48 protein-coding genes and 2 pseudogenes are annotated in these 48,414 nt (G+C 60.0%); 12 read left to right on the forward strand and 38 right to left on the reverse strand.

Annotation, left to right across the window (positions count from 1 at the left end; genetic code table 11):
* Positions 1 to 201: 201 nt before the first annotated feature.
* The 3 genes from E4U03_RS06870 to E4U03_RS06880 all read right to left on the reverse strand — a co-directional run bounded on the left by E4U03_RS06870 (position 202) and on the right by E4U03_RS06880 (position 3,531).
* A complete protein-coding gene (locus E4U03_RS06870) occupies positions 202 to 2,412 on the reverse strand; it encodes a polyribonucleotide nucleotidyltransferase (protein WP_135012744.1) in 2,211 nt (736 codons plus the stop codon).
* A 234-nt stretch (positions 2,413 to 2,646) separates the two neighbouring features.
* Entirely contained in the window at positions 2,647 to 2,916 is a 270-nt protein-coding gene (rpsO, locus tag E4U03_RS06875; protein ID WP_135012745.1) for a 30S ribosomal protein S15, read from the reverse strand.
* A 312-nt stretch (positions 2,917 to 3,228) separates the two neighbouring features.
* Entirely contained in the window at positions 3,229 to 3,531 is a 303-nt protein-coding gene (locus E4U03_RS06880; RefSeq protein ID WP_135012747.1) for a hypothetical protein, read from the reverse strand.
* 245 nt (positions 3,532 to 3,776) lie between these two features.
* Here E4U03_RS06880 and E4U03_RS06885 point away from each other — a divergent pair, with 245 nt between their 5' ends.
* From E4U03_RS06885 to E4U03_RS06895, 3 genes are read left to right on the forward strand one after another with little or no spacing between them, the layout of a single operon-like run.
* Entirely contained in the window at positions 3,777 to 4,259 is a 483-nt protein-coding gene (locus E4U03_RS06885) for an S-ribosylhomocysteine lyase (protein WP_135012749.1), read from the forward strand.
* Positions 4,238 to 4,999 (forward strand): 5'-methylthioadenosine/S-adenosylhomocysteine nucleosidase, encoded by a 762-nt coding sequence (gene mtnN / locus E4U03_RS06890; RefSeq protein ID WP_245207687.1) that lies wholly within the window; start codon positions 4,238 to 4,240, stop codon positions 4,997 to 4,999. The genes E4U03_RS06885 and mtnN overlap by 22 nt, the downstream gene beginning before the upstream one ends.
* A 36-nt stretch (positions 5,000 to 5,035) precedes the next feature.
* Positions 5,036 to 5,860: an aldo/keto reductase gene (locus E4U03_RS06895; RefSeq protein WP_135012750.1), complete on the forward strand. Its 825-nt coding sequence runs from the start codon at positions 5,036 to 5,038 to the stop codon at positions 5,858 to 5,860.
* An 83-nt stretch (positions 5,861 to 5,943) separates the two neighbouring features.
* On the opposite strand, the gene E4U03_RS06900 is transcribed toward E4U03_RS06895, so the two are convergent.
* From E4U03_RS06900 to rimP, 9 genes are all read right to left on the reverse strand, one after another.
* On the reverse strand, positions 5,944 to 6,900 hold the full coding sequence (locus E4U03_RS06900) for a bifunctional riboflavin kinase/FAD synthetase (RefSeq protein ID WP_135012752.1): 957 nt from the start codon (positions 6,898 to 6,900) through the stop codon (positions 5,944 to 5,946).
* 80 nt (positions 6,901 to 6,980) lie between these two features.
* Positions 6,981 to 7,403 carry a hypothetical protein gene (locus tag E4U03_RS06905; protein WP_135012754.1) on the reverse strand — a complete coding sequence of 141 codons (423 nt, stop codon included), beginning with the start codon at positions 7,401 to 7,403 and terminating at the stop codon, positions 6,981 to 6,983.
* A gap of 105 nt (positions 7,404 to 7,508) precedes the next feature.
* The gene (locus E4U03_RS06910) at positions 7,509 to 7,883 is read right to left on the reverse strand and encodes a hypothetical protein (protein ID WP_228065988.1); all 375 of its coding nucleotides are present in this window, start codon (positions 7,881 to 7,883) and stop codon (positions 7,509 to 7,511) included.
* A gap of 6 nt (positions 7,884 to 7,889) precedes the next feature.
* Positions 7,890 to 8,933, reverse strand: a complete 1,044-nt coding sequence (gene truB / locus E4U03_RS06915) for a tRNA pseudouridine(55) synthase TruB (RefSeq protein WP_135012757.1) — start codon at positions 8,931 to 8,933, stop codon at positions 7,890 to 7,892.
* A 3-nt stretch (positions 8,934 to 8,936) separates the two neighbouring features.
* Positions 8,937 to 9,374, reverse strand: coding sequence for a 30S ribosome-binding factor RbfA (rbfA, locus tag E4U03_RS06920; protein WP_135012760.1), 438 nt, complete (start codon positions 9,372 to 9,374; stop codon positions 8,937 to 8,939).
* Positions 9,375 to 9,557: 183 nt separating this feature from the next.
* Positions 9,558 to 12,362: a translation initiation factor IF-2 gene (gene infB / locus E4U03_RS06925; RefSeq protein ID WP_135012762.1), complete on the reverse strand. Its 2,805-nt coding sequence runs from the start codon at positions 12,360 to 12,362 to the stop codon at positions 9,558 to 9,560.
* Between the two features lie 229 nt (positions 12,363 to 12,591).
* Complete coding sequence (locus E4U03_RS06930; protein ID WP_135012846.1) at positions 12,592 to 12,837, reverse strand: YlxR family protein; 246 nt, start codon at positions 12,835 to 12,837, stop codon at positions 12,592 to 12,594.
* Positions 12,838 to 13,007: 170 nt separating this feature from the next.
* Entirely contained in the window at positions 13,008 to 14,048 is a 1,041-nt protein-coding gene (nusA, locus tag E4U03_RS06935) for a transcription termination factor NusA (RefSeq protein WP_135012764.1), read from the reverse strand.
* 136 nt (positions 14,049 to 14,184) lie between these two features.
* Positions 14,185 to 14,784 carry a ribosome maturation factor RimP gene (gene rimP, locus E4U03_RS06940; RefSeq protein WP_135012766.1) on the reverse strand — a complete coding sequence of 200 codons (600 nt, stop codon included), beginning with the start codon at positions 14,782 to 14,784 and terminating at the stop codon, positions 14,185 to 14,187.
* 165 nt (positions 14,785 to 14,949) lie between these two features.
* Here rimP and E4U03_RS06945 point away from each other — a divergent pair, with 165 nt between their 5' ends.
* On the forward strand, positions 14,950 to 15,846 hold the full coding sequence (locus tag E4U03_RS06945; protein ID WP_135012768.1) for a hypothetical protein: 897 nt from the start codon (positions 14,950 to 14,952) through the stop codon (positions 15,844 to 15,846).
* Here E4U03_RS06945 and E4U03_RS06950 read toward each other — a convergent pair.
* The 6 genes from E4U03_RS06950 to E4U03_RS06975 all read right to left on the reverse strand — a co-directional run bounded on the left by E4U03_RS06950 (position 15,843) and on the right by E4U03_RS06975 (position 24,305).
* A complete protein-coding gene (locus E4U03_RS06950) occupies positions 15,843 to 16,643 on the reverse strand; it encodes a TSUP family transporter (protein ID WP_135012769.1) in 801 nt (266 codons plus the stop codon). The genes E4U03_RS06945 and E4U03_RS06950 overlap by 4 nt on opposite strands.
* A 109-nt stretch (positions 16,644 to 16,752) precedes the next feature.
* Positions 16,753 to 18,552: a proline--tRNA ligase gene (locus tag E4U03_RS06955; RefSeq protein ID WP_135012771.1), complete on the reverse strand. Its 1,800-nt coding sequence runs from the start codon at positions 18,550 to 18,552 to the stop codon at positions 16,753 to 16,755.
* A gap of 199 nt (positions 18,553 to 18,751) precedes the next feature.
* Positions 18,752 to 20,239, reverse strand: a complete 1,488-nt coding sequence (locus tag E4U03_RS06960) for a hypothetical protein (RefSeq protein ID WP_135012773.1) — start codon at positions 20,237 to 20,239, stop codon at positions 18,752 to 18,754.
* A 177-nt stretch (positions 20,240 to 20,416) separates the two neighbouring features.
* Complete coding sequence (locus E4U03_RS06965; protein ID WP_135012775.1) at positions 20,417 to 21,601, reverse strand: DUF4081 domain-containing GNAT family N-acetyltransferase; 1,185 nt, start codon at positions 21,599 to 21,601, stop codon at positions 20,417 to 20,419.
* A 21-nt stretch (positions 21,602 to 21,622) separates the two neighbouring features.
* On the reverse strand, positions 21,623 to 22,786 hold the full coding sequence (gene ispG / locus E4U03_RS06970) for a flavodoxin-dependent (E)-4-hydroxy-3-methylbut-2-enyl-diphosphate synthase (RefSeq protein WP_135012778.1): 1,164 nt from the start codon (positions 22,784 to 22,786) through the stop codon (positions 21,623 to 21,625).
* Positions 22,787 to 22,958: 172 nt separating this feature from the next.
* The gene (locus E4U03_RS06975; RefSeq protein WP_245207688.1) at positions 22,959 to 24,305 is read right to left on the reverse strand and encodes a M50 family metallopeptidase; all 1,347 of its coding nucleotides are present in this window, start codon (positions 24,303 to 24,305) and stop codon (positions 22,959 to 22,961) included.
* Positions 24,306 to 24,742: 437 nt separating this feature from the next.
* Between E4U03_RS06975 and E4U03_RS06980 the strand changes: the two genes are divergently transcribed.
* From E4U03_RS06980 to pflA, 3 genes and pseudogenes are all read left to right on the forward strand, one after another.
* A complete protein-coding gene (locus E4U03_RS06980) occupies positions 24,743 to 26,860 on the forward strand; it encodes a pyruvate formate lyase family protein (RefSeq protein WP_135012781.1) in 2,118 nt (705 codons plus the stop codon).
* Positions 26,861 to 27,028: 168 nt separating this feature from the next.
* Positions 27,029 to 27,271: pseudogene (gene grcA2, locus E4U03_RS06985) on the forward strand (autonomous glycyl radical cofactor GrcA2); the annotation flags it as partial.
* 9 nt (positions 27,272 to 27,280) lie between these two features.
* Positions 27,281 to 28,162: a pyruvate formate-lyase-activating protein gene (gene pflA, locus E4U03_RS06990; RefSeq protein ID WP_135012788.1), complete on the forward strand. Its 882-nt coding sequence runs from the start codon at positions 27,281 to 27,283 to the stop codon at positions 28,160 to 28,162.
* A gap of 110 nt (positions 28,163 to 28,272) precedes the next feature.
* Here pflA and dxr read toward each other — a convergent pair whose 3' ends face one another.
* The 12 genes from dxr to rpsB form a co-directional block, all read right to left on the reverse strand.
* The gene (gene dxr, locus E4U03_RS06995; RefSeq protein WP_135012790.1) at positions 28,273 to 29,577 is read right to left on the reverse strand and encodes a 1-deoxy-D-xylulose-5-phosphate reductoisomerase; all 1,305 of its coding nucleotides are present in this window, start codon (positions 29,575 to 29,577) and stop codon (positions 28,273 to 28,275) included.
* Positions 29,578 to 29,598: 21 nt separating this feature from the next.
* Positions 29,599 to 30,618: an alpha/beta hydrolase fold domain-containing protein gene (locus E4U03_RS07000; RefSeq protein WP_135012792.1), complete on the reverse strand. Its 1,020-nt coding sequence runs from the start codon at positions 30,616 to 30,618 to the stop codon at positions 29,599 to 29,601.
* Positions 30,619 to 30,712: 94 nt separating this feature from the next.
* Positions 30,713 to 32,551, reverse strand: coding sequence for an ABC transporter ATP-binding protein (locus E4U03_RS07005; RefSeq protein WP_135012794.1), 1,839 nt, complete (start codon positions 32,549 to 32,551; stop codon positions 30,713 to 30,715).
* A gap of 187 nt (positions 32,552 to 32,738) precedes the next feature.
* Complete coding sequence (locus E4U03_RS07010; protein ID WP_135012796.1) at positions 32,739 to 33,005, reverse strand: GlsB/YeaQ/YmgE family stress response membrane protein; 267 nt, start codon at positions 33,003 to 33,005, stop codon at positions 32,739 to 32,741.
* Positions 33,006 to 33,235: 230 nt separating this feature from the next.
* Positions 33,236 to 34,861 (reverse strand): solute symporter family protein, encoded by a 1,626-nt coding sequence (locus E4U03_RS07015; RefSeq protein ID WP_416220619.1) that lies wholly within the window; start codon positions 34,859 to 34,861, stop codon positions 33,236 to 33,238.
* A gap of 14 nt (positions 34,862 to 34,875) precedes the next feature.
* Positions 34,876 to 35,247, reverse strand: a complete 372-nt coding sequence (locus E4U03_RS07020; RefSeq protein ID WP_135012798.1) for a DUF485 domain-containing protein — start codon at positions 35,245 to 35,247, stop codon at positions 34,876 to 34,878.
* A 120-nt stretch (positions 35,248 to 35,367) separates the two neighbouring features.
* Positions 35,368 to 35,970 (reverse strand): DivIVA domain-containing protein, encoded by a 603-nt coding sequence (locus E4U03_RS07025; RefSeq protein ID WP_135012800.1) that lies wholly within the window; start codon positions 35,968 to 35,970, stop codon positions 35,368 to 35,370.
* Between the two features lie 31 nt (positions 35,971 to 36,001).
* The gene (locus tag E4U03_RS07030) at positions 36,002 to 36,847 is read right to left on the reverse strand and encodes a phosphatidate cytidylyltransferase (protein ID WP_135012802.1); all 846 of its coding nucleotides are present in this window, start codon (positions 36,845 to 36,847) and stop codon (positions 36,002 to 36,004) included.
* A gap of 6 nt (positions 36,848 to 36,853) precedes the next feature.
* On the reverse strand, positions 36,854 to 37,411 hold the full coding sequence (gene frr / locus E4U03_RS07035) for a ribosome recycling factor (protein WP_135012804.1): 558 nt from the start codon (positions 37,409 to 37,411) through the stop codon (positions 36,854 to 36,856).
* An 81-nt stretch (positions 37,412 to 37,492) separates the two neighbouring features.
* Positions 37,493 to 38,233, reverse strand: coding sequence for a UMP kinase (gene pyrH, locus E4U03_RS07040; protein ID WP_135012806.1), 741 nt, complete (start codon positions 38,231 to 38,233; stop codon positions 37,493 to 37,495).
* A 140-nt stretch (positions 38,234 to 38,373) separates the two neighbouring features.
* Positions 38,374 to 39,204, reverse strand: a complete 831-nt coding sequence (gene tsf, locus E4U03_RS07045) for a translation elongation factor Ts (protein ID WP_135012808.1) — start codon at positions 39,202 to 39,204, stop codon at positions 38,374 to 38,376.
* 123 nt (positions 39,205 to 39,327) lie between these two features.
* Positions 39,328 to 40,137, reverse strand: coding sequence for a 30S ribosomal protein S2 (gene rpsB / locus E4U03_RS07050; protein ID WP_135012810.1), 810 nt, complete (start codon positions 40,135 to 40,137; stop codon positions 39,328 to 39,330).
* 621 nt (positions 40,138 to 40,758) lie between these two features.
* On the opposite strand from rpsB, the gene E4U03_RS07055 reads away from it, so the two are divergent.
* Positions 40,759 to 41,259 (forward strand): M23 family metallopeptidase, encoded by a 501-nt coding sequence (locus tag E4U03_RS07055; protein ID WP_245207689.1) that lies wholly within the window; start codon positions 40,759 to 40,761, stop codon positions 41,257 to 41,259.
* Here the strand turns inward: E4U03_RS07055 and E4U03_RS13745 are convergent.
* From E4U03_RS13745 to E4U03_RS13570, 6 genes and pseudogenes are all read right to left on the reverse strand, one after another.
* Entirely contained in the window at positions 41,185 to 41,544 is a 360-nt protein-coding gene (locus E4U03_RS13745) for a hypothetical protein (protein ID WP_416220620.1), read from the reverse strand. The genes E4U03_RS07055 and E4U03_RS13745 overlap by 75 nt on opposite strands.
* Before the next feature lie 159 nt (positions 41,545 to 41,703).
* Positions 41,704 to 42,435, reverse strand: a pseudogene (locus E4U03_RS13750) (S8 family serine peptidase).
* Between the two features lie 21 nt (positions 42,436 to 42,456).
* Positions 42,457 to 42,780, reverse strand: coding sequence for a hypothetical protein (locus E4U03_RS07080; protein WP_135012823.1), 324 nt, complete (start codon positions 42,778 to 42,780; stop codon positions 42,457 to 42,459).
* Positions 42,781 to 42,898: 118 nt separating this feature from the next.
* Positions 42,899 to 43,906 (reverse strand): hypothetical protein, encoded by a 1,008-nt coding sequence (locus tag E4U03_RS07085; protein ID WP_135012825.1) that lies wholly within the window; start codon positions 43,904 to 43,906, stop codon positions 42,899 to 42,901.
* 439 nt (positions 43,907 to 44,345) lie between these two features.
* Complete coding sequence (locus tag E4U03_RS13565; protein WP_265588571.1) at positions 44,346 to 44,582, reverse strand: tyrosine-type recombinase/integrase; 237 nt, start codon at positions 44,580 to 44,582, stop codon at positions 44,346 to 44,348.
* Positions 44,473 to 45,441, reverse strand: a complete 969-nt coding sequence (locus E4U03_RS13570; protein WP_135012829.1) for a tyrosine-type recombinase/integrase — start codon at positions 45,439 to 45,441, stop codon at positions 44,473 to 44,475. Before E4U03_RS13570 ends, E4U03_RS13565 begins: the two co-directional genes overlap by 110 nt.
* Before the next feature lie 156 nt (positions 45,442 to 45,597).
* Between E4U03_RS13570 and E4U03_RS07100 the strand changes: the two genes are divergently transcribed.
* The 3 genes from E4U03_RS07100 to E4U03_RS07110 all read left to right on the forward strand — a co-directional run bounded on the left by E4U03_RS07100 (position 45,598) and on the right by E4U03_RS07110 (position 47,358).
* A complete protein-coding gene (locus E4U03_RS07100) occupies positions 45,598 to 46,128 on the forward strand; it encodes an ImmA/IrrE family metallo-endopeptidase (RefSeq protein WP_135012831.1) in 531 nt (176 codons plus the stop codon).
* Positions 46,129 to 46,138: 10 nt separating this feature from the next.
* Positions 46,139 to 46,519 carry a hypothetical protein gene (locus E4U03_RS07105; RefSeq protein WP_135012833.1) on the forward strand — a complete coding sequence of 127 codons (381 nt, stop codon included), beginning with the start codon at positions 46,139 to 46,141 and terminating at the stop codon, positions 46,517 to 46,519.
* 539 nt (positions 46,520 to 47,058) lie between these two features.
* On the forward strand, positions 47,059 to 47,358 hold the full coding sequence (locus E4U03_RS07110) for a helix-turn-helix domain-containing protein (RefSeq protein WP_135012835.1): 300 nt from the start codon (positions 47,059 to 47,061) through the stop codon (positions 47,356 to 47,358).
* Positions 47,359 to 47,434: 76 nt separating this feature from the next.
* On the opposite strand, the gene E4U03_RS07115 is transcribed toward E4U03_RS07110, so the two are convergent.
* Positions 47,435 to 47,641, reverse strand: coding sequence for a hypothetical protein (locus tag E4U03_RS07115; RefSeq protein WP_135012836.1), 207 nt, complete (start codon positions 47,639 to 47,641; stop codon positions 47,435 to 47,437).
* On the reverse strand, positions 47,634 to 47,816 hold the full coding sequence (locus E4U03_RS07120) for a hypothetical protein (RefSeq protein WP_135012838.1): 183 nt from the start codon (positions 47,814 to 47,816) through the stop codon (positions 47,634 to 47,636). The genes E4U03_RS07115 and E4U03_RS07120 overlap by 8 nt, the downstream gene beginning before the upstream one ends.
* Positions 47,817 to 48,125: 309 nt before the next feature.
* Between E4U03_RS07120 and E4U03_RS07125 the strand changes: the two genes are divergently transcribed.
* On the forward strand, positions 48,126 to 48,414 hold a 289-nt coding region (locus tag E4U03_RS07125), incomplete at its 3' end, for a hypothetical protein (RefSeq protein ID WP_135012840.1).

Consider the following 48,414-nt stretch of genomic DNA (forward strand, 5'->3'; position numbering starts at 1 on the left):
CCCCCCCCCCCAAAAAAAACAAAAGAATATCCATAAATCCGCCATTTACTCATGCTGACAAGGCTCTATACAACCTAAAGAATTTTAGGTGTTTTTTCTCTCAATAAAAAAATTCAGTTTTTAACGACACATCTGACTTACAAAAATAGATAGCGTAGGGAATCCTACGCTATCTACTACACGGTATCGGATGAGCTACCCTTACCCTCGTTCATCGACCACAGGAACCAGTGAAAGTTTGCCGCGATCATCAATCTTGGAAATCTCAACCTGAACCTTCTGGCCTACGCCGACGACGTCCTCAACGTCGTCCACGCGCTTGCCGTCGTTGAGCTTGCGCAGCTCGGAGATGTGCAGCAGGCCGTCCTTGCCGGGGGTCAGTGAGACGAAGGCACCGAAGGTGGTGGTCTTTACGACGGTACCCAGGTAGCGTTCGCCGACCTCGGGAATCTGCGGGTTAGCAATCGCGTTGATTGCTGCGCGTGCTGCTTCGGCCGAGGGGCCGTCGGTTGCGCCGATGTAGACGGTGCCGTCGTCCTCGATGGAAATGTCGGTGCCGGTGTCTTCCTGGATCTGGTTGATCATCTTGCCCTTGGGGCCGATGACCTCACCGATCTTGGCGACGGGAACCTGGACGGAAATCACGCGGGGTGCGTAGTCGCTCATCTCGTCGGGTGCGTCGATAGCTGCGTTGATGACCTCGAGGATGTGCAGGCGAGCTTCACGGGCCTGGGTCAGGGCGCCGGCCAGAACGGAGGCGGGAATGCCGTCGAGCTTGGTGTCCAGCTGGATAGCGGTCACGAACTCAGAGGTACCTGCGACCTTGAAGTCCATATCGCCCAGGGCGTCCTCAGCACCGAGAATATCGGTGAGGGCTGCGTAGCGTGTTTCGCCGTTGACCTCGTCAGAGACAAGACCCATAGCAATACCGGCGACGGGTGCGCGCAGGGGCACACCGGCGTTCAGCAGGGAGAGGGTGGAGGCACACACGGAACCCATGGAGGTAGAACCGTTGGAGCCCAGAGCCTCAGAGACCTGGCGGATAGCGTAGGGGAACTCCTCGCGTGAGGGCAGAACCGGGGTCAGGGCGCGCTCAGCGAGAGCACCGTGGCCGATTTCGCGACGCTTGGGTGATCCCACACGACCGGTTTCGCCGGTTGAGTAGGGAGGGAAGTTGTAGTGGTGGATGTAGCGCTTGGACTTGACCGGGTAGAGGGAGTCCAGCTGCTGCTCCATCTTGAGCATGTTCAGGGTGGTGACGCCCATAATCTGGGTTTCGCCACGCTCGAAGATGGCAGATCCATGGACGCGGGGCAGTACCTCAACCTCAGCGGTGAGCTGACGGATGTCGGTCAGGCCGCGGCCGTCGATACGGACCTGGTCAGTGAGGATGCGCTGACGCACAACGTGCTTGGTCAGGGCGTTGAAAGCTGCGTTGACTTCGTCCTCGCGGCCTTCGAATTCCTGACCTTCACCGGCGAGGGACTCTACGATTTCCTGCTGCAGGTCAGCGGACGCGGTTTCGCGGTCCTGCTTACCGGCAATGGAGTAGACCTCAACGATCTTGGGTTCAAAAGCCTTGACGGCTTCATCGATTTCTCCGGCACGCTTACCGAAGATGGGCAGCTCCAGAGCGGGCTTGCCAGCGCGCTTAGCCAGGTCAGCCTGGGCCTTGCAGAGGGCAGCGATGAAGGGCTTAGCCGCTTCGAGGCCCTCAGCAACAACTTCTTCGGTCGGTACGGTTGCGCCGTCTTCCTTGATGAGCTTCCAGGAGTTATCGGTAGCTTCAGCCTCAACCATCATGATGGCGATGTCTTCGGTGCCGTCAGCCTTGGTCACAACGCGACCGGCAACAGCCATATCGAAGACAGCGTTCTCAAGCTGGGAGTGCTTGGGGAAGGCAACCCACTGGCCGTCGATCAGAGCAACACGCACACCGCCAACGGGGCCTGCGAAGGGGGCACCGGAGAGGGTGGTGGAGCAGGACGCTGCGTTGATTGCTACGGTGTTGTAGATTTCGTCGGGCTCAATGGTGAGCACGGTGATGACGACCTGCACCTCGTTGCGGATGCCCTTCTTGAAGGCAGGACGCAGGGGGCGGTCGATCAGACGGGCAGCCAGAATCGCTTCGGTTGAGGGGCGGCCTTCACGGCGGAAGAAGGAGCCGGGGATCTTACCGGCTGCGTACATGCGCTCTTCAACGTCGACGGTCAGGGGGAAGAAGTCGAAGCCGTCACGGGGGCTCTTGCCGATAGCGGTGGCTGAGAGCAGGGTGGTGTCGTCGTCGATGGTAACCAGGGCAGAGCCTGCGGCCTGCTTGGCGAGGCGGCCGGTTTCGAAACGTACTACGCGCTTACCGAACTTGCCATTGTCAATGATTGCTTCTGCAAACTGAATTTCGGGACCTTCCAAGGTTCCTCCATTTCTGTTGTCTGCGCCGCGCCTTCGGTCATCGATTGAGGTTCACAGACCCCGCCGATGGGGCTTTCTGTAAACCGCTACCGAGGACCGTCAAAGCACGCGGCGACTTATTTCTATTCTGTGGGTGGTAGGTGTGGGTGAGGGCGTCACCCTCGACCAGCGGCGTCCGGCTATTAAGCCGGACGCGCGGGTTGCGGTGTCGCCCTCACGCTCACAAACCTTGTGTTATCGGCGGATACCGAGACGCTCGATGAGGGCGCGGTAACGCTCGATGTCGACGCTCTTGAGGTAGCCGAGCAGGTTGCGGCGGCGACCAACGAGAATCATCAGACCACGACGTGAGTGGTGGTCGTGCTTGTGGAACTTGAGGTGCTCGGTCAGGTCGGTGATACGACGAGTCAGAACTGCAACCTGAACCTCGGGTGAACCGGTGTCACCTTCGTGGGTTGCGTATTCCTTCATGATTTCCTGCTTGATCTTGGGATCAAGAGCCATGGGTTAACTCCTAGAGTTAGTGCCGTGTGCGGCCCGGTCAACATTTTTGCTGCCGGGTTGAGGGGCAAGGACGCCGGTGGGCGGCTTTCCCGCTGCAGGTAACTGCCACGGACTGCAGTCACATGCACAGTCAACTCTACAGCACAAGCCAGCCACCGGGAAGAGAGGCCCCGGTGGTAGCTTGCTCACCTGCTTCGCTTTATTAGCCCTGCCCGCAACAACAGTTTGTACCACGCGCGGCCCATTTTTAGTACCGTTTGCGGGCAGGGCGTGGTACAAACCTGGTCAAGCCGGCCGGGAGGGCTCCCCTTGCTATTTCTTTTCGCGTCCGAAGGCCAGAGAGGCGAGCGCGGTGGCACCGGTAACGGCGCACACAGCGGGCCAGGGGCCAATCTTCTTGTGCAGGGCATGAGAGTAGCCGAAGGCACCGAGGTAGACGGCGGTGAGGGCGGCAGCGGTGCCAGTTCCGGCGTTCTTCTTCCAGCCGGCAAAGGCAACAGCGCCGCCAGCGGCTAGGGCGACCCCGCCCAGGGCGCGGACGTTAGTAACACGGGCAACCTTGTAGCCGCCCATCAGGCCGGCTGAGGCAGCAGCGGTGGGAATCAGTACGTTCATGGTTTACACTCCACAGTTTTGTTGGGTTTATTGAGCAGGTGAAGCAGGCTCACAGCGAAGCTGTTGGCTCGGGGCTGGCGTAAATCGTCTCGTGAGCGCTAGCGAACCAGACGAGAGGGTCGGTAGCGAGCGTGAGCCTGTGCAACCTGCAGTGCACGAGCCTGCATAACCTGCTGAATATGCCTACAGTGAGTAGATTACTCCGCAGCTAGCGCTTGTGCCCTGAGCCTGGGAGAATAGTAAGCATGCAAATCACTGAGAATTTTGAGAAGCAGAAGACTAACGTTGAGTCTTTCGACCTGGATCATACCGCTGTGGCGGCGCCCTACGTGCGCGTAGCTGATCGTAAGACCCTGCCGGGTGGGGACGTCCTGATTAAGTACGATGTGCGTTTCACCCAGCCCAACAAGGGGCATCTGGGCATGAAGGCGGTTCACTCGATTGAGCACATGACCGCCCACCACATGCGCAATCACACCGACGCTCTGATTGACTTCTCCCCTATGGGCTGCCAGACCGGTTTCTACGCTCTGACCCTGGGTGTTGAGCCTGCCGATTTTATACAGATTCTTGAGGCTACGATGAATGACCTGCTAGAGGCCGATGAGGTTCCGGCCGCTAACGAGGTTCAGTGCGGTTGGGGTGCTAACCACTCCCTCGACGAGGCCCAGGCTGCGGTTCGTGCTTTCCTCGAGAAGAAGGACGAGTGGGAGCAGGTGATGGCCTAGTGTCGGCTTTTGCTCTTCCCGGCGGTTTTGATAACGCCGCTATCGTGCAGGTAGCCATGGACGAAGAGGCTGCCCCCTTCCTCACTAAGACCGAACCGGTCGGTGAGGCCTACGCCCTGGGCGAGACCCTCTTCTACCCCCGGGTGCTTGCCACCGGCACTGACGAGCTGAAGATTCTGCTGGTGCGCTCAAAGATTGGCCTGGTTAATGCCGCCACGGCCCTTTCTGTTGCCCTGGCGCTGGTGCCCACCCCGCGCGTCATTGTGTCTGCCGGTACCGCCGGCGGCCTGCGCGCCGACGTGAATGTGGGCGACCTAGCTATCGGCACCGACTACACTTACACGGACTCGGACGCCACCGCCTTCGGCTACGAGTTCGGGCAGGTTCCCGGCATGCCCGCAACCTACGCCACCGACCCGGTGCTGGTTGAGAAGGCCCGCGCTGCCGCAGCGGCCTACACCGGTGAAGGTAGCGTCCTCTTCGGGCAGATGCTAGCCGGCGGGTCTTTTGTTACCGCCCACAATGTCAAAGACACCCGCCAGCTCTTCCCCCAGGCGCTTTCTACCGACATGGAAACCACCGCCCTGGCTCAGATTAGCTCCAGCCGTTCCCTGCCCTTCATCGCGGTACGCGGTATCTCTGACCTCTGCGGCCCGGCCGCCGACCAGGACTTCCATATGGACGCCCCCATCGTGGCCGAACGAAGCGCTACCCTGGTGCTTGACCTGCTCAGCCGCTAACCCGCGTCCGCCCCGCTCCACCCGAGAGGAAAACCAATGCAAAACCATACCCTGCGCGACGGCACCTCAATCCCGCCCCTGGGCTTAGGCACCTACCCGCTCAACAACGTAAACGCCGAGGTCGCCGTCTCTGAGGCCATCGCCCGCGGCTACCGCCTCATTGACACCGCGGTGAACTACGAGAACGAGGTGGGTGTTGCCCGCGGCGTCCTGCGCTCAGGCACTGCACGCGATGAAATCTTCGTGCAGTCCAAACTGCCGGGGCGCGACCACGGCTACGAGCCTGCCCTCCGCTCCCTCGAAGGCACCCTGAGCCGTATGGGTTTTGACTACCTCGACGCCTACCTGATTCACTGGCCCAACCCCTCCCAGGGGCTCTACGTCGACACCTGGCGGGCTTTGATTAAGGCCCAGGAAGAGGGGCTGGTCAAGTCTATCGGCGTCTCTAACTTCCTGCCCGAGCACATCGACCGTCTGATTGAAGAAACCGGCGTAACCCCCGCCATCAACCAGATCGAGCTGCACCCCTACTCCCAGAAACAGGACTGGGCAGCCTACAACCTCGACCACGCCATTCTCACCCAGTGCTGGTCACCCCTGGGCCGCAAAACCGACCTGCTCAAGGAAGCCGCCCTCGAAACCATCGCCGCCGAAACCGGCAAAACCGTAGCCCAGGTGATACTGCGCTGGGAGATCCAGAAGAACCTGGTACCCCTGCCCAAGAGCTCCAACACCCTGCGCATGGAAGAAAACCTGGCAGTCTTCGACTGGGAACTCACCGACGACCAGATCGCCCGCATCGATGCACTCGAAGCAGGTGTGGGCCGCGGGTTTGACCCGAATACCCACGAAGAGATGTAGTATCTGGGCGCAGCAGGCTCGCGCTCGCACATAAAAAGTTCCCGGAATAAGAGCTCTTATCCCGGGAACTTTTTGTATGTTCTCTAGCCGATACCAAGAATGGTCTTGGCCTGTTCAACGTCGGCGTGTATCTGCTCAATCAGCGCTTCGACGCCGGTGTAGGCGACCATGCCGCGCAGGTAATCCACGAATTCTAGGGTGACGTGCTGCCCGTAGAGGTTGAAGTCTTCTACCTTCTCTTCGGGGCGGCCGATTACGTGAGCTTCGACCTGGCGGGTGGTGATGCCTTCGAAGGTGGGGTTGGTTCCCACCGAAACGGCAACGGGGTGGCGGGTTCCGGCCTCGTCAATCAGCCAGCCTGCGTACACACCGTCGCCAGGGACGAGGCCGACGGAATCGACGTCCATGTTGGCTGTGGGGAAGCCGAGTTCGCGGCCGCGGGCAGCACCGTGCACAACTTCGCCGCTCATGTAGTGGTTGCGGCCCAGAATAGAGGCGGCATCGCGCACCCGCCCTTCGGCGAGCAACTGCCGGATGGAAGTTGATGAGCAGCGGCGGTCATCGTGGGCGAGCAGGTCTTCAACAACGAGTACCTCAAAGCCGTATTTTTGGCTGAGTTCCTTCATGGTATTGAGGTCACCGGAGTTGTTGGTGCCGAAACGGACGTCATCGCCTATGACCACGAATTTGGCGTTGAGGGCATCAACGAAAGTTCGTTTGACGAATTCTTCGGGGGTTTGGGCGGCGAAGGCAAGGCTGTAGTGCAGCAGTAGGTAGTAGTCGACGCCGAGGTCAGCGAGGATTTTTTGGCGGCCGTCCTGCCCCATGATTTCGATGTGTACCCCGGCAGGGCCGTGAACGCGGGCGGGGTGGGGGTCGAAGGAGACGGCGACGGAGGAAAGACCGTGCACTTTAGCGGTGTTGACCAGGGTGGAGAGCACTTTTTGGTGGCCGATGTGCACGCCATCAAAGTTGCCGATGGTGACCACGGTGGGGCCGAAGTCGGCGGGGATCTGGGCGAGATCGGTAAAGCGCTTCACTGTGCTCCTCGGTTGGGTTGCTTCGTGTCTATACTACGCGTATTTGGGGCCTTCTGCTGAGGGCAGGCGGACGCCGGTGGTTAACGGGTGCGGGTGGGGCGGGTTTTGTTGAGCCACCAGAGGCCTACCATGGGCAGGATGAGGGGGATGTAGCCGTAGCCGGAGCCGAAGTGGGACCAGACGGAGGCTAGCTCAAAGTGCTGGGGTTGCAGGCAGGAGAAGATGCCGATGAGGAGCACCCCCGCCATTTCGATGCTGACGGCAGCCAGGGAAATTTTCCAGGCCCCCTCCTCCTTCTTAGCCAGAGCGATAGTAGCAACAAGGTAGATGAGGGCTGAGAGCGCTGAAAGACTGATAGACAGCGGGGCTTCATCGAACTTGCGGATAACCTGGTAAAGGGCCCGAGCCCCCGCCGATAGGGTAAAGACGCCGTAGATAACGACGAGCAGGCGGCCAAAGCCGCTATTTTTTGTAGCGGAGGCTTTGTTCTGTGTTTGATTCATTGTATTCTTCCATCTCCCATGCAATGTTGATGCTACTCTTACTGGCGTTTCGGGCCTTGAGCGCACGCCCTGCGCTCACTTTCTACCGCGCCCCAGTGCACCTGCCTAATAGTAGTACCAGAGCATGTTCATACGGTGCACCATGATAATCAGCACCGGCCCGGTTAGCCCCAGCACCAGGGTTGACCAGCGGGTTCGTTCGGAGAGCGACCATATGAAGGTGCCGACGGGGATAATCATGGCGGTGAGCAGGTAGCCGTAGTATTCAAGCCAGTCGCCGCTGGGGCCGTCCGTTGTGACCTGCATGATGATGGAGCCGACCAGGTAGATGATGAGGAAGGCTTCAAGGAGAATGACGGAGCCTTGTGACCAGTCGTCGGGGGTTGCTCCGCGCAGGAAGCGGATGAGGCAGATGAGGAAGGAGGCTAGGCCGAGCACGGTTATGGCCCAGAACCAGAGGTCAAGTCCGGCGATCATCATGACGAGTTAGTTTTCCTTGAAGGTTGTTCCGGCTTCGAAGACGAGCACGGGGGCGGCTACGTTTTCGCGGCGGAAGCGGGTGTTTTCGATGATGGCGACGAGGGTGCCGTTGGGGGCGAGGGCGGCGGTGAGGCCGGTAGTGGTGGGTTTGTCGTGCCCGCCGGTGGAGCCGGTTTTGGGGGCGGTGGTGGCGGGGCTACCTTCGGTGGGGGTGATGCGGCGGCCGTTGGCGAGGTCGGTGGCTTCGGCTGCGGTGAGGTTGCGGACGGCAAAGAGGCGGCGGGCTGCTTCTTCGATGGGTAGCAGAGGGGCTGCCTGTTCTGCTTCTCGCCTGGCGATGAGTTCGTCGAGGGTGTGGGCGTCTTCGGCGCAGATTTCGCCGATGGCGGTGCGGCGCAGGGCGGTGAGGTGGGCGCCGGTTCCTAGGGCTGCTCCGAGGTCGCGGGCTAAGGCGCGGATATAGGTGCCTGCTGAGCAGACGACGGTGACGTCGAGGTCGAGGACGCTGGTGCTCACCTCTTCTTCGCCCAGCTGGTAGGTGGCGGTGGCGGGGCGGGCGTCATGCAGGTCGAAGGAGTGCACGGTGATGGGCCGGGCTTCGAGTTCGACTTCTTCCCCTGAGCGCACGCGTGTGTAGGAGCGTACCCCGTTAACTTTGATGGCCGAGACAGCAGAGGGTACCTGCATGATGTCGCCGGTGAGGTCCGCAATGTGCTGCCTGATGGCGTCCTCGCTGATACTATTCAGCGCGCCATCGTTAGCGACGGCGGTAGCTTCGCCGTCCGCGTCGTCGGTGAGGGTGGAGACGCCGAGGCGGATGGTGGCGGTGTAGGTCTTGGTCTCCCCTACGACCCAGGTGAGCAGGCGGGTTGCCTTGTTGACGCCAAGGATGAGCACCCCCGTGGCCATGGGGTCGAGGGTGCCGGCGTGCCCGACTTTGCGGGTGCCGGCAATCCACCGCATTTTGGAGACCACGTCATGGCTGGTGAGTCCGGCGGGTTTGTCAACGACGATGAGGCCCGAGGGCCCGGTGGGTGCTTTCTTGGCCACGGTTTAGGCTTCGTCTTCCTCGGTTTCGGTGCTCTTGTAGGCGTCCTCGCCACCGGCGTATTCGGCACTTTCGCGGGCGGCGGCCAGTTCGGCGTCGCGTTCCTTGGTCTTACGCAGCAAATCTTCAATATGGGCTGCGTTGACGGGTACTTCGTCGGGGACGAAGGTGAGGGTGGGGGTCAAGCGCGCGGTGATGTTCTTGCCGACCTCTGAGCGCAGGATGCCCTTGGCTGATTCAAGGGCAGCCTTGGTGGAAGCCTGCTCTTCTTCGGAGCCGAAGACGGTGTAGTAGATGGTGGCGTGCTGGAGGTCGTTGGTGACGCGGGCGTCGGTGACGGTGATGAAGCCGAGGCGGGGGTCTTTGATGCGGCGTTCGAGGGCCTGGGCAACGATGACCTTGATGCGGTCGGCTAGGCGGGCGGCGCGTGCCGGATCTGCCATGGTGTTCTCCTTATCTAGAGAGGTTTCTATGTTTAAGTGTAAAGGCACCCTAGGGTTCGCGGCGAAGCTGCTGGCTCGGCGGCTGGCGTGAATCGCCTTATGAGCGAAGCGAACCAGGCGAGAGGGTCTGCAGCAAGCGCGAACCCTAGGGTACCTACAAAAGGACTTAGATACTAAGTCGCTTTAGACGCGGGGCTTTTCCTGCATCTCCCAGGTTTCAATGACATCGCCTTCCTTGATGTCGTTGAAGGAGCCCAGGCCTATACCACACTCGTAGCCTTCGCGGACTTCGGTGGCGTCGTCCTTGAAGCGGCGCAGGGATTCGATAGTGAGGTTGTCGGCGACAACTGCACCGTCGCGTACCAGGCGGGCCTTGGAGTTGCGCTTGATGATGCCGGTCTTGACGATGGAGCCTGCGATGTTGCCCCACTTGGAGGAGCGGAAGACTTCGCGGATTTCGGCGGAGCCGAGTTCGACTTCTTCGTATTCGGGCTTGAGCATGCCCTTGACGGCTGCTTCGACTTCTTCGATAGCGCGGTAGATGACGGAGTAGAACTTCATTTCTACGCCTTCACGGTCAGCCAGTTCTGCAACGCGTTCGGCGGGGCGGACGTTGAAGCCGATGATAATTGCGTTATCGACGGTTGCCAGGTTGACGTCGTTCTGGGTGATAGCACCTACGCCGCGGTGGATGACGCGCAACTGAACTTCGTCGCCGCCTGCCTCGATCTTCATGAGGGACTCTTCCAGGGCTTCAACAGCACCGGAGACGTCGCCCTTGATGATGAGGTTGAGGGTGTCCATCTTGCCTTCTGCCACTGCGGCGTCGAAGGATTCGAGGGTGACGCGCTTGCGGCGCTTGGCCAGCTGGGCGTTGCGGTCGGCTGCTTCACGCTTTTCGGCGATCTGGCGGGCAGTACGTTCTTCTTCGGTGGAGAGGAAGGTATCGCCTGCGCGGGGCACGGTGTTGAGGCCGAGTACCTGCACGGGGCGTGAGGGGCCGGCTTCTTCGACGTTGTTGCCGTTTTCGTCGAACATGGCACGGACGCGGCCGTAGGCGGAGCCTGCGACGATGGCGTCGCCGACGTGCAGGGTACCTGACTGGACGAGGACGGTGGTGACGGCACCGCGGCCCTTATCGAGGTTAGCTTCAATCGCTACACCGCGGGCTTCCTTGTTGGGGTTAGCCTTCAGTTCGAGGGCGCCGTCGGCGGTCAGGGTGACGGCTGCAAGCAGTTCGTCGATATTCTTACCCTGGCGGGCTGAGACCTCTACGAACATGGTGTCGCCACCGTATTCTTCGGGTACCAGTCCGTATTCGGTGAGCTGACCGCGAATCTTGTCGGGGTTAGCGCCTTCCTTATCAATCTTGTTGACGGCAACAACGATCGGTACGCCTGCGGCCTGGGCGTGGTTGAGGGCTTCAACGGTCTGGGGCATAACGCCGTCGTCCGCTGCGACAACCAGGATCGCGATGTCGGTGACCTTGGCACCGCGGGCACGCATAGCGGTGAAGGCCTCGTGACCGGGGGTGTCGATGAAGGTCAGGTAGCGCTCTTCGCCTTCGACCTCAGTGTGGATCTGGTAAGCACCGATGTGCTGGGTAATGCCGCCGGCTTCACCGTCGATGACGTTGGTGTTGCGGATGGCGTCGAGCAGACGGGTCTTACCGTGGTCTACGTGACCCATGACGGTCACGACGGGCGGGCGTACTTCAAGTACTTCGTCGTCCTCAGCCTCGGCTTCGGCAGCCAGGTTAATGTCGAAGGATTCGAGCAGTTCGCGCTCTTCGTCCTCGGGGGAAACGATCTTGATGACGTAGCCCAGTTCGGCGCCGAGCAGCTCGAAGGTCTCCTCGTCGAGGGACTGGGTCTGGGTCGCCATTTCACCCAGGTGAATCAGTACGGTCACCAAGGCTGCGGCGTTTGCGCCAATCTTCTCGGCGAAGTCCATCAGTGAGGCACCGCGACGCATACGAATCTCGGTTGTACCGTCGCCGTGGGGTACGGCTACGCCACCGATGGTCGGCTGACGCAGCTGCTCTTCACGACGCAGAGCTGACTTAGTCTTGCCCTTCTTCTTTTTGCCGCCACCGCGACCGAAAGCGCCCTGGGCGTTGCCGCGACCGCCGCCGGGGCCACCGCGACCGGGGCCGCGGTTGAAGCCGCCGCCACCGTTACCGCCACCGGGGCCGCCTGAGCCACGGCGAGGGCCGCCACCTGCGGGGGCACCGGCACCGCCACGGGCGCTGACGTTACCGCTCATCTTGGTGGGCATCATGTTAGGTGAGGGGCGGTTGCCTCCACCTGCGGATGCGGGGCGGGGTGCGCCGCCGGCAGGACGGGGTCCACCGGCACCGGCAGGACGGGGCCCGCCGGGGTTGTTGCCGCGGGCGTTACGGCCGCCTGCGGGGCGGGGGCCACCTGAGCGCTCGCCGCGCTCATTGCGGTCGTTGCGCTTGCCCATGCCCTGTGAAGTGGCGAAGGGGTTGTTGCCGGGGCGGGGGCCGGGCTTAGCGCCAGCGGGCTTGGGAGCTGCGGGCTTAGGGGCTGCCGGCTTAGGTGCAGACATACCCTGGGTGGTGGAGAAGGGGTTGTTGCCGGGGCGGGGGCCAGCGGGCTTCGCGGCGGCGTCCTTCTTCCCAGTGGCAGGTGCAGCCTCAGCTGAGGGCTTGGGGGCAGCGGGGGCTGCCGGGGTAGCCGGCTTCGGTGCGGGAGCACCGGGCTTGGGAGCGGACGCACCCGGCTTAGGCGCAGATGCACCGGGCTTGGGGGCGGACGCGGGGGTAGCAGCCTTCTTCTCAGCGGCGGGGGCCTCTGCGGAGGCACCGGCGTTGGGGAAGGCAGCACGCAGTTTCTTAACTACGGGCGGTTCAAGGGTTGATGATGCGCCCTTGACGAACTCGCCAAGTTCCTGAAGCTTAGCGACAGCTTCTTTAGAGGGGATTCCGAGTTCTTTAGCGATCTCGTGAACGCGGGGCTTAGCCACTTTTCTCCTGTTCTGGTTCGCACCGAACAGGGGCGAACCTTCAGTTTGTATGAGGTTTCAGCTGGGGTTCAGCTGGGTTTTTGCCGGTGGGTGAGCACAGGAAAGTACTCATTGCGCGGCACTCATCGGGTTTCCATCAGTTTTCTGACTCGCTTTCGTACACAGTAAGTCGTCAAACTCGTTGACATTGTTGGTTCGCCACCCCTGGCGGGGTCGAACCGGCCCTCCCCTATGCGGGAATCACCAGTTCGTTGGCTTCGACCCGGGTTCTAAAGGCCCTGGCCAGCGCATTTTTCTTGAGCGCGAGGGCAAGGCATTCGGGTGTGTGGTGGAGCCAGGCTCCACGCCCCGGGAGGTTTTTGGCCCGGTCAAAGACTGCACGTGGGGGCTCAGTCTGTGTGAGGGCAATACGGACGAGGTCGTGGGCGGGTGCTGTGATTCGGCAGCCGATGCAGGTGCGGACGGGGGTGTGCAGCTGGGGTGCTCCCTTCGTGTTGTTCGCTTGTTTCCTGCAGGCTCTTTAGTGCTGAACCTGCGGGCATGGCTGGCCGCCGACCAGTCATGAGCACTCTATAGTGCTGTGACCTCTATAGACCAGTTTAGCCCCCTTGCGGGGGCTAACGGCAAATATGTTAGTCAGCTCTCTTATTCAGCGGTAGCTTCGGGGGCTTCTTCAGCGCCCTCTTCATTCGCTGCGCGAGTTGCTGCCATCGCGGCCTCGTACTTAGAGGCTGAGATGATGTCGATACGCCAGCCGGTGAGCTTAGCGGCCAGGCGGGCGTTCTGCCCTTCCTTACCAATAGCCAGTGAAAGCTGGTCATCGGGCACAATCGCGCGGGCCGAGAAGGTCTTGCGCTCGGTCACGGTGACTTCGCTGACCTTGGCTGGTGAAAGGGCGGCGGCGATGAAATCTTCGGGGCTCTCTGAGTGATCGACGATATCGATCTTCTCGTTGTTGAGTTCACCCATTACGGCGCGTACGCGGGCGCCCATTTCGCCGATGCAGGAACCCTTGGGGTTGACGCCGGGTTTGGTGGCGCGGACTGCAATCTTGGTGCGGTGGCCAGCTTCGCGGGCAATCGCCATGATTTCTACCGAGCCGTCAGCAATCTCGGGGACCTCGTGCTCGAAGAGGCGGCGCACCAGGTTGGGGTGGGAACGAGAGAGCACGATGGAGGGGCCCTTGGGGCCGCGCTTGGCTTCAAGTACGTAGGCGCGGATGCGGGTGTTGTGGGCGTAGCGCTCACCGGGCACCTGCTCGTTGGTGGGCAGCACAGCTTCAAGGGTGCCCAAATCAACGTGAATCATGCGGGGGTTGGGACCCTGCTGGATAACGCCTGAAATCAGCTGGCCTTCGCGGTCTTTGAACTCACCGAGAACGGCTGAATCCTGGGCATCGCGCAGGCGCTGCTGAATGACCTGGCGGGCGGTAGAAGCCGCGATACGACCAAAGTTATTGGGGGTATCATCAAACTCACCAATCTGCTGGTCGTTCTCATCAAGTTCAGGAGCCCAGATGGTGACCTTACCGCTGGTGCGGTCAAGCTCGGCACGTGAGCCACGGATGGCACCGGGCTGCTTCTGGTAGGCCAGCAGGATGGCGCTCTCAATCATCGGAATCAGGGTGTCGATTGAGATGTCGCGCTCTTTTTCGAGCAGGCGGAGGTTGCTCAAATCAATGTCCATGGTTGGCCCTTCCGTGTAACACGGTGCCGGGGCAAAAAGCTCCGGCACCGCTTGCGGTGTATGTTCGCGCACCTACGGTACGCTGCCTCAAAAGTATTGAGTTGTGGTCTTGTCTTTATATTCTAGCGATTACTTGCTAGCGGTTGAATTCAATTTCTACCTTTGCAGCAGAAATTGTGCCCCAGGGCAGGGTAACGGGGTCACGATAGCTCTCAGGCTGCCCTTTCTTGGTTTCCTTCTTGCGGCGCACAACGGGCCCCTCGTCGGTGACGAAGTCCAGGCGGGCCAGGTACTTCTCTCCCCCGGCTTCGGTAATCTCAATCAGCCGGTCGATCGAGCGCTTCCAGTGACGGGTTTCGGTCAGGGGGCTGGTCACCCCGCGTGATGACACCTCAAGAGAGTAGGGCACTTCACCGTCATCAGCAGCGTCAAGAGCCGCTGATAGGGCCTGGGAAACCTCAGCAATGGTATCGAGGGACAGGGCATCGGTACGGTCTTCGGGGTAGTCCACCACAATTTCCAGGGTACGGTTAGCGCCACTGCCCTTAGCGGTCAGTTTCTCCAGTACCAGCTTGAACTCCTGCTTCACCACCCGAGTGACGGCCTCGCGCACGCCCTCGACACTCACAAAGCTGCCGGCGGGGGCCTTCTGGGTAATGCCCTGCTCAGCGCGGGCAGCGGCCCGACGCTCGCGGGCGTTGGGGGCGTCCTTCTTACTGGCTTTGGGTGATGCCATCGCGCGTAGCTCCTGGTGTCTAGGGGTAGGTAAATCCATTCAAGTCTACCACCGGCGCCCCGTACGTCAGCCGAGAATTCGCTGAGGGCGGGCAGGCTACGGGACTTTTTGGCAGAATGGGAGGTGGGCTCTTGCCCGTCTGTTTTGTGTGAGAGGTAGCTGCCTATGAATCGCTCTGTTCGTATAACCCCGGTACTTGTGGCCGCTCTATTAGCTGGTCTGCTGGTGGTGCTCCTTGCTGTGGGCTGGTTTTCGCAGCGGCAGGCGGAGCAGGTCCGCGCTGACCTTAGCGATCAGAGCACCATGGCTGCCCAGCTGACTGCCCTTCAGCAGGCGGCTAGTAAATCGGGTCAGGACGCACTGGGGCAGGCGGCGCAGGCCGCCCTTGAGTCCCTTGCGCCTGCGGCTCAGGACGTAACGGTTACAGAGTATGAGCCGGTAGAGCAGCAGCTCCAGAGCACGGTTTCGGCCCTGCTTGATTTAGGTTTTGCGACCCAGGACGCCGGTGATCGGGCTCGGGCTCTCACCGCCGTTGCGGATATGTGGCAGGCTGCCCGCCAGGACGGGCTGACTACTGCCGCCTACCCCGATGCCCTGACCGATGAGGTAGCGAACATCAGTAGCTACGTCTGCGGTGACGAGGAGCTCGCTGCCGGAGCCCCCGATAGTTCCGGCAGTGAACAGGCTGTGCAGCCCGCTTCCCTACTGCCCTTGCAGCAGAGTATCTATCAGCTCAACTACGTCAGCGAGGTCTACGCTGCCCGCGCCGAGCAGGGCTATGCGGACGTTGCGACCCAGGCCGGTCAGCTAGCAGCAGCTACCACCGATATGGGGCACTTAGCCGCCCCCATGCTGACCTGCTACGGGGTCTTTGAGGCGCCTGCGGCGTCCTACCCCATCGCCGAAGCAGCGGACGCCCCCCAGCAACTCACCGACTTCACCGCGGCTATTGAATCCAACGCCCGTGCAGCCCTGGCCGACCAAACCCTCGCAACGTCAGCAGACGATATTGAAGCCCTCGCCCTCATTCTGGCCCTCGACAGCCAGCAGCTCGCTAGCTAAAGGGACCCCAGAATATCGGCACCCAGCTTGATAATGAGCGCGCTGACTACCACGACCATCATCCAGCGAATAAAGCGGCTCCCCTGGGCCAGCGCCGTACGGGCTCCCAGGTAGCCACCCACCATGTTGGCTGCTCCCAGCAAGAGGCCAAGAGCCCACACCTGCTGGCCGGCCACCGCAAACAGCACCAAGGCCCCCAGGTTGGTAGCGGCATTAATAATCTTGGTCTGGGCTGTTGCCTGCAAGAAGCTGTAGCCCATCAAAGACACCATGGCCATCATCAGAAAAGAGCCGGTGCCAGGGCCCAGCAGCCCGTCATAAAAACCGATAGTTGCGCCAATCCCCAGCCCCACCATGAGGTGCTTGAGCCCCCGATGTTTGAGCTGGGTCAGTTCACCGAGTGAAGGCTTGAACACTGTGTAGACCAGCACCAGTATCAGCGCCAGTACGATGATGGGCTTGAAGAGCTCTTCGGGGAGGGCTGTGGCGACCAGGGCCCCACCCATGCTGGTCACAAAGGCCAAGGACGCCGCAGGCAGGGTGGTGCGCACGTCAACCGGGGTGCGCCGCAGGTAAGTTGCGGCGCTGGTGAGAGTACCGAAGACAGACCCCAGCTTGTTCACGGCGAGGGCTTGCACCGGTGAAAGCCCAGGAACCATGAGAACCACGGGAAGCTGAATCATGCCACCGCCGCCCACGACGGCGTCCACCCAGCCAGCTGCTAGGGCAGCCAGAAGCAACAAAACTAGCGTGGTCGGCTCAAGGCCGAGAGAATCAAAGCCGAGGGTATCGAGCACGCTTCTGCCTTTCCTGGGAGTGCGGTTAAACCACAAGGTACCATCTGAGTCAGAAATGACCAGCTCCTTGGTGGTCTTTTCTGACTCAGATGGTACCTACCTGCGGGTGTTAGCCCTGAACCTCGGCCAGCAGCTCGGTGATGGCGTCCGCTACGGCAACCTCGCGGGCCACACCGCTACGGCGGTCCTTGATTTCGACCTTGCCCTCGGCAAAGCCGCGGCCGACCACCACGATAGTAGGCACGCCCAGCAGCTCAGCGTCGCCGAACTTCACACCGGGAGATACCTTGGGGCGGTCATCGAACATGACGTCAAGCCCGGCGGCCTCAAGGTCAGCGACCAGCTTTTCGGCGCCCTCTGCGACCTCGGTGCCCTTACCGGTCATTACCACGTGCACATCGGCCGGGGCCAGGTTACGGGGCCAAATCAGGCCCTTATCGTCGTGGTTGCCCTCGGCGATGGCGGCCAGGGCACGGGTCACACCCACACCGTAGGAGCCCATGGTGACGGTCTGCAGCTTGCCGTTCTGATCCAGCACCTTCAGGCCCAGGGCTTCTGCGTACTTGCGGCCCAGGGCGAAGATATGGCCCATCTCGATGCCGCGGGCAGCAATCAGGGGGCCGGAGCCGTCCGGAGCGGGGTCGCCCTCGCGCACCTCGCAGGCCTCAATCACGCCGTCAGCCTCAAAGTCGCGGCCCAGCACCAGGTCGTAGACATGCTTCTGGTCTTCGTTGGCACCGGTGATCCAGGCAGAGCCCTCAACCACGCGGGGGTCAACAAAGTAGGGGATACCAGTAGCTGATTCGGTGCCTAGAAGCTTCTCGGTCAAGGTCAGGCCGGGGCCGATGTAGCCCTTGACCAGCTGCGGGAACTTCTTGAAGTCCTCTTCGCTAGCAGCCTCAACCTCAACCTCGCCGCCAACGCCCAACAGGGCACCAACGTTGACCTCGACACGGCCCAGGTCAACGGCACGGTCACCGGGCACGCCAATGGCAACCAGCTGACGGCTGCCGTCGGGCAGGATGACGGCCAGCACCACGTTCTTCAGGGTATCGGCGGCAGTCCAGGGCTCACCCTCGCGCGGGTGCAGGGCGTTGGACTGGTCGACCAGAGTTTCGATAGTCGGTGAGTCGGGGGTCAGCTCAACGCGGGCAGCGGGGGTGGCTGACGCATCTACAGAATCGGGCACCACAGTGGTCACGGCCTCAACGTTAGCCGCGTAGCCGCCCTCGGAGCGCACGAAGGTGTCTTCACCAATCGGGGTGGGGTGCAGGAACTCCTCGGAGCGGGAGCCGCCCATAGCGCCTGACTGGGCCTGGACGATAGCAATCTCAAGACCCAGGCGCTCAAAAATCTTGATATAGGCGGCGCGGTGGGCCTGGTAGGCCTCTTCCAGGCCCTCATCATCGACGTTGAAGGAGTAGGAGTCCTTCATGATGAACTCGCGGCCGCGCAGCAGGCCGGCGCGGGGGCGGGCTTCGTCGCGGTACTTGGTCTGAATCTGGTAGAGGTAAACCGGCAGGTCCTTGTAGGAGGTGTAGAGGTCCTTGACCAGCAGGGTGAACATTTCCTCGTGGGTGGGGGCCAGCAGCATGTCTGCGCCCTTACGGTCCTGCAGGCGGAAGAGGTTGTCGCCGTATTCTTCCCAGCGGTTGGTCGCTTCGTAGGGTTCACGGGGAAGCAACGCGGGGAAGTGAACTTCCTGGGCACCGATTGCGTTCATTTCTTCGCGCACGATGTTCTCAATCTTGCCCAGCACCTTCAAGCCCAGAGGCAGCCAGGTGTAGACGCCGGGGGCAGCACGGCGGATGTAGCCGGCACGTACCAGGAGCTTGTGGCTTGCGACTTCGGCGTCGGCGGGGTCTTCACGCAGGGTACGCAGGAACAGGTGGGACAGGCGCTGGACCAAGTGGTTTCTCGCTTCTCTCGTACGGGGCCCATTCACCGACCGTGCAGGCCGGGGTGGGCATACTTATCTACCAGTTTACCGCCAACCGGCGGGGTGTGTACCCCACCTTAAAGAGAGGACGCCGGTGCCCACCTACCTGCCCTTGGGCAGGTAGGTGGGCACCGGCGTCCGCGCAGAAAAATCTGCTCGTCCTAGGGGCTTAGAGCCCCAGGGCGGTGTACCAGGCCAGCTTAGCTTGGCCCAGGTCGTTGAGCTCAGCGTTCATGAAAGCGGTGCCCTTGGTCCAGACCAGGGTGCCACCTTCAAACTGCTGAGTCACGATGGTGGTGCCGTTAGCGGTGGCTTCGGTTGCTTCAGCAACGGGGGCACCGAGCATGGTCATCTCGTTCCAGATGTTCCAGTTACCGCCAGCTGCCCAATCGTTGTAGGAGGAGAAACGACCACGGTCAGAAAGGTTGAGCGCCTCGGTCAGGGCTGAGGACTCAACGGGCTTGGCATCTGCCAGGGGCTTGCCCTGAGCGTCAGCCTTGATGTAGACAACCTTGTTGGCGTCTACACGCAGCTCGAGAACCTGCTGCAGGGGAATGTACTTAGCAGCTGACCAGTCATAGGTGGTGTCGATCTCGGTGCCGGTAGCGGTGCGGTCCATCAGACCCACGCCCCAGGTGACGGGAGAGGCGGTGGTCTGGTTGTCCCAGTTGATGCAGGTGCCGTAGTCGTCGTACTGGATGAAGTAGTGGGAGATTACCGCGGTGCCGGTGGAGTACAGGGCGTAACCGTGATCATCCCAGGTGACGGGGGTTGAGCAGTTCTCAGCGGTGGTGTTGTAGAAGAGGGCACGCAGTTCGAGGGCACCGGTCTTCCAGTGCTTGGTGTACTCGTTCTGGTAGAGGTAGGTGCCGTACTGGCCGGGGTTGGACAGGTAGGAGGCGAGCGCGTCGGTGTTGATCATCAGCGCGCGATCCTGGGCGATGGAGTAGATAGCTGAGATATTGCCACCGAAGTCCTGGATTACCAGGTCAGCGGTTGCCTTGGTCAGCTCGCCACCGGTTTCGGCAACAGCTACGCCGTTAGCGGCAGCGACCGCGCGGGCGTCAGCAATCTCGTTGGCAGCATCGCCGAAGTTGGTGTCGGCGGGAGCCTCGGGCTCAGCAGGAGCCTCGGGCAACACCGGGGTGGTTTCAACAACAGCATTGTTGGTGAAGCAAGCGCGGATCTTGGAGCGCTCTGCCTGCCAAGCCTTAGCTTCGGCTGAGTTGAGGTTGATGTAGGAGCCTGCCTGGGTCTTTTCATCCAGCACTACGAGCCAGCGGGTCTTGCCGTCGTGGGTAGTGATAGAGAGACCGCAATGGCTGTGCTTCCAGGGGGCTGATTCAGCGTTGCCGAACTTCTCAGCACCGCCGGCCTTCATGAAGGCTTCGCCTGCTGCGCCGGTAACTGCCTGCACGCCGCCGTACTTACCCTGGGTAACTACACCGTTTTCGAAGGTCTGCTGGGTGGCGCCGTTGGCAAAGGTCTGCTGTTCACCGGTTGCTGCGCCCAGGGCGTCCTTGTTCTTTTCCCAGTAAGCGCCGATGGGGGTGTCGGTATCTACGGTGACGGCATCAGCTGCGAAGGCGCCGGGGGCCATGGTCAGTGAAAGACCAAGCAGGGTGGTGACGCCAAGAGGTGTGCGGAGGCTCTTCAATGCTTTCCCTAAAAGTTCGTGGATCAGGTGCTCTGCGTCCGAAATTGGGCTGGGTGGGGTTTCAGACCTGCGATGCAGGGGTAAAAAGTGTGCATCATCAAAACTACCAGCTAATACTCAGCCAGCAAACCAGCCCTTTGGGGGGACATATGTGGCCCCACTGGGGGATATGTCTGTTTAAAACAGGACGGTTGCGAAGGTTGAGCGCTGCTGCCAGCCCGTTGCTGCATAGAGGGCACGGGCGGGGATGTTGTAGTCGTTGACGTAGAGGGAGAGGTGGGGGAAGCGCTGGCGGATGAGGTGGCTGGCCTGCGCTAGGAGCACGGGGGCTAGGCGCTGGCCGCGGTAGGCCGGGTGTAGCCACACCCCCTGAAGCTGGCAGGTGGAGTCGTGAGCTAAGCCCAGGTCAGTTTTAAAAATGACCACGTTCTCGCTGTTGACGGCCACCAGGGTGCGGCCGGTACGGGTGAGTTCGTCGATACGGCGGGTGTAGCCTGCCGGGTCACGCGTCATGGGGTCGTAGCCTACTTCTTCGGTGAACATGGCAACGGACGCCCGCAGCAGGCTAGGCCTGTCGTCGGTCCGGGCCCAGCGCACCGGCTCTGTAATGGCGGGGGCGCCCAGGGAGGGGCGGGCCAGGGGCGCACGGACGAGCTCGCTCAGGTCAGCGGTTACGGGCAGCTCTAGAAGGGGTTGGTTTTCCCGCACGTCAAAGGGGGTTGGCATGCGCGAAGCTAAGTGCGACCAAATTCCCATGACCGGTTCGCGGTGACCAAAAATAGAGCCAATGCGCCGGTTATGCCGCCAAATATAGGCCGCAACCTGGCGGTAGTGAGCCTCGAGCAGGGTGAGCGGAACGCAGTTGGCTCCCAGCCAGAAGGCTCCGACCAGGCAATAGCGGGGTTCACGCTGTTGAGGAGCCGGGGTCAGGGTCTCAGCTAGGCCCGGCATGGGGGTTGCCGTGCGGTCAAGGGGCTCTGCGAAGTGGGCTCCAGCCGAGCGTCCTACCCGGGCCCCGGTCATAGACCATAAGCCGTCGAGGGCAGTTTTGACTCTCGTTGGCAGCCGCTCCCCCACCGGCAGGTTCAGGCCGGACGCAGGAGCCGCGGGGGCAGCGTCCTTGGGCCCCGCCTCACGGGGGACTTCACGGGGCACAAAGACGCCCATGAAACCGTGGGGAGTTTTCAGTGACGTCAGGGCACTGGGGGTTGGTAGGCCGAAATGGTGCAGGTGCTCGGCGGCAAAGAGAAAGCCCACCGGGTCCGACTCAATCATGGTTTCGAGTTCCGCCCGGTCATCATTGGTGAGGGGGCGGATCAGGGCATCTTCTGCCCCGCGGGAGAAACGTGAAAAGACGGTCACGGTGGGCTTTTCTTCAGCTACTTAAGAGACTGAGACGGTGGGTTCGCCTGAGAGGTCAATTTCGCCGCGTTCTTCCATCTCACGGGCGATGCGGTTGGCCTCTTCAATCAGGGTCTGCACGATGTCTTCTTCGGGCACGGTCTTAATAACCTCACCCTTTACAAAAATCTGGCCCTTGCCGTTGCCAGAAGCTACACCCAAGTCAGCCTCGCGGGCTTCGCCGGGGCCGTTGACAACGCAGCCCATGACGGCCACACGCAGGGGAACCTTCATGCCTTCAAGGCCTTTAGTGACGTTCTCAGCCAGTTCCCACACGTTCACCTGGGCGCGGCCGCAGGAGGGGCAAGAAACGATATCGAGCTTGCGGGGCCGCAGGTTCAGGGACTCAAGAATCTGGGAGCCGACCTTGACCTCTTCAACCGGGGGCGCAGACAGGGAGACTCGGATGGTATCACCAATGCCCTCTGAGAGCAGGGCACCGAAGGCGGTTGCTGACTTAATGGTGCCCTGGAAAGCGGGGCCTGCTTCGGTGACGCCCAGGTGCAGGGGCCAGTCACCGGCAGCAGCTAGCTGACGGTAGGCCTCAACCATAATGACGGGGTCGTTGTGCTTAACCGAGATCTTGAAGTCCTGGAAGCCGTGCTCCTCAAAGAGGGAGGCCTCCCACACTGCTGATTCGACGAGCGCCTCGGGGGTCGCCTTACCGTACTTTTCCAACAGTCGCTTATCGAGCGAACCGGCGTTCACACCGATACGAATCGAGGTGCCGTGGTCCTTAGCGGCTGCGGCGATTTCCTTGACCTGGTCATCGAACTTACGGATGTTACCGGGGTTCACGCGCACAGCGCCGCAACCGGCTTCGATAGCGGCGAAGACGTACTTGGGCTGGAAGTGAATATCGGCAATAACAGGAATCTGGGACTGCTTAGCGATAATGGACAGGGCTTCTGCATCCTTATCGGTGGGGCAGGCAACACGCACGATATCACAACCGGCAGCAGTCAGCTCGGCAATCTGCTGCAGGGTCGCGCCAATGTCGTGGGTTTTGGTGGTGGTCATGGACTGCACCGAGATAGGAGATTCTGAGCCAACACCTACGCTACCGACCTTAAACTGGCGGGTTTTACGGCGCGGAGCCAAAACAGGCGGCGGAGCAGCGGGCATTCCAAGGGCGACCGAGGTCAAATCTTCCTCCAAAGGTTCTTTGGCGGTGCGGTCTTGCGCACCTGTTCAACTATCTATTGTGCCACGCTTCAGCTCAAAGAGCGGTTGAGGTAAAGCACACAACGGCAGGTAGGACGCCCTCGCAGCCGATTAGATCGGAGGGGCGGGGCAAGATGTCCCACCTACTCAGCTCCTAGAACACACTTACAGGCTTGAAGATATCGGCGGCTACCAAAATCACGGTCATCAGCAGGAAGGCTCCAGCTACTAGATAGGTCAGGGGTAGCAGCTTGACCGGATCGAAGGGGCCAGGATCGCGGCGTCCGAGCAGCTTGGCGGTCTTGCGGCGGAAGCCCTCCCAAAGGGCCCCCAGCACGTGCCCGCCGTCAAGGGGCAGCAGGGGGATGAGGTTGAAGGCAAAGAGCATGAGGTTCATCTGGGCAACCAGAGACACCAGAGAAGCTGCCTTATCGCGCAGAATAATCTGGTCGTGGGCGGCAATTTCACCGGCGATGCGCCCCACGCCCACAACTGAGACCGGGCTGTTGGCGTCGCGCTCGCTGTTAGTGACCAGGGTGACGGCTACCCCGTAGACGCGGGCGGGCAGCTTGATGAGGGTGGCCCCGATGCGTTGTAGGGACTCCCCTACTGTCGGCAGCACCTCGCCAATGGTTCCGGGGGTTAGTTCGCTGGTGGGGCCGATGCCGATGAAGCCAACTTCCTGGGTCTGGTAACTTCCGTCGGAGTTGGTGAGGTAGGTTCCGGTGAGTTCATCGTAGATAGGGTGCACGGTCAACATGGGAGTGACGGTGAGCTCTAGGCTCTGCCCGGCGCGCTCAACAGTGAGGGGCACCTCGGTATCGGCATTGGTGCGAATCAGTCCGGTGAGCTGGTCCCAGCTGGTGATGCTCTGCCCGGCGAAAGAGGTAATGGTGTCCCCGGGGTGCAACCCTGCTGCGTTGGCAGGAGATTGGGGGTCTTCGGCTCCGCACTCGGTGGAGTTAGCGGTGTCGGCGTTGGTGGAATCAACGGTTTGCACACACTGGGCAACGCTCTGGACGCTGGTGGTCGGCTGGTAGGAGCCAAAGCCGGTCACGAGCACCGCGGTTGCCACCACACCGATGAGCAGGTTCATGAAAGGCCCGCCCAGCATAATGATGATGCGCTTGTAGACCGGGAGCTGGTAGAAAAGCCTGCCCTGGTCGGCTTCGGTGATACGCTCGGCATCCGCCTCCCTTGCCTCGCGGGCAAGCTGCTGGAGGGGGCTGGTGCCGCCAGCGCGTCCGTCCGCCCCGTCTTTGCCGGGCGGGTACATTCCAATCATCGAGATGTAGCCGCCTAAGGGCAGGGCCTTGAAGCCGTATTCGGTTTCGCCGCGCCGCCAGGAGAAGAGGGTCTTGCCGAACCCGATCATGTACTGGGGTACGCGCACGCCAAAGAGTTTGGCGGGCACCAGATGCCCCAGCTCGTGCAGGGCGATAGAGGCGGCGATAGCCAGGGCCATCAGCACTACGCCGACGATGAAAAGTAGGACGGTCACGCGAGGGTGCTCCTTGTAGATGCGGCGCCCGTGGTGGTTGGGCAGGTCATCTGCCAGAGTACGCCATGGGGCTGGGAGCTGTCGCCTTAGATGGCCTTGGAGTTTGCCCACAAAGGGGGAACACAAAGGGGGAAGGCGAGCAGGGCCTTGGGGTGGTTTCTACCTTTACTTTTGGGTCAAAAAGGCCTTTACGTCACAAAATGTCAAAGAGGGGATTTCTGGGGCCTAATCTAGGCTGCGGTAGGTGCTCAGAAAGCGGGTATACCCCCTCAATATCTGCGATGACCAGTAGAAATGTCGGTCAATAGCACACCGCGGTGTTTTTAAGCATCTACCATACCTATTTTGTTTTACCGGGCAAACTAGGCAAAATAAAAGAAGAAAGCGCGCCACCTCAGCAAAGGCGCCACCCCATCACTTCACGAGGAGCACTCATCATGACTGCACAGGTTGAAGCCCCCACTACGGGAGTCTTTGTCAACGAACAATCCGCCGCCGCCTGGGAAGGCTTCACCCCCGGCCCCTGGCAAGACAGCATCGACGTGCGCGGCTTCGTCCTTGCAAACTACACCCCCTACGAAGGCGACGCCGCCTTCCTCGCCGGACCCACCGACAAGACCCTGCGCGTCTGGGACACCCTCGAAAAGAACTACCTCTCCGTCGAACGCAAAAACCGCGTCTACGACGTAGACACCCACACCTCCGCCGAAATCGATGCCTTCCCCGCAGGCTACATCTCAGACGACGACAACGTCATCGTCGGCCTCCAAACCGACGTACCCCTCAAACGCGCCATGATGCCCAACGGCGGCTGGCGCATGGTCGAAACCGCAATCCGCGAAGCCGGTAAAGAACCCGACGAAAACATCAAGAAAATCTTCACCGAATACCGCAAGACCCACAACGACGCCGTCTTCGACATCTACACCCCCCGCATCCGCGCCGCCCGATCCTCCCACATCATCACCGGCCTACCCGACGCCTACGGCCGCGGCCGCATCATCGGCGACTACCGCCGCGTAGCCCTCTACGGCGTCGACAACCTCATCGCCGACAAAGAACGCGCCAAGCACGCTGTTGCCGACGCCGGCTTCTCAGAGCACTGGGCTCGCTACCGCGAAGAACACTCAGAACAAATCAAAGCCCTCAAGCGCCTCAAGAAAATGGCAGCTCTCTACGGCTTCGACATCTCCGGCCCCGCCCGCACCGCCCAAGAAGCCGTGCAGTGGACCTACTTCGCCTACCTAGCCTCCGTCAAATCCCAAGACGGCGCCGCCATGTCCATCGGCCGTCTCTCAGGCTTCCTCGACGTCTACTTCGAACGCGACCTCGCAGCCGGCCTCATCACCGAAACCGACGCCCAGGAAATGATCGACGCCCTCGTCATCAAACTCCGCATCGTCCGCTTCCTACGCACCATCGACTACGACCAGATTTTCTCAGGCGACCCCTACTGGGCTACCTGGTCAGACGGAGGCTTCGCCGACGACGGCCGCACCCTCGTCACCAAAACCTCCTTCCGCCTCCTGCAAACCCTCCGCAACCTAGGCCCCGCCCCCGAACCCAACATCACCATCTTCTGGGACGAAAACCTACCCACCGGCTACAAGGAATTCTGCTCCGCCATCTCCATCGAAACCTCCTCCATCCAATACGAATCCGACCCCCAGATTCGCGAACAGTGGGGCGACGACGTCGCCATCGCTTGCTGCGTCTCCCCCATGAAAATCGGCAAGCAAATGCAGTTCTTCGGCGCCCGCGTCAACGCAGCAAAAGCCCTGCTCTACGCCATCAACGGCGGACGCGACGAAATGACCGGCAAACTCATCGTCGAAGGCTACGAACCCATCAAGGGCGACGGCCCCCTCGACTTCGACGAAGTCTGGCTCAAATACGAAGAAATGCTCGACTGGGTCATCGCCACCTACGTTGAAGCCCTCAACATCATCCACTACAGCCACGACAAATACGCCTACGAAGCCATCGAAATGGCCCTACACGACTCAGACATCATCCGAGCCATGGGCTGCGGCATCGCCGGCCTCTCCATCGTCGCCGACTCCCTCTCCGCCATCAAATACGCCACCGTCACCCCCGTCCGCGACGAAACCGGCCTCATCATCGACTACATCACCGAAGGCGACTTCCCCGCCTACGGCAACGACGACGACCGCGCCGACGACATCGCCGCCACCATCGTCCACACCGTCATGGAGAAAATCAAAGCCATCCCCCTCTACCGCGACGCCATCCCCACCCAATCGGTACTGACCATCACCTCCAACGTGGTCTACGGCAAAGCAACCGGCAACTTCCCCTCCGGCCACCGCGCAGGCACCCCCTTCTCCCCCGGCGCCAACCCCGAAAACGGCATGGACACCCACGGCATGGTCGCCTCCATGCTCTCGGTCGGCAAGCTAGACTACGAAGACGCCCTCGACGGCATCTCCCTAACTAACACCATCACCCCCACCGCCCTCGGCCGCACCAAGGAAGAACAGGTCACCAACCTGGTCGGAATCTTGGACGCAGGATTTATTCCTGAAGAGGACTAAAACTACAGAACGGCTCCCCAGGTTCGCGCACGCAGCCGACCCTCTCACCTGGTTCGCTTCGCTCACAAGGCGATTCACGCCAGCCACCGAGCCAGCAGCTTCGCTGCGAACCTGGGTCGCCTCCATATTTCAACCACATCACTCTCAAAGGAGAACATCATGGCCGTCAAGACCTACGAAGAGCGCCTCGCTTCCATGAAGGCAAACCGCACCACCAAGACCGCCCCCAAGGGCCTCTACCACGCCAACATCAACGTCCTCAACCGCGAAACCCTCGAGGACGCCATGGAGAACCCCGACAAGTACCCCAACCTGACCGTCCGCGTCTCGGGCTATGCCGTTAACTTCGTGCGCCTCACTCGCGAGCAGCAGCTCGACGTACTCTCACGCACCTTCCACCACGGAGCCTAGTGATTCTTCATGTCACTTGATATCTCTCACGAGATAACCGATACCGCCGGCGAGCTAGCATTTGCTCCGCCGGCGGACCGGCATTCCGGGGCAGGCACCTGGGGCCTGGGCGAACTCACCGAACTCGAACGCTCCGCCCAACTCAAACTCATGCGCGAAGGGCAACTCGGCTCCGTCCATTCCTGGGAACTAGTCACTGCCGTCGACGGGCCCGGCACCCGCATGACCATCTTCATGAACGGCTGCCCCCTGCGCTGCCTCTACTGCCACAACCCCGACACCTTCACCATGAAGGACGGCAAACCCGTCATGGCAGCCGACCTCATCAAAAAAATCAAGCGCATGCGCAAGGTCTTCAAAGCTACCGGCGGCGGCATCACTATCTCAGGCGGAGAAGTTCTCATGCAGCGCCCCTTCGCCGAAAACATCCTCATGAGCGCCAAATCCCTGGGAATCCATACCTGTATCGATACCTCAGGTTTTCTCGGGGCTCACGCCTCTGACGAGTTCCTCGATAACGTAGACCTGGTACTACTCGATGTTAAATCGGGCTCTGAAGAGGTCTACCGGGAACTCACCGGCCGCGCCCTGCAGCCCACCGTCGACTTCGGCGACAGACTCTCAGCCCTCGGCAAGAAAATCTGGATCCGCTTTGTACTAGTGCCCGGCTACACCGACGCTCCCGACAACATCGAAAAGGTCGCCGACATCGTCTGCCGCTGGCGCAACGTCGTCGAACGCGTTGAGGTACTCCCCTTCCACCAGATGGGCACCGACAAGTGGGAGTCCCTGGGCTACGACTACAAGCTCAAAGACGTCCACCCGCCCAGCAAAGAAGCCACCGAAGCCGCCCGCGACATCTTCCGCGCCCGCGGCCTCACCGTCTTCTAGACTCCATACATCAAACGATGACCCCCTCGTTTCTCTCTTCACCCCATGGATTATCTCAGGGTGAAGAGAGAAACAAGGGGGTCATCTCTTTAGATACGCCTATGCGCGGTCTAGGCCTGCCCCAGAATCTCGTTGGCGCGGGCGCGAGCCCAGCGCTCAGCCTCCAACACCGCTTCCAGAGTCAGAGAACCAGATTCGGCCAGGGCCGAAGAACTCGCGTGCTCATCCAGCACCCGGCCGGTCGTCTCAATCATGTCGGTAAAACGAATAGCACCGGCGTGGAAGGCCGCCACCGCTTCCTCATTGGCCGCGTTGAAAACTGCAGGGAAGGTGCCGCCCCGCTGGCCCGCCCGCTTAATCATCTCCACCGCCGGGAAGGCCTTGTTATCCAGGGGCTCAAAAGTCCACTCGGTAGCCTGCGACCAGTCGCAGGGCTGCGCGATACCGGGAATACGGTGGGGCCAGGTTAGCCCTAAGGCAATGGGCAGCAACATGGTGGGCGGGGAGGCCTGGGCCAGGGTCGAACCGTCCACAAACTGCACCATCGAATGCACCACCGACTGGCGGTGAACCGTCACATCAATGCGGTCCAGATCAATGCCGAAGAGGTGGTGGGCCTCCAGCACCTCCAGGGCCTTGTTGACCATAGAAGCCGAGTTGGTGGTCACCACCAGCCCCATGTCCCAGGTGGGGTGGGCCAGGGCCTGCGCCGGGGTTACCTCCCGCAGCTGCTCGTAGGTCATCCCCCTAAAGGGCCCGCCCGAGGCGGTCAGCACCAGCCGGTCAATCTCCCTGTCGGTGCCCGATGCTAGGGCCTGGGCCAGGGCAGAATGCTCAGAATCCACCGGAATCATGGGCTGTTCCAGGGGTGACGCATCAACGGCAGCCTTGACCAGCTCGCCACCGGCAATCAGCGATTCCTTGTTAGCCAGGGCCACCTGGGAGCCTGCCTGCAGGGCAGCCAGGGTGGGTTCCAGACCGATGGAGCCGGTGATGCCGTTGAGCACCACGTCCGCACCGGAGCGGGCTGCGGCGGTGGCGGCGTCCTTGCCCCACTCAATCTGGGGGCTGTAGCCCGGCGCCAGCTCAGCCAGCAGCGAGCGCAGGGTGGCGGCGTCGGCTTCGGTGCCGCTGGTGGCGACCAGGTGCGGACGCAGGCGGGCGGCCTGCTCTGCCAACAGGGGCAGAGAGCGAGAGCCGGCTGAGAGGGCGGTGACGCGCACGGGAGCGTCGTCGCTACCGGTGGAGGTTCCTGCCAGGGAATTGAGGTGGTCGATGACCTGCACACCCTGGGTGCCGATGGACCCGGTGGAGCCGAGCAGGGTGACCGTCCGCCCGCATTGCAGGAAGTCTGCTAGCTGGTCGGTGAGGGTTCCGCGGGAGGCGCCGAAGCGCTGAGTTGAGCCAAATCGCATGATTCTATGTTCTCACAGGCCCTAGTTGCCCTCGAAGAAGGCCCGCAGGGCGGCCCGCAGGGCAGCTTCAAGTTCACGGACGACCGGGGCTGTGGGTTTCAGGCCGGGGGCGTCGTGGTACATGCCGGGTACCTCATACAGGGTGCTCTTGACCCCGGCGGCCAGCAGGCGCTGGTGGTAGGAGGAGTTCTCGGCGTAGAAGAGGTCGATATCGCCTACGCTAATCCAGGCTGCCGGTAGGCCCGCCAGGTTGTGGCGGCGGGCAGGGGCGGCGTAGTCGGGCTGCGAAGCTGCGCCCGCGCGTCCGCCCAGGTAGGTGTTCCAGGCCAGTTTGTTGTCGAGGGCGCTCCAGAGCCAGCGGCCCTGGCCGGGCTGGGCTGGGCGGTCGGTGCGGTCATCGAGCATGGGGTAGGCCAGTAGTTGGAAGCCGACCGGGTGGCCGGTATCCAGGGCTTTTTGGGCCAGGGCGGCAGCTAGGCCACCACCGGCGCTAGAACCTGCCAGGGCAATCGTGGCGGGGTTGATGCCGTACTTTTCAGCCTGGGTCTGTAGCCAGCGCAGAGCGGCGTAGCAGTCGTCGAGGTCGGCCGGGAAAGGGGCCTCACCGGCGTTGCGGTATTCAACGGAGAGGACGGGCACGCCCAGGTCGGCAGCCAGCTGAGAGACTTTCGTTTGGTCGGAGCCTGCGGAACCGAGCACGTGCCCGCCCCCGTGAATCCAGAGCACAGCACCGTCGTACTGGCGCTGCTCGGGCAGGTTAAGGTAGCAGGGCAGGCCACCTGGCAGGTCAGGCTGGGCAACATCGACCATCTCGACGCGGACGCCGGGAGCCGGGGGCGCAACGACGGCAAAGGTACGCTGGGGCTCGCGCTTCAGGCGTCCTTTCAGGGCGACGTAGCCGGGGCGGGGTGCGATAAAGAGCTTCCAGTGGCGGAGCTCCGGGTGGACGTACTTGTGCTGCTGGTAGCCCCAGAAGGCGAAGTGCCCGGCGGTGGCAAGGGCCAGCCCACCGACTAAGGTGGTGAGGGTGCTTTTCTTCATACCTTAAGTTTTACACCCCGGTAGGTACCATCTAGGTCAGAAAAACCCACCTAGTTGGTGGTCATTTCTGACCTAGATGGTACCTACCCCCCCTTTAGCCGACGATGTCGAAGCTCTGCAGCTTCTTCTTACTCGCCTTACCGCCGCTGTTCTGCAGGCCCAGCAGTTCGGCATAGATACCGCCGGAGGCCGCCAGCTCAGCAGGGCTGCCCACCTCATCGATACGCCCCTCCTTGAGGGTGACGATACGGTCTACCGTTGCGATGGTCGAGAGACGGTGAGCAACAATCAGGGAGGTGCGGCCCTCCATCAGCTCTTCCAGGCCCTTCTGCACTGCCCGCTCGGCCTTGGTGTCCAGGGCACTGGTAACTTCGTCAAGAATCAGGATCGGAGCGTCCTTGAGCATGGCCCGGGCAATAGCGATACGCTGCTTCTGGCCCCCTGAGAGTTTCAAGCCGCGCTCGCCGATCAGCGACTCGTAGCCGTCCGCAAACTTCGAGATGAAATCGTGGGCGTTCGCCCTAGTGGCAGCCTCGATAATCTGCTCCCGGGTAGCGTTGGGGCGGCCGTAGGCAATATTCTCGGCAATGGTGCCCGAGAAGAGCGAGGCGTCCTGGAAGACCATGCCAATCAGCGAGCGCACCTGCGCCAGGTCGCTGCTGGCAATATCCATGCCGTCAACCAGCACGCGGCCCTCACGCGGGTCGTACAGGCCCTCAAGCAGGGCCATGAGGGTCGACTTACCCCCGCCGGACTCCCCCACAAAGGCAATACGCTCACCGCGTTTCACCGCCAGATTAATCCCGTGCAGCACATCTGCTTCGCCCTCGTAGCCGAAGGTCACACCCTCAAAGCGGACGAGTTCGGCCCCGGGTTTAGCGGTGAGGCTGGCGGCAGCGGCTTCAGTAGCGGAATCCGGACGCGCCCCGGCAGCCCCGGCGGTAATGGCCAGGGCGCGGGCGTCCGACTGCCGTTCCATAACCTCGAAGTAGTCCTTAGAACCGGCAATAGCGCGCTGGGCGGTATCGACGATCCAGGAGAGCGAATTGATAGGAGCTACCGCCATGGCCAGAAGCTGAATGAGCAGCACCATATCGCCGATGGTGAAATACCCGGCCAGGGTTCGCAGGAAAATCAGCAGGTAGAGGGCGAAGAAGATGAGGTTGAGGAAGGAGAGGCGGGCAACGTCCATGGAGTGCCAGAACTTAGACTGGGCTCGGGTGAGCCCGATGGTCTTCTCAAAGCGGCTGCCGAAATCGGTCAGTTCTCGGCGCTCGCGGCCGAAGGACTTGGCCACGCGAATCTGCCCGATAACCTCAGCAAACCGGCCGGATGCGATGTCGATGTTCTCGTTCTTCTCGCCTTCCCAGACCTGCCATTTTTCGCTGGTTTTGCTGGTGAGCCAGAAGTAGACCGGGAAGATGATAATGAGCAGCAGCCCCAGGGGCCAGTAGTAGATAGAGCTAATCACAATCACCGAGACAGTAGTGAGCACCAGGGAGATGAAGGTGTTGCTCATGGTTTTGACGAAGTTGGTGACTTCGGTGATGGAGCGGTTGAGCTGGGCGATGATGGTGCCGGTCAGCTCGGTGTCGAAGTAGGACAGGGGCAGGGAGAGCAGTTTTTCGTAGTAGCGCACTGACAGGATGGTGCGCATGCGCTGGCTCATGACGTCGCCAATGTAGCCGCCGATGTTGGTGGTCAGGACGCTCACCAGCTGGGCTGCCAGGTAGGCAACCGCGAACCAGGCAATGGCTGTGCGCGTGGTGGGAGCTGAACCGTTCAGGTGCCCCACGACAGCATCGGTTGCCCCCGAAATAATGAAGGGGGCCAACAGGGAGGTTGCGCTGGTGAGTACCGCACAGATGATGATTCCTACGAAGTAGGGCCATAGCTCTTTTGTGGCTCTAACGATTCTGGCGATACTTTTCATGAAGATCCCTACCTACCGGTGTTCTTGTGGTGCCCCACTACCCTACCGCCGGCGTCCGCCCGCCTGGTTGAGGGGGCGGTGTTCTTTTGCCCACGCGGATAGCACAAAGTCCCGGTGGGCGTCTTGTCCTTGGGTAAGGACGGACGCCCGCCGGGGCTTAGAGACTAAAGGGCTAGGCCGCTAGGGCTTAGGCCTTGTTCTTGGTGATAGCACCGTAGATCCAGAGAACCAGCAGTGAGCCTACTACGGCGGTGAAGAGGGTACCGATACCGACACCGCCGCTCATACCATCTGAGAGGAAGGGCAGGAAGGAACCGAGCCAGCCACCGAGCATAGCACCTACGATACCGAGCACCATGGTGACCAGGATGCCGCCGCCCTGCTTACCGGGCATAATCAGCTTTGCGATAGCACCTGCGAGGAGACCAATGATAATCCAACCGAAAATTGACATATTTTCCTTCTTTCATAGGGTTTCGGGATAAGCCCGAATTGTTCAGCGTGCTTCTAGTTTATATCAAATTCCAAGATAAAGCTAAGCAAGCTACAAGTGTGTTGGCTTACTATTTCCCCGTGTTACGCCAAAGCACCCCCTACTTCAGCACAGTAAACCCCCACCGCCAATCAGCCCTGCTATGGACTGCCAGCGATGGGGGTTTACAGCAGACGCAAACCTACCGGTTCTTAGTGGTCGATAGCCCCTTCGGCGCCAACGCCGGTGAGGGAGCGAACTTCCATCTCAGCCTGCTTGATTTCATCTTCCTTATCGCCACCGAGTGAGCCCAGGAAGCCCAGCAGGAAGGCGGCGGGAATCGCTACGATACCGGGGTTAGCCAGGGGGAACCAGGCGAAGTCAGCACCGGGAATCATAGAGGTCTCAGCACCGGACATGACCGGGGAAAAGATGATAAGGATGACGGAAATACTCAAACCACCATACATAGACCAAAGGGCGCCTCGGGTCTTAAAGCCCTTCCAGAAGAGGGAGTAGACGATGGTGGGCAGGTTAGCCGAGGCAGCTACTGCGAAGGCCAGGGCCACCAGGAAGGCTACGTTCTGCCCCTGGGCGCCGATACCGCCTGCGATAGACAGCAGGCCGATAGCCACCACGGTGGTTTTTGCTACGCGGATTTCCTTGGCCGGGTCAGCGTTACCCTTGCAGATAACGTTGGTATAGATATCGTGGGCGAAGGAAGCGGACGCGGTAATCGCCAGACCCGCCACCACGGCCAGGATGGTTGCGAAAGCAACCGCCGAGATAACACCCATCAGCAGGGAACCACCCAGTTCGAAGGCCAGCAAGGGGGCTGCCGAGTTGACACCGCCGGGAGCCGCCTTGATGGCGTCCACACCCACCAGGGCAGCGGCGCCGAAGCCCAGCACCAGGGTGAAGAGGTAGAAAAGGCCAATCAGCACGATAGCCCAGACCACCGACTTACGGGCCTCCTTAGCAGTAGGAACGGTATAGAAACGCATGAGCACGTGGGGCAGGCCAGCTGCACCGAAGACCAGGGCCAGGGAGAGGGAGATGAAGTCCAGCTTGGTCAGGTCGTTCAGGCCGTACTTGAGGCCGGGCGCAAGAATCTTCTCGTTACCGCCGGAGGTTTCAACCGCAGCACCGAGCACGGCGGAGAAGTTGAAGCCGTAGATTGCCAGGATCCAGACGGTCATAATGGCTACGCCTGAGACCAGCAGAACAGCCTTGATAATCTGCACCCAGGTAGTGCCCTTCATACCGCCAATCAGAACGTAGACGATCATAAGTACGCCCACGATGATAATGACCAGTGACTGCCCGGCCTTGGAGCTAATACCCATCAGCAGGGAAACCAGGGCACCTGCACCGGCCATCTGGGCCAGCAGGTAGAAGAGGGTAACAGCCAGGGTTGAGATACAGGCGGCAATTCGAACGGGGCGCTGGCGCAGGCGGAAGGAGAGCACGTCTGCCATGGTGAACTTACCAGTATTGCGCAGGGGCTCAGCCACCAGCAGCAGGGCTACCAGCCAGGCAACCAGGAAGCCGATAGAGTAGAGGAAGCCGTCATACCCCTGCAGGGCAATAGCGCCCACAATACCGAGGAAGGAGGCCGCCGAGAGGTAGTCACCTGCGATAGCCAGACCGTTCTGGGTGCCGCTAAAGGAGCGGCCACCGGCATAATAGTCAGCTGCGGTCTTGTTGTTCTTAGAGGCACGAAGCACCACCACCATGGTAGCCAGCACAAAGGCGCCGAATACGGACATGTTTACCCAGGGGGTACCCACGGTCTGAGTGCTAGCTTCAGCCGCGAGGAGGGTTCCTGTAGTCATCATGAAAAGTTCACCCCTTAGTGAGCCTTGTGGGCGTAGTTGCCGGATTCGATGTCGCTGCGCAGGCTAGCTGCGCGGGGGTCAAGCTTGCGGTTAGCGAAAGCTACATACCAACCGGTGATAGTGAAGGTGGTAACGAACTGCAAGAGACCAAAGATAATGCCGATATTGACATTGCCCAGTACCTTGGTTGCCATGAAGCCGGGGGCATACACCGCCAGAATCACATACAGCAGGTACCAGGCCAAGAAGGCCACGGTCATGGGGAAGACGAAAGACCTGTGGGTTGCGCGAAGCTCTTTAAACTCACCGCTATTCTGAGCTGCCTTGAAATCAACGTGCTCAGCGTCGATTAGAGGCTGGTGAGATTCTGGTGATGTGCGTGCCATCACTACCTCCTTTGTGTAACTCAACACACATTATCGTGTTATCTACGTTACACATAAGTTTCTGGACTAAAAAAGGTGGACCACCCGAAATATTTCGGGTGGTCCACCTATCAGATAGTCCTAGATGCTGAAAGCAGCCGTATCATTCAGATACTCAATAGCCCTGTCGAAGAAGGCATCGACCTGGGTTTCCTCATAGCTGAGGTCCCCCGTTGCCGAGCTAAAAGCAGCCGACCTAACATCGGCGGGGGCGAGGACGTCCGCCCCCTCAAGGTGGGCCAAGAGGCGCTCACAGAGGGCATCAACTTCTTTCACGAAGTAGCCCTTGGTGAGACGCTTGGAGGGCCTACGGAAGCGCTGGCCGGCGGGGCGTTCCAGGCGTCCGCGCAAAAGGTCCTCAAGTTCCTGCACAGCCTGGTCCCAGGTCCCCTGCCCGTAGCGCTGCACATACAGGTGGCGTTCCAGCTCGCAGAAGCGGTCTTCAACCTTGTCGAGGGCTGCATCCACGTCGTCCGAAGCGTAGCCGCCCTTCTCTGGCTCAAAAACCGCCTCGCGCACTGTGCGGGAGGTATGCACATCTGCCCCTACCTCAACGCCCGAGAGTATCAGCTCATAGTCATCGGCTAGGCGGGTAAAAAAGGAGTCTACGGCGGCCACCAAGTACCCCGTCTTGTGGGAGTCAACCCGGCGGAACTCTCCGGAAGATTCAGCCTGATGTTTCATTGAGCCTCCAAATATCTGACAGCGCCCAACTCTAGAAGAGAGCTGAGAGCACCGAGAAAATCACGTAACCGATAGCGATAGCGAACACGATGGAATCCAGGCGGTCCATCACACCACCGTGGCCGGGCAGAATATTCGACATGTCCTTAATGCCGATTTCACGCTTAACCATGGACTCCCCCAGGTCACCCGCTGTTGAGGCAATCACCAGGAAGACCGCCACAATTAGACCGTACCACCAAGGGTCACCAATAAAGAGCGAACAGATGATGCCCACAATAATCGAGCCCACCATTGATCCGGCAAAGCCCTCCCAGGTTTTCTTGGGAGAAATCTTGGGGGCCATAGGGGTCTTACCCCATTTGACGCCGGCAATGTAGCCCCAGGTATCGTTACCGATAGCCATCAGCAGGATCATGAGCACCTTGCCTGGACCCGATTCTTCGCGGTAGAGCAGCAGGGCCAGGGAAATCATGAAGGGCACCCAGGACATCACGAAGATGGAGCCCATAATCGACATAATCATGCCGTCGCGCTGCCCCACGATACGCCAGCCAATCAGCACCAGTATCGAGGCAACAACGGTAAAAATCAGCCAGGACCCGCCGCCATAGTAGGCGGCGAAAGGCATAATCAGCGCGGTGGCAACGGCGGGGATAACGGGGATTCCCATGCCGCGTTTCTGGTTAAGCCCCTGGCAGACTTCCCAGGTGCCTACCGATACGGCGGCAGCCGCAAAGATGACCAGAATCAGGGGGACAAAAAACAAACCCACCGCCAGCAACGCGCCCAGCACGAGGCCGACGGTGATGGCGGCGGGTAGGTTCCTGCCAGCTTTAGAGGCCTGGGGCGGCTGTTCTTGAGATTGAACAGTCATTCGGATTTAGACCTCGAGCAGTTCAGCTTCCTTGGACTTCAGCAGCGCATCAACGGTGTCGATGTGCTTCTTGGTCAGGGCGTCGAGTTCCTTTTCGCCGCGTGCGCCCTCGTCCTCACCGATTTCGCCGTCCTTGACCAGCTTGTCGAGAGCGGTCTTGGCGTGGCGGCGGGTGTTGCGCACAGCAACGCGGCCTTCTTCTGCCTTGTGGCCGGCCATCTTGATGTATTCCTTGCGGCGCTCTTCGGTCATTTCGGGCATAACAACGCGCACGACGTTGCCGTCGTTGGCGGGGTTAGCACCGAGGTCTGAGTCGCGGATTGCCTTTTCAATGGCACTCAGGGCGCTCTTGTCGTAGGGGGTAATCAGGACGGTGCGAGCTTCGGGGGTCTGGAAGGACGCCAGCTGCTGCAGGGGGGTGGGTGCACCGTAGTAGTCTGCGGTGAGGTTTGCGAAGAGGGCGGGGTTGGCGCGTCCGGTGCGGATTGAGGCAAATTCGTTCTTGAGGGCCTCGATAGACTTGTCCATCTTTTCGCCGGCTTCGAGCAGGGTTTCTTCAACCATCTGTTGTTAGTCCTTTAGGGTTGTGCCCGTCAGTGGGCGCTGTATAGGTAGTCTCTATCTAGTCTAGTGGTCTTGGAGCCTTTAGGCAGTAACCAAGGTGCCAATCTCCTCGCCGAGAATAGCTCGAGCCACATTTCCCTCTCCCTGCATACCGAAGACGCGCATGGTGACGTTGTTGTCCTTGCAGAGGGAGAAAGCGGTCTGGTCCATGACGCGGATGTTGCGCTTCAGGGCTTCGTCGTAGGTGAGCTTGTAGAGGCGCTCGGCGTTGGGGTCCTTGTTGGGGTCGGCGGTGTAGATGCCGTCCACGCCGTTCTTGGCGACGAGGACCTCGTCAGCATGGATTTCGAGGGCACGCTGGGCTGAGACGGTATCGGTGGAGAAGTAGGGCAGGCCTGCACCGGCACCAAAGATGACGACGCGGTCTTTTTGCATGTGGCGGATGGCGCGGCGGGGGATGTAGTTTTCTGCGACCTGCTGCATGGAGATGGCAGACTGGACGCGGGTGTCGATGCCGGCCTGTTCCAGGAAGTCCTGCAGGGCAAGAGAGTTCATGACAGTGCCCAGCATACCGATGTTGTCGGCGCGGGAGCGGTCCATGCCGGCTTCTGAGAGCTCTGCGCCGCGGAAGAAGTTGCCGCCGCCAACGACGACTGCGACTTCGACCTGGCCGATGGTTGAGGCAATCTGCTCTGCGATGCCGCGGACGACCTCGGTAGAGATGCCGACTTCGCCGCCGCCGAAGACCTCGCCGGAGAGCTTGAGTAGGACGCGGCGACGGCCGGTGTCGTCTCGGTGGATAGTTCGGGTTGACTCTGCCATGGTGGTCCTCCTGAAAAGGTCAAAAATTTTTTGCGGCATCCGTTGCGCGCTTTGTTTCTAGCATACGGCAAAGGGGAGCCCCTGTGCGGGGCTCCCCTGAGCTATGAGCTTTTTTGGTGCTCAATCACACCTGACGAATATTAGGCGCCGACGCGGAAACGCTCGAAAACGGTTGCGGTTGCACCGTTCTCCTCGAGAACTGCAGCTACAGACTTTGAGGAGTCCTTAGCAAAGTCCTGGTCGAGCAGGGTGTTTTCCTTGTAGAAAGCCTTGAGCTTACCTTCAACGATCTTGGGGATGATCTGCTCGGGCTTGCCTTCGCCGCGTGCGGTTTCTTCAGCAACACGCTTCTCGGCCTCGATGTCCTCAGCTGAGATGGAGTCTGAGTTGAGGTACTTGGGGCTCATTGCAGCGATGTGAACGGCTACGTCGTGAGCAACTTCCTCGGTGTTGTCGCCAGCTACTGCGAGCAGAACGCCAACCTGTGCGGGCAGGTCCTTGGAGGTCTTGTGCAGGTAAACTGCAACGTTCTCGCCCTCAACGCGAGCTACGCGGCGGACAACGATCTTTTCGCCGAGCAGGGCGCCTGCTTCGGTGGTGAGCTCGTCGACGGTCTTACCTTCGTAAGAAGCTGCCTTGAGTTCTTCCAGGGTGAAAGCGTTAGCGGCAACTGCTGCTTCGAGAACGTCGTTACCGAACTTGATGAAGGGCTCGGACTTAGCAACGAAGTCGGTTTCTGAGTTAACTTCAATCATGAAGCCAACGCCGTTTTCTACGCGGGCAGCAACGAGGCCTTCTGCGGTTGCACGGCCTTCGCGCTTGGTGACGCCCTTGAGGCCCTTAACGCGGATGATTTCCATTGCCTTCTGCTGGTCGCCGTTGGCCTCGTCGAGGGCCTTCTTGACGTCGAGCATGCCTGCGCCGGTCTTTTCGCGCAGAGCCTTGATGTCGGCTGCGGTGTAGTTCGCCATGGTGAACTCCTTATATTTTGAACAGATTAGGGAAATCTATTGGGTTCCTGCCAGTATCTTCGGCAGAAGAGGTGAGAACGGCACCCACCGAATGTGGGCGGGTGCCGTTTCTCTTATGAGGCTTTACTTAGCTTCTTCAGCGGGTGCTTCTGCCTTAGCAGCTTCGTGCTGCTCGAGCAGTTCGCGCTCCCATTCAGCCATGGGCTCTTCGGAAACGTTAGCTGACTTGCCGGCCTTCTTGTTTTCGCGTTCCAGCAGACCTTCAGCAACTGCGTCCGCGATGACGCGGGTGAGCAGGTTGACGGAGCGGATTGCGTCGTCGTTGCCGGGGATGGGGAAGGAAACTTCGTCGGGGTCGCAGTTGGTGTCGAGGATAGCAACTACGGGGATGCCAAGCTTCTGAGCTTCGTCAACAGCCAGGTGTTCCTTCTTGGTGTCAACAACCCAGATCAGTGAGGGAGCCTTGGTGAGGTTACGGATACCACCGAGGGTCTTTTCGAGCTTCTCGTGCTCGCGACGCAGAAGCAGCAGTTCCTTCTTGGTGAACTGTGAGCCTGCGACGTCGTCGAAGTCGATCTGCTCGAGTTCCTTCATGCGCTCGATGCGCTTTGAAACGGTTGCGAAGTTGGTGAGCATACCACCGAGCCAGCGGTGGTTGACGTAGGGCATGTTCACGCGGGTAGCCTGCTCAGCGATGGCTTCCTGAGCCTGCTTCTTGGTACCAACGAACAGAACGGTGCCGCCGTGAGCAACGGTTGCCTTAACAGCTTCGTAAGCCTGGTCGATGAAGGCCAGTGACTGCTGCAGGTCGATGATGTAGATGCCGTTGCGCTCGGTGAGGATGAAGCGCTTCATCTTGGGGTTCCAGCGGCGGGTCTGGTGACCGAAGTGGACACCTGAATCGAGAAGCTGGCGCATAGTTACGACGGGCATGTCGTCTCCTTATGTATTAGGGGTGCCGGGCGGGCCCCTGATTCCAGGCTAGCTCCGCTCCGCGCATAGTAGTTATCGGTTTACATGTGGAGCGTGTGGGCGCAAGGCCCGCTCCCCTGGTAACGCTCAGACTTTTTCGTTGGAGTGACGAAGCTGTCTCAGACCTTCACCGGCCTGTGCCGGACCGAAAGTTCCTTATCAACTAGAGGCTAGTTGCTTCGCGTTACGCGACGTCAGATCCCGGGTGAAGCTCGCGTGAATGGCTCGCCAAGGAGGGGTCTCTATGTAAAGGGATTCCCCTTGCCCTCGCACTGCCTGTTTTTGGGAAGGGCGCAGGGGCAAACTGCAATCAACAACTATACCGCATTATTGGGCTTTAATCACCGGGGTTTTGGCTCTTGTGGTGGCAGGTTTCCAGTGGTAAAGATGGAGGCAACCTACGGTTGGCGCCACCTGGGGTAAGGGGCGGGCACCGACTGAAAGGTTTTTGTCATGTCTTTTCTTCTATTGCGCTCTAGAAGGCTTGTGAGGTTTCTAGGGGTTTATTGCTGTGCCCTGCTTTTAGTGGGGGCAACAACCCCGCTAGCTTTTGCGGGGCGGACGCCGCCCTTGCAGGCCCCGGTGGAGGGGCAGCTTACCGTGGTTCGGGGCTTTGAGAAACCGGATGCCCGCTGGGCTGCCGGGCACCGCGGCGTTGACCTTGCGTTGGAAGCGGGTGGGAGCGTCCTTGCCCCTTATGAGGGGGAGGTAGTTTTTGCTGGAACCGTAGTTGACCGGCAGGTGCTCACTCTTGAGCACCCAGACGGGCGGCGGTCGTCCTTTGAACCTGTCATGAACCCCCTACCGGTAGGTAGCCGGGTGCAGGCCGGGGACGCCATCGCCCAGCTTGACTCTAATATCCAGCACTGTGCCCCGAGCTTTTGCCTGCACTGGGGTGTGAGGGAACCTGCCCCGGGCTCCGGAACAGCGCGCAGGGGGCTCGATTACACGAACCCCCTGCTCCTACTAGGGCTTGAAGGCCCCAGCGTGCTGTTGCCTATCGGCGGCCTAGCGGATACGCTGCACCCCACCTTCGGCGGTCCACCGCACAACCGCGCCCTTGGTGAAGCTCACCGTCACTGACCCATCGGGATGGGAAACCTCATCGGTATCGGGGAAGCCATAGCGTGCAGTTCCACCTGCTGCTGTAAATCGGCCGCCAATAGCACCGGCCTCCCACACCACGTGGGTTCGATGGTGTCGAGGGGTCCAGTAGAAGGCAAACCGACGCCCGTCAGCAAGGGCAAACTTTTGCATCGCACCACCGATGATAGCAGTCTCAGCAAAGACCGGGTAACCGTACCCGTTCTCATAACCCCCAGCTCGGTATCCAGCCCCGATCCCGCTCCCCCATCCCGCAGGGGAAATTCAGAGCTCGTGAGCATTCCAAAAGTAGCGGCTGCCCCGTGGGCGTAGCAGTAGGCTCCGATAGTACCAATCAGCGGGAAACCGCGGGTATCTGCAACAGCTGAAACTGCACGAGGAGCGTTAACAAAACGGTACCCGTTGACGTTTGATCCGGTGTCCTTAAGATATGGTGCGAATCTGCTCTACGGTCAGGTTCGGGTTGCGCTCCTTCATCATGTCGATAATGCCGCTTACATGAGGAGCCGCCATGGAGGTGCCATTAAGCGGTCCATACCCGGGCCCCGCCTGGGTATAGGCACCTGTATTCACAGTTGACCAGACATCTGATCCAACCGCACCGCCAGGGGCCAGCACATCAAGCATGAGCCCCCCCAGTTGGAGTAACCTGTCATCACATTACCGTTAGCGGTCGCACCGACCACGATAGCTCCCAGGCAGTTAGCCGGTGAGGTACCGACCGCACTTGCTCCGAAGTTACCTGCTGCCGCAACCACCGGGACGTTCCGTGCATGAGCCGCATTGATGGCGTCCTGCAGGCCCCTGGGGCAGGTTGCTGAATAGAAGCCCTCAGAGTAGTTAACGACGTGAGCCGGTGTGGAGTTAGCAGGTGCTCCGAGTACAGGCACACCGGCGCTCCAGGCAATGCCCGCAGCCTGGTCAGAAGTATAGGCGCGGCCGTTGACACCCAATAATACGGGAATGCTGGATTCGAGCGTTAGGAGCTACGCCAGCTACTCCTGCTCCGTTATCGGTTGCGGCGGCAGCGATACCAGCTACGTGGGTTCCGTGCCACATGGAACGGGGAATCTGAGGCCCCCCAGTCGCCTTCATCGTTGGGGTTGGGTTCCCAGCCGTTACCGTCCCGGCTCTAGTCAGCCGAGACAAAGTCATAGCCGGGTAAAGTCTTTGCAGCTAGTTCGGGGTGCCAGGTCTGCCCGGTATCGCGATACCGATGATGATGCCCTCGCCGGTAGCGTATCGCCAGGCACCGGGTGCATCGATAGCTCGCATATTCCACTGATGACTAGCAAAGTAAGGGTCACTAGGAGAATTACGGGGAGTAGCGGCCTGGCCGGTTGTGATGATGAGATCGGGTTCAGCGTATTCAACGTCAGGTTGCTCTTCGAGAAGCTCAACCACCTGCCCCTGGGCGGCAGCCTCACCTGTTGTGCCACCCGGAGGTGCTGCCTGAGCTACAGACGGGTCAGATATCAGTAAAAAGCCCGTTGCAAGCACCAGCGAACAGGTGCCTGCAACGGACTAGAAAAACGGCGAACGTGCCACGGTTACTCCCTCAAATATGTGTGTTACTACACAGTATACGAGATGAAGGAGTTGGCCGATATCTTATCTGCTAGCGCAGGTAGGTCACCGGAGTAACGACGCCGGTCTCGGCTGACCAGACCAGCAGGGTTTCGGTGCCGTCCGCAGCACGGAAGAGCTGCTGGGCACCGCCTTCAACGTTGTATTCGTTAGCTACCGGCTCACCAAAAGTCTCAGCGCCGCCGTGGGCATAGTAGTAGGCGCCAATGCCACCGATCAGCTTGGGCTCAACCTTATCGAGGGCCTCTTCAAGGATTACGGGGAAGTCGTAGTTGTGATGCTGAATGCCGGGCAGGACGGTGAAGTCTACGTTGTTGAAACCGGCAGCTGAGTATACCTTGTAGCCGTTTTCTGCCGCGCCATAGGCTGACCAGGCAATAGGCCAGGTGGCGCCTACGCCGTCCTCAGAGCCGATGTACCACTGCAGGGAAAAGTCCTTAGCGGTGTCTGAGGGCAGGGTCTGCATGCCGTTGCTGTTGCCGCCACCGACCATGACCGAGCCGCCGCCGGTGCGCCAGGAGTCCTGCCTATCGGCCAGCAGCTCAAAACCGGTGATTTCTGCGCCACCAGAGTGGCCGATGGTCCAGACGTTAGAAGAGTCCAGACCTGCTTCAGCGATAAAAGAGCTAGCAAAGGAACGGAACCAGTTACCGTTGGCGTCCATCGACTGCCACCAGGTAATACCGTTGCCAGTAGCGTCCTTATCGGGTGAGATTACGGGAACGAAAACCATATTGCGTTCGTTAGCAACCTCGGCCATACCCAGTAGCTGAGAGTTGTTGGGTGAGTGCACCTTGGACTGGTTAGTCTGCCAGTAGTCCCCGTCGAGGTAGAAGACAACACCCACGGGCTGGGACCAGTCGATGTTCTCTGCGTAGACATGGTAGTGGGAACTCACGCCAGCTTCTGAAGTGTAGGTTGCGAACTGGGTGGTGCTGGTGGTTGCCTGGGCGCCGGTGGAGCCTGCGACGACCAGTGAACCTGCCAGCAGACCGGTTGCGAGTACGGGCGCGGTGATGCGCTTGAGGGAGAAAGACATAGTTTCCTCTGGGATAGGTAGAATGCGAGTGATTGAAAGTGAAACTTTCCTCAGCAAATGTAGCACCCGCCAGGTAAGAGTGTGGGAACTGCGTGAGAATACCCGGTGAACGGGGCGTGTCGCCCACACCCTGGAATAGGGAGGGCAGCAGGAGGGACAGCAGGACGCCCCACCCGACTTACGGTTCGCAGGCTGTAGTCAAGCCCTGGGTAGGGCATAAAAAACGCCTTGCCTTTCTGAAAGCAGAAAGGCAAGGCGTTCATAGTAGGGCCTGCGGGGCTTGAACCCGCGACCAAGGGAATTTGAGTAAAACACACACGCCAGACCACACCAGACCACATAACCCCACGTCAGAAACCGGTTGCGCTCGCTGTCTCAAAGTTTCTGCATGTCATTTAAGGGTTATTTTTCGCTCACACTAGATGACCATTAGATGACTTTATCCGAGCACATCGAGAACCGCCGAGGCGTTCGGAGCTACCTTCTGCTGCACGATGTAATTACGGATGGTGACATCCTCGCTGGCATGACCCAGGAGTGAGGCCGCGGTGCTGACCCCCATACTCTCAGCCACAATGGTGGCTACAGTTGAGCGTGCTGTGTGTGGGGTGACCCAGTCCAGCTCTGTACCTGCCAGCATCTTGCGCAGACGCTTGCGATAGTTGTTGCCGTTCATGACGGTGCCGGCGCTTGAGGGGAAGACCCACTCGCACCACTGTCGGCGTTCTAGGAGCATATGAAGGGTGAAGGTAGGTAGGTAGATAGATGGTTTGGGCTGACCCCTCTGATTTTGGCGCGGGCTCCCAAACCGTTTTACCGCTGCTCTCTTTGACAGCCCCGGCGATGGTCGCTGTCCCAGCAATGAGGTCGATATCTTGCCAGCGCAGGCCCAAGGCTTCTGAGATTCTACAGCCGGTGCCCAGCATGAGGTCATAGATATCGAGGACGTCGCCGTGAAGAATTTTGCGCAGCTCTTGCACTTGCTCGGCGGTGAGGGCCCTGGTGGCTTTCTCGCGCTTAACGGTGACTGCGGGGACGCCGTCGACTGGGTTGCGAAGCAGGGCGTCGTGGACGACGACCAGCGCGAAGACGTTTTTGAGAATCATGCGGAGGTGCTTGGCGTTGGTGGCGCCGTGGTCTTTGCGAATGCTGGAAATGAAGGCGGCCAGGTTGCCGGTGGTGGCTTCAATGAGTAGAACGTCACCGATGGCTGGTAGTAGGTAGGAATTGATGAGGTAGCGGTAGCGGTGGAGGGTGCCAGCGGTTTTATCGTCTTTAGCTGTGAATTCTTCCCACCACCGTTCGGTGGCGTCGGCGATACTGCTTTCGTCAGTGAGGTCGTTGGAGCCTATGGTGAAGTCTTTGAGCTTGGCGAGGACGGCGCGGGAGGCGTCGGAGCGTGTGGAAGCGGTGGCTTGGAGGAGGCGGATTTTTCCGTCGATGTGACGATATCTGACCCTTGCCCTGTATTTCTTTTGGGCTAGGCGGGTGACAGTGACTTCGCCATGCTCTCCTAGCTTGAGCCTGCTGGTCATGAGGTGAACCCCTCTAGTCTAGAACGCTTGTTCGAATGCTTTAAAGATAGCTGACATGCAGCCCTGCTGAGCCACTAGCGTGCCTATTTGTGTCCCTGTAGGATTAAGCCCAAGAGAGACTTAAATCAAAACGCAGTACAGGGGAGGACTAGCTAAATGTCGCAGCCTAAGCAACTTCATGCAGGAGATAAGCAACTCGTATATCAAGCCGCCAGACAAGAAGCAGCCAAAGCTCTAGAGGCTTTTGGGGACGCTCTTACCTTCCCGGTAGATTTACGAGTGGTTTCTGAACTCATGTACGCTCAAAAACAACTGGATAGCCAGCTCGATGATATCTCGGGGATGATTCTCAAAGAGCCGGGGCAACCAGCCCAAATTCTCCTTAACGCTCAAGATTCACCGGAACGTCAGCGGTTCACGTGGGCCCATGAGTTAGGCCATCTTGCAGAGCGAACCACACTTGCCCAGGACTTTGATTATTCATTTGTTGACTTGCGGAAGCCAGGTTCGTATAGCATTCATGAGTTCTATGCTGACGAATTTGCAGGGGCGCTTCTCATGCCTGCTGCAAAGATTAGTCAGCTCCAAGAAGAAGGGAAGAGCCTTGTAGAGATGGCGCGTTTCTTTGGTGTTTCTCTGTCTGCTCTCAACACTCGTTTGCATCGTCTGACAGTAAATCCAGAATAGGGGTGTCGTTGTGGCGTCAACAGGCGGTAACTGGAACCAATACCACGATTACGCTAGCCAGTCCCTCACGGGCTCAGTAGTTCACCAAAATCTCACTCAAGACCCAGAAGCAAAGCGTAAACTCAAGCTCGTTAATGATGGTCTTGCCCAGAACCTTGCCCATCAAAAAGCTCTTTTCCGAATCATCATTTTGATTGTGGTCGGTTCTCTACTGGCTATTGTGTTGACTAATGCCTGTGCTGCTATCTGGGGGACGAATTTAGATGCTGCTGTCCTTATCTCGTTCAATGCTTCGATAGCAGTTCAATCCTTTCTGTTGCTTAATGTTATTGCGAGGTCTCTCTTCCCGGCTCCTACGCAACCAGCTGATGAAAAGTCGGCAGAGAAGTAAGCCTCGTTTCGAACAAGGCAGGGGTCTACCGTTGAGGAGGTAGTGAAGCTTCTTTCTGCAGGCGGCCTTGGGCTCTTAGCAGGTCAGGGGGCTGCGCCCCAATCGGCTAGAGGTTGCGCTAGCGCGAGAGGCTTTGTGATTCCCATCCCCCAAAGAGCTCCCGAGGTTTGGCGCTGGGTTTCCTCTCCCAGATACGAGAAGTAGACCCCCGGTTTCTTCCTTGCAGGAAGTCCAGGCAGTCTGATCGTATGCACCAAGCCAAGGGAGCTACCCTCGTACCCGACTCCTTTGTGGGCCAATGCCGGTAATGGCTCTATCTCAAGTGGAGCAGCTCTAACGCTCCTAACCGGCCGGTTGCTTGTGTTTATCCTCGGATTGCAGGGCCAAGGGTCGGGATTCAAGAACCGTAAAGTAAGAACGTCTTCCCGAGCAGGTGAATATTCACCCATTGCCAAACACTCTACACACATAACAGGTGAAAATAAAGCCAAAAAGGGAAAGGGGTGGCAAAAAATCACCCAACCGATACAATAGAACGCATGAACACACCCACCTGGACCTTCCAAGACCGCCTGCGAAAAGCACGCGAACACGCAGGCATGACCCAAAGCGAGCTCGCAGAAGCCACCGGTGTATCCCTCAACAGCCTCAACCGCTACGAAAAAGGCCAACGCTCGCCGGCCAATGATGTGGTCAGCGCTATTGCTCAAGCCACCAACGTCCCCCTGGAATGGTTCTATCAGGACGACGATACCCAGCCCGTTGCCATCCCGACAGGCGACCTGCCCGCCTCACTCACGGTCCGTTGGACGCCCGGCGGCATCGAGGTAGACCAGTAGATTTCTAGCCCCTCAGAGGGCAGTAGAGAGCCTCGACCCACAGAAGTGGGTCGAGGCTCTCTACTGTCTAGGCAGTTCAGTTTTTAGTTGCAGGACGCCCTGCGCCGTGCTTTTGCCGATAGGTTGCATCCCAGGCTTCAGCAGTATCGGGAAGCCAGCACTCTCGGCCTCCAACGGAAATGAAGTCAGCCGGCGGCAGCTCGCCTCGCTTGTATAGCCCTTGCTTGGTAAGACCCAGGAAGGTGGCTAGCTCAATGGTGCTGACGATGATGGTTTTAGCCATTGCGGCCGCCTGCTTTGAGGTGCATTACCAAGGTTGCTGTGTTGGCTGTTGCAAGAACGCCCCAGAGGATTGCCATGCCAGTGTTGCCCTGGGCTATCTGCATGATGACTAGCGTTACTGATAGCACCAGAATGGCTACGTTGAGGGCTATCAGGGTTTTTCTATTCTGGTTCACGGTGGTTTCCTTTCGGTATAGTGGGAGGGGGCTCGCCCCGAGGTAATTGCGGTATCTCGGAGCGAGCTTTCGTTTACTTGCTGTCTCGGTACATCTTGTAGGTGATGGCCGTTGCTATCGCTACCAGTAGGGTGTTGATGCAAGAAACGATGAGGGAGATAATCTCCATGTTTCCTCCACTATTTGGTTGTATTGGAGCGGTTGCTCCAACAGTTGTACTCCCCGGACGCCGGGGAGCTGGCGCTATGGGTATCAGGGGTAGGCACGGTATTTCGGCAGACACTAACACCTGGCGACCAGCCGCCTATCTTGGCTTTCAAAATGAACGCTACCGGCACCCGTATCTGGCTCTCACAGACTGAATCGGTTCTGACTACTGCTTTCACCATTGGCCCTGAGGTCACCGTGCTGGAGGCTACGGGCACCCGTATAGCCGGCGTTAAGGTTGATTACCTGGAGGACTGGGCCGATGGGCCGCGCCGGGTTGAGGCCATGAACACCCATACCCCTGTGATACGGCTCAGCGCCCTAGAGACCCAGCGCCTGCACGCTGTGCGCGGCTTCGAAAACGTCACTGCCGAGAAGATAATCTCTGAAT

The sequence above is a fragment of the Rothia nasimurium genome (assembly GCF_004569295.1).
Classification (GTDB): Bacteria; Actinomycetota; Actinomycetes; order Actinomycetales; family Micrococcaceae; genus Rothia; species Rothia nasimurium_B.

Excerpts from the sequence above, each read along its gene's own strand:
- rpsO (WP_135012745.1), bottom strand. The coding sequence starts at position 2,916 with ATGGCTCTTGATCCCAAGATCAAGCAGGAAATCATGAAGGAATACGCA.
- E4U03_RS06880 (WP_135012747.1), bottom strand. The coding sequence starts at position 3,531 with ATGAACGTACTGATTCCCACCGCTGCTGCCTCAGCCGGCCTGATGGGC.
- E4U03_RS06885 (WP_135012749.1), top strand. The coding sequence starts at position 3,777 with ATGCAAATCACTGAGAATTTTGAGAAGCAGAAGACTAACGTTGAGTCT.
- E4U03_RS06895 (WP_135012750.1), top strand. The coding sequence starts at position 5,036 with ATGCAAAACCATACCCTGCGCGACGGCACCTCAATCCCGCCCCTGGGC.
- E4U03_RS06905 (WP_135012754.1), bottom strand. The coding sequence starts at position 7,403 with ATGAATCAAACACAGAACAAAGCCTCCGCTACAAAAAATAGCGGCTTT.
- E4U03_RS06910 (WP_228065988.1), bottom strand. The coding sequence starts at position 7,883 with ATGATGATCGCCGGACTTGACCTCTGGTTCTGGGCCATAACCGTGCTC.
- rbfA (WP_135012760.1), bottom strand. The coding sequence starts at position 9,374 with ATGGCAGATCCGGCACGCGCCGCCCGCCTAGCCGACCGCATCAAGGTC.
- nusA (WP_135012764.1), bottom strand. The coding sequence starts at position 14,048 with ATGGACATTGATTTGAGCAACCTCCGCCTGCTCGAAAAAGAGCGCGAC.
- rimP (WP_135012766.1), bottom strand. The coding sequence starts at position 14,784 with ATGGCATCACCCAAAGCCAGTAAGAAGGACGCCCCCAACGCCCGCGAG.
- E4U03_RS06945 (WP_135012768.1), top strand. The coding sequence starts at position 14,950 with ATGAATCGCTCTGTTCGTATAACCCCGGTACTTGTGGCCGCTCTATTA.
- E4U03_RS06980 (WP_135012781.1), top strand. The coding sequence starts at position 24,743 with ATGACTGCACAGGTTGAAGCCCCCACTACGGGAGTCTTTGTCAACGAA.
- pflA (WP_135012788.1), top strand. The coding sequence starts at position 27,281 with ATGTCACTTGATATCTCTCACGAGATAACCGATACCGCCGGCGAGCTA.
- dxr (WP_135012790.1), bottom strand. The coding sequence starts at position 29,577 with ATGCGATTTGGCTCAACTCAGCGCTTCGGCGCCTCCCGCGGAACCCTC.
- E4U03_RS07000 (WP_135012792.1), bottom strand. The coding sequence starts at position 30,618 with ATGAAGAAAAGCACCCTCACCACCTTAGTCGGTGGGCTGGCCCTTGCC.
- E4U03_RS07005 (WP_135012794.1), bottom strand. The coding sequence starts at position 32,551 with ATGAAAAGTATCGCCAGAATCGTTAGAGCCACAAAAGAGCTATGGCCC.
- E4U03_RS07010 (WP_135012796.1), bottom strand. The coding sequence starts at position 33,005 with ATGTCAATTTTCGGTTGGATTATCATTGGTCTCCTCGCAGGTGCTATC.
- E4U03_RS07015 (WP_416220619.1), bottom strand. The coding sequence starts at position 34,861 with ATGATGACTACAGGAACCCTCCTCGCGGCTGAAGCTAGCACTCAGACC.
- E4U03_RS07020 (WP_135012798.1), bottom strand. The coding sequence starts at position 35,247 with ATGGCACGCACATCACCAGAATCTCACCAGCCTCTAATCGACGCTGAG.
- E4U03_RS07025 (WP_135012800.1), bottom strand. The coding sequence starts at position 35,970 with ATGAAACATCAGGCTGAATCTTCCGGAGAGTTCCGCCGGGTTGACTCC.
- E4U03_RS07030 (WP_135012802.1), bottom strand. The coding sequence starts at position 36,847 with ATGACTGTTCAATCTCAAGAACAGCCGCCCCAGGCCTCTAAAGCTGGC.
- frr (WP_135012804.1), bottom strand. The coding sequence starts at position 37,411 with ATGGTTGAAGAAACCCTGCTCGAAGCCGGCGAAAAGATGGACAAGTCT.
- pyrH (WP_135012806.1), bottom strand. The coding sequence starts at position 38,233 with ATGGCAGAGTCAACCCGAACTATCCACCGAGACGACACCGGCCGTCGC.
- tsf (WP_135012808.1), bottom strand. The coding sequence starts at position 39,204 with ATGGCGAACTACACCGCAGCCGACATCAAGGCTCTGCGCGAAAAGACC.
- rpsB (WP_135012810.1), bottom strand. The coding sequence starts at position 40,137 with ATGCCCGTCGTAACTATGCGCCAGCTTCTCGATTCAGGTGTCCACTTC.
- E4U03_RS07085 (WP_135012825.1), bottom strand. The coding sequence starts at position 43,906 with ATGTCTTTCTCCCTCAAGCGCATCACCGCGCCCGTACTCGCAACCGGT.
- E4U03_RS13565 (WP_265588571.1), bottom strand. The coding sequence starts at position 44,582 with ATGAACGGCAACAACTATCGCAAGCGTCTGCGCAAGATGCTGGCAGGT.
- E4U03_RS13570 (WP_135012829.1), bottom strand. The coding sequence starts at position 45,441 with ATGACCAGCAGGCTCAAGCTAGGAGAGCATGGCGAAGTCACTGTCACC.
- E4U03_RS07100 (WP_135012831.1), top strand. The coding sequence starts at position 45,598 with ATGTCGCAGCCTAAGCAACTTCATGCAGGAGATAAGCAACTCGTATAT.
- E4U03_RS07110 (WP_135012835.1), top strand. The coding sequence starts at position 47,059 with ATGAACACACCCACCTGGACCTTCCAAGACCGCCTGCGAAAAGCACGC.
- E4U03_RS07115 (WP_135012836.1), bottom strand. The coding sequence starts at position 47,641 with ATGGCTAAAACCATCATCGTCAGCACCATTGAGCTAGCCACCTTCCTG.